Genomic DNA, 55,804 nt, shown 5'->3' on the forward strand with positions numbered 1-55,804 from the left:
GCAGGGCAAAGCTGGGCATCGTCATGCCGGGCTCGTCCCGGCATCCACTGCGGTACTTGATCATTGGCCGAAGAGTGTGTGGTAAGGTGGACGCAGGAACAAGCCCGGCATGACGGATGAGCATGGCCCGCTTTTCCGCACCCGCTTGTTATCCCGGACTTGATCCGGGATCCCGCTTGTTCTTCACAACTTGAATATTGGTTTCCGGACCAAGCTCAACGTCGATGTAACGGCACCCAAATCACGCCGCGCGAAACGCCAGCGACAGCCCATTCATGCAATAGCGCTTCCCGGTCGGCTTCGGGCCATCGTCAAACACATGCCCGAGATGCCCGCCGCAACGCCGGCAACGCACCTCGGTCCGTGCGATCCCCAGTGTCGTATCGGTCCGCGTCGCGACGGCATTGCCGAGCGGCGCCCAGAAGCTCGGCCAGCCCGTGCCGCTTTCGAACTTGGTTCTCGACGAGAACAGCGGAAGCGCGCAGCCCGCGCACATGAACACGCCGCTGCGCTTCTCCTTGTTGAGCGGGCTGGTGTAGGGCCGCTCGGTATTCTCCTGCCGCAGCACCGCATACGCCGCCGGGGACAGTTTCGCGCGCCACTGCGCATCGGTCAGTTGATACGCGAAGCGCTTGCTCGCGGCATCGGCGGGCGAGGCACCGCACGCGGACAGCGCAACGGTGATCGCCCCTGCACCGAAGCCGAGGAGCGTGGCGCGACGATCGAACAGATTGGTCATAGCCCGAATATAGGGTGCCTCGCGTCGGAGCAAAGTCACCAAAACACACTGCGACTCGCCGGCACTGCGCGCGCGTGATACGTCGAGCATCATGCTCGACACCGCATCGCCCCGCACAATGGTCGCCACCATGGCCACTGACGCGCGCCACGCCGCCGCCTGGCTCGCGCAAACCCCGACCGAGCACCGCCGCGCCGCACTGCGCGAAGCCGCCAGCGCGATCCGCGCCGCCGTCGATACGATCCTCGCGGCCAACGCGGCCGATATGGCGAAGGCCGAAGCGAACGGCCTTTCTCCTGCGATGCTCGATCGCCTTCGCCTAGACGCTGGCCGCGTCGCCGCGATGGCGGACGGCGTCGCAATCGTCGCGACGCTCGCCGATCCGGTCGGCGAGGTGATCGACACCGCGACTCGCCCCAACGGCCTTGTCCTGTCGCGCGTACGCGTGCCGATCGGGGTGATCGGCATCATCTATGAGAGTCGCCCCAACGTCACCGCCGATGCAGCAGCTCTCTGCGTCATGTCGGGCAACGCCGTGATCCTGCGCGGTGGCTCAGAAGCCGTCGAAAGCAACGCCGCGATCCACCACGCCTTCTGCGCCGGCCTGGAAGCCGCCGGCGTCCCCGCCGCGGCGGTGCAGCGCATCGCCACAACCGATCGCGCCGCCGTCGGCGCGATGCTCGCCGCCGAAGGCGCGATCGACCTCATCATTCCGCGCGGCGGCAAGAGCCTCGTCGCGCGCGTCCAGGCCGAGGCGCGCGTGCCAGTCCTCGCGCATCTCGACGGCATCAATCATATCTTCGTCCACGCGTCTGCCGATCCGTCGATGGCCGAGGCGATCGTCGTTGACGCCAAGATGCGCCGCACAGGCGTGTGCGGCGCAATGGAAACGCTGCTGATTGACTCAAGCTATCCCGATCCCGCGCGGCTCATTGCAGCGCTAACCGCTGCCGGCTGCGAAGTCCGCGGCGACGATCGTGTCCGCGCCCTCGCAAGCGTCGGACCCGCCGCCGATGCCGACTGGGACACCGAATATCTCGAAGCGATCTGCGCCGTCGCCATCGTCGATGATCTCGACGCCGCGCTCGCGCACATCGCCCGCCACGGCTCGCGCCACACCGACGCGATCGTCACGACCGACGCGGGTGTCGCCGAACGCTTCCTCGCTGAAGTCGATTCGGCAATCGCCCTGTGGAACGCCTCCACGCAATTCGCCGACGGCAGCGAGTTCGGCCTCGGCGCCGAAATCGGCATCGCCACCGGCCGCCTCCACGCCCGCGGCCCGGTCGCGCTCGAGGGGCTCACGACCTACAAATGGATCGGTCGCGGCACTGGGCAGGTGAGGGGCTGACTAGCCGAGCGTTGCGTGAGCGCGGCCCGTCAGCGCCGCCAGTTCATCGAACAGCGCCTGATCGATCATCTTGAAGTTGAAGCAGGTCTTGCCCTGCCGCCGCTTCTCCAGCGCAGGCGAGATCCCCTCTGCCAGCTCAGGCGCGGTGTAGAGCGGCATCAGATGATAGGCGACGTAGCTCTTCTTCACCGTCACCGTGCCGAACCAACCCGGCTTGCCCGTCTTCGCGTCGATCGCGTTCGTGCGGACCACCAGATCGCCCGGCGCATCGCGCTCGATCATCTGATCGCCCGCCACCCCGAGCATGGTCTGTCGCAGCGTCGCAAACACCGCCTCGAAGTCGCTCATGATAGCCTCCCGCGGCGCAGTGAACGTCCGCCGTCCGCCGCCGTCAAGCGGTCACGCGCGGCCGCCCCCTGATCCACCGGAAGAATCGCGGCACAGGCCCGTTCCGCTCGATCCAGTCGCTGTATTCGCGATACGCCGGGTCCGCGCCCAGATGCCGCTCCTCGGTCCGCGCGCGCCAGTAATAGATCCCGCTCACCACCCCCAGGATCAGAGTCGCGCGCGCAGCATCCACCATTGATCCGGTCGACAGCAGCGGGATCGTTGAGATCCACCAGAACAGGTTTTTCGTCAGATACGCTGGGTGCCGCGACCAAGCATAGGGCCCGTGCGTCATGATCCCGCGATGCGTCAGGTTCGAAAAGCGGATGCCGAACGCCATCGTCGCCCAGGCATAGATGCCGGTCAGCACCACTAGCACCGCGCCCACGATCGCAAGCGCCACCGGATGCCCCTGCAGCCAGTACGTCCATTCCGCCGTGCCCGGGTGGTAGTCCAGCGGCCCGCCCGCATCCATCAGCAGGAACGGCGGATAACACATCAGTGCCGCCATCCACCCCGCCGCATAGGGGTTGGCGGTGCGGATATGCGCGTCGAGCGGTCGCATCGTCAGCATATAGCCGACCGTCGCGAACGCCACGTCGATCACGAACATGAACGTGATCAGCCACTGCGCCAGCCGCACCGGATCGGCGAAGATGCCGAACGTTGGTGTGCGTACGAACTCAGCAAAGCCCGGCGGCACGATCGCCAGCATGAAGGCGAGAAAGAACGCCTTCACCCCCCACGACCGCAGATGGTTGTAGATCGCTTCGGGCGCCGCCGTCCCGGTATGCGTCAGCCACGCGCCGAGCGCCCACGTCCCGTCGCGCGGCTCTACCAGCCGCCGGTCGAGCCAGATCACATAGGGCACCGATGCGATGAACAGCCACGGCGCCGCTACCCCGAAGCACCACATCGCGAAGGAGAAGTTCCCCTCCCAGTAAAACCGCCCGGTGGCATAGATCAGCGCGATCCCAGCCCATGTCGCCCAAAGCCCGACGAGCTTCACCAAACTCACGTCGATCGTCTCGCGCCACGGCGCCACGTTGGTCCACTCGATCCCGGTCGAGACGCGGCGATGCACCTTGTCGACCAGCAGCGACCACAACACCATCGGCACGCCGCACGCCACCAGGTTCATCAGCGCCGCATACGGCCCGTCCATGCCATAAGCGCGCGCCACTGCGATCCACCCGATCAGCCCGGCGAGCCCCGCCAGCCCGACGCCATGCGACACAGCCGATGCCGGTCGCGGATCGGCACGGCTGGCGGCGGCGAGCGTAACGTCGTGATACATCGCCGCGGCCGATAGCACCGAACTGGTAAGCATCGCGTAAAGGAACCGCTCGCCGCCCGCGCTCGCCGCGGCTACATCCACCGCCATGTACCAGTTCGACATCGCCGCCCCCACCGCGGACTCCGACAAGGCCGAGCTCTACCGCGAGATCATCATCGCGCTCGACGCGCTGACCGCCGGCGAGCCCGACCCGATCGCCAACATGGCCAATGCCGCCGCCTTGCTATGGCAATATCTGCCCGATCTGAACTGGGCCGGCTTCTACCGCCTGGTCGATGGCGAGCTGGTGCTCGGACCGTTCCAGGGCAAGCCGGCCTGCATCCGCATCGCGCTCGGCAGCGGCGTGTGCGGCGCCGCCGCTGCGACCCGCGCGACGCAGCTGGTGCCCGACGTCCACGCCTTTCCCGGCCACATCGCCTGCGACGTCGCCAGCGCCTCCGAACTGGTCGTGCCGATCGTCGCCGACGACCGCGTGATCGCCGTCCTCGATCTCGACAGCCCCAGCACCGCCCGCTTCGACGCCGCCGACGCCGCCGGCTGCGAAGCCATCGCCGCGCTGTTGGCGCCGCGTATCGCGTGACCGATTGGGGCCCACCTCCGCCTCGTCCCGCCCCATTCCGGGACAGCCCCGGAGCTGGCGACTCCCCCAAGCCAATGGTAAGCAACCCGTTAAGACGGCGGGCGTTGCGCGCCATGGTGTGTGATCGGGGAGACGAAACGATGCGAACCCTATTGGCGGCGACAGCGATGCTGTCGATGGCGGCAGCGACCGCGGCGCAGGCGGGCGACCGCGTGGTCGTGCGCGGTGGCAATGCAGGCGGCTGGAGCCGGCCGAGCACGCCGGGCGGCTGGAACCGCCCGAACCCGGTTCGACCCGGCGGCTGGAACCGCCCGACTCCCGGCCATCCTATGCCGAACCATCCGGTCACACTGCGTCCCGGCGGCTGGGGCAAGCCGACCGCGCCGCACGGCGGCAACTGGGGCAAGCCAGGCGGCTGGAACAACGGGGGGTATAACGGCGGCCATGTCGTCAACCGTCCACGCTGGGGCGGGCATATTCAGGGTCGCTGGTGGGGCGGTTCGCGCGCGCCGGGCGGTTGGGGCGCTTATCAGCGGCCGGTGCGCGGCTGGGTGCTGCCAAGCTACTGGGTCACGCCGAACTGGTACATCAACGACTGGGCGGGCTACGGCCTGCCGCAGCCGACCGCGGGTTATAACTGGACGCGGTATTACGACGATGCCGTGCTGATTGACGGTCGCGGCTCGGTCTACGATACGATCGGCGGCGTCGATTGGGATCAGTACGATGCCGACGGCGTGGATTACATTTATTACGACCAGGGCTACGGCCAGGCGCAGGGATACGGCCAGCAGAGCCAGGCCTATAACCAAGGCTACGACGGCTACGCTTATCAGGGCCAAGGGCAGGGCTATGGCGCGCCCGGTGCCCCGTATGGCTATCCACGACAGGACAGTGGCCTCGGCGGTGCAGCTGTCGGCGCAGTCGTCGGCGGGGTCGCGGGTGCGGCGATCGCGGGGCGCGGCAACCGCCTCGGCGGCGCGCTGATCGGCGGCGGTGTCGGTGCCATCACCGGCTATACGATCGACAAGGCCGAGGATCGCGGCCGCCGCGTTCCGCCGCCACCGGGCTATGGCGCCGGCTATGCGCCCCCACTAGCGCACGGCTACCCGCCCGCGATCGGCACTCGCGCCGTCGCGCCGCCTCCCATGGTCCACCACAATGGTGGTCAGGTCGTCACTGGCGGCACCACCGTCGTCACCAGCGGCGGCGGTTATGGCGCGGGCGGCTATTACGCCAACGGCTATTATTATCCCGGCGCTAGCGTCACCACTGTCACCGTCCAGAGCCAGCCCGTGGTGACCACCACAACGACCGAGATCTGGGAAGACAGCGTCACCTATTCGCGCCCCGCCGCGAAGAAGGTGTGGAAGAAGAAGACATGGCGCCCCGCACCCAAGTGCGTCTGCCGCTGAGACAGCTTACCGGGGGGTAAGCGAGCGCCGCTCCGCCATCACAGGCGGGGCGGCGCTTTTTTGTGCTGCTCCCCGGCGAAGGCCGGGGCCCAGTTGCGGTCCGCTCGAAACTGGACCCCGGTCGTCGCCGGGGAACAGCTCACGTAACCCGAGTCCAAGTCTCACCGCCGCGCAGCCCGCCCCGCAAAGCTTACGATGCTCTCGGCCCCGTCGGCCCCGTCGGCCCCAACCGCCGCCACCCCGAAATAATGATCGTCGACCGACACTTCCTTCAGCATCGCCTCGGTCGCCCCCGTTACCACGCGTTCGTCGCTCCAGTCGGCCTTGTCGTTGCGCCGCCAGCGGATCTTGTACCGTGCCGCGCCCGGCACCGCCTGCCACGAAACAGTCGTATCGCGGGAAAGCTCGCCGGAAACCGTCACGCCCGCGGGCGCACTCGGTGCGGTGGCCAACCGGGCGATTGCCGCCACGTTGATCGCCGTCACCTTCGCCAGATAGGTAAAGTCCATCCCCTCGATCGTGTCGCCATACACACGCCCGTTCTCGGTGCGCAGGTTCTGGTGTTGGCGATCCCAATTCTCCGCGCCCACGGTGAAGCGCACCGCTGGATAGCCCTCGCGCAGGAACGGCTCGTGATCGCCGCCGCGGCCGAAGCGATCCGGGCGCCGATCGACGAACACGTCGAAGCGGCCGGGCAGGGTGTCCGCCACGCCGTCGATCGCCTTGGCCAGCGCGCGGCTCGGCCCGTCGTCCTCGCCGCCGATCGCGCGCCGTTCGGTCGCCTCCGCCAGGCTCTCGCTTACGCGGATGCCCTCGGAGAACAACCGCACGCGATCCGCCACGCGCAGCCCGTTCTGCCCGACCGAATTACCGACGATATCGTTGTTCAACATCGCATCGATCTGCCACCCGCGCGCCTTCGCGGTCTGCGCCAGCAGCGTCGCGCCAAGCAGTCCCTGCTCCTCGCCCGAGAAGGCAACATAGACGATCGTCGCGACGAACTTTTCCTTCGACAGGATCCGCGCCGCTTCCAGCACCAGCGCAACGCCGCTCGCATCGTCGTTCGCTCCCGGCGCGTCGGATGTCGTGTCCATCACGTCGCTCACCCGGCTGTCGATATGCGCGCCGACGATGATGTAGCGGTTGGGATCGGTTCCGCGCTGCATCCCGAGCACATCCTCGATCACCACGCCGCCCGGCGCGCGCGCATTGACGAAGCGGCGCGACAGCCGCTCCACCGTTATACACCCGCCACAGCCTTGCCCGATCGTGGCGAACTCACGCGCCACCCAGTCGCGCGCCGCGCCGATCCCGCGCACCGGATCGGTCGCCGATGACGCCGAATGGCGCGTGCCGTATGAAACGAGCTTCTCCACCGACCCGCGTAGCCGCTCAGTGGACGGGACTTCGCGTGCTGCGACAGGGGTGGTGGTAAGGAGGGCGGCGAGGGAGAGAATGTGGCGCATTTCGCGCTGTTGCGGCGAAATGGCGCGGCGAGCAAGCGGGCTTTGACCGATGCGTTGCGGGACGATAGACCTTTTGCACAATACCATAAGGTCGCGAGTCTGTTCTCTCACTCCTGAAACAGGATCGCTCGTTCAATGACCAAGATTTACGCCGCGCTGCTTGGCAGCGCCATAATGTTCGCCACTCCGGCAGTCGCGCAAAGCGTGTTCAACGGCACGTGGAAAGGCGATCCGAAGTCGGGCGTGCTCGAGGCGAAGCCCGACAAATACGTGTTGAAGGGCAATACCTACTCCTGCGAGACTTGTATTCCCGCCTATTCGACGATCGCGGACGGCGCATTCCATGCCGTCGCCGATCGCCCTTATTGGGACGAGATCGCGATCAAGACCGTCGATCCCCGCACGGTGACCTTCCAGTTCCGCAAGGACGGCAAGATCATCGGCGAGAACAAGCGCGTCGTTTCCGCCGACGGTAAATCCACCACCGTGTCGGCGAGCAACACGAACAACGCCGCCGGCACGAAGGTCGAACAAAGTACCGTGCAACGCCGCGTCGGCGCGCCGGTCGCCGGTGCGCATCTGATCTCGGGCGAGTGGCGGACGGACGAGAAGACGACGAATGTCACCGACAACGCGTTGCTCCTAACGCTGAAGGTGGAGGGCGATACCTTACGCCTGACGTCGCCGATGGGCGAAACGCTGGATGCTACGTTCGGTGGCGATTATGCGCCCAACGTCGGCGATCCCGGCAAGACGATGACCAAAGCGGCGCTGCTCGCCGCCAACAAGCTCGAGCTGACCGACATGCGTGACGGCAAGGTCGTCCAGGTGACTACCTACACCGTGTCGCCGGATGGTCGCACGCTCGACGCCAGCTGGAGCGATCCGCGCGACGGCTCGAAGGGTACGTACAAGGCAACTAAGCAGTAAATGGCGCCGCCCGTCGTTCCGGAAAACGGGGCGACGGGCGTTCAACTCAGCCGGTCGATCGCCTCGTGATCCAGGCTGCCCGGAATGATCATCAGCGGCACCGGCAGCGCGCCCACTTCGCCCGCGAAATGCGCCACCAGCGCGCCGGGCGGGCCGTCGGCCGCTGCGCCCAGCACCAGCGCGGCGATCTGCGGATTGGCGGCGATCAGCTCGCGAATGATCTTCGGCCCATCGCCCTGCCGTACCGTGATCGAGGGCCGCAGTCCCGCCTCGGTCATCAGCGTGCCCGCCGCCTGCGCCACCAGCCCCTCGGCATGGCGCTGCGCTTCATCCTCGATCGTCGCTTGCACGCCGCCGAACGCGATGAACTCCTGCGGCTCGATCAGCGCCAGGATTTCCACTCCGCCGCCGGTCTTCACCGCGCGCCGCGCAGCAAAGCGCAGCGCGATCTCGGCCTCGGGCGTATCGTCGATTACGGTCAGATAGATGCGCATGGTGCCGCCCTGTTGGGAGCCTGCGTTATCCGCCTGCGGGGTTGACCGCGCAAGGGCTCGGCGCGAGAGACGTGGCGCCTTCCCCGGGAACCGTTCGAGAAACCATCATGCCGATCGAGATCAAGATGCCCGCGCTCTCCCCGACGATGGAGGAGGGCACGCTGGCGAAGTGGCTGGTCAAGGAAGGGGACACCGTCAAATCCGGTGACCTGATGGCCGAAATCGAGACCGACAAGGCGACGATGGAATTCGAGGCGGTCGACGAGGGCGTTGTGTCGAAGCTCGTCGTTGCCGAAGGCACCGATGGCGTGAAGGTCGGCGCGGTCATCCTGCTGCTCGACGCCGAGGGCGAGGCACCGGCGGCGCCCGAGAAGTCGGCGCTGCCTGAGAAGGCTTCGCCCATTCAGGAAGCGCCGAAGCAGCCTGCCGCCGAAATCGTCAACGACACGGTCGATCGCGAAACCGGCGAACCGGTGAGCGCCGAGCTGACCGAAGCCAAGGCGCCCGCCGCCGAAGCCCCTGCGAAGGCGCCGGCGGACGGCACGCGCCGCGCCGCCAGCCCGCTCGCGCGCCGGATCGCCGCCGACAAGGGCATCGATCTCGCGACGATCACTGGCTCCGGACCCAATGGCCGCATCGTCAAGGCCGATCTGGAAGGCGAACAAGCGGCGGCACCAGCAGATGTTGCGCCTGCCCCCGCCAGCGAAGCATCCGCCCCCGCCGCACCGGCTTTTGCGGTGTCGCTTGTGCCCGAAATCCCCCACGAAGCCACCAAACTTAGCAACATGCGCAAGACGATTGCGCGCCGCCTGACCGAGTCGAAGCAGCAAGTCCCGCACATCTATCTCACCGTCGATGTGCGCCTCGACAAGTTGTTGAAGCTACGTACCGAGCTCAACGAAAGTCTCGCCAAGCGAGATGTGAAGCTTTCGGTCAACGATCTGATGATCAAGGCGCTTGCCGTTGCCTTGATGCAAGTGCCCAAGTGCAACGTGATGTTCACGCCGAACGAGCTGATCAGCTTCAAGCGCGCCGACATCTCCGTCGCCGTGTCGACGCCAGAAGGCTTGATTACACCAGTGATCACCGAAGCCGATGCCGCATCGCTATCATCTATCTCCACCCGCATGAAAGACCTCGCCGCCCGCGCTCGCGATCGCAAGCTGAAACCCGAGGAATTTCAAGGCGGCACCGCATCGCTCAGCAACATGGGTATGTACGGGATCAAGCAGTTCGATGCAGTGATCAACCCGCCGCAGGGCATGATCCTCGCAGTCGGCGCCGGCGAAAAGCGGCCGTATGTCATTGATGATGCACTAGAAATCGCAACGGTGATGAGCGCCACCGGCAGCTTCGATCACCGCGCGATCGATGGCTCCGATGGCGCTGAATTGATGCAGGCTTTCAAGACATTGTGTGAAAGTCCGTTGGGTATGCTCGCCTGACATGAACCGCGCAGTTGTGATCGAGCTGCTGCATCTCGCCGCCGGCCTGATGCTGACGCTGGCGATCTTTCGCGCCGCCGTCTGGGCCTATCCGCAAGGCGCAGAATCGCTCAACCCGGTAGGTTGGGCGACGATGCTGGCGGTGCTGGCAATGAGCGTACCCGAAGTGATGAAGGCCGCGCGCGAACCGAGGAATTGAATAGTGTCAGACACTTATGATCTCGTCGTCCTCGGCTCCGGGCCGGGTGGCTATGTCGCCGCAATCCGCGCGGCGCAGCTCGGGCTGAAAACTGCGATCGTCGAGCGCGAGTTGCTCGGTGGCATCTGCCTCAACTGGGGCTGCATCCCGACCAAGGCGTTGCTGCGCTCGGCGGAGATCTTCCACTACATGAGCCACGCCAAGGATTATGGGCTCAGGGCCGAAGGAATAGCCGCCGACCTTCAAGCCGTCGTGAAGCGTTCGCGCGGCGTCGCCAAGCAACTCAATCAGGGCGTCGGCCACCTGATGAAGAAGCACAAGATCACGGTGTGCATGGGCGACGGGAAGTTGTCCGGTGCAGGAAAACTCACCGTCTCCGATAAGAATGGCAAGCCGATCGAGCTTCAATACAAGAACGTCATCGTCGCCACCGGAGCCCGCGCCCGCGACCTCCCGTTCGCCAAGGCGGATGGCAAGCGCGTCTGGACCTACCGCCACGCCATGACGCCCACCGAGCTGCCGAGCCGGCTGCTGGTGATCGGCTCCGGTGCCATCGGCATCGAATTCGCAAGTTTCTACAACGACATGGGATCCGAGGTTACGGTGATCGAGATGCTCGATAGGCTTGTCCCGGTCGAGGACGCCGACGTCTCCACGCATCTCGAAAAAGCGCTGAAGAAGCAGGGCATGACGATCATGACGTCGGCGGGCGTCGCCGCGCTTGAAGTCAGCGACAGCGGCGTCACAGCAAAGCTCAAGGACAAGGCCGGTAAAGAAACTACCGCCGAGTTCAGCCACGTCATCGTCGCGGTTGGCATCGTGCCCAACACCGAGAACATCGGGCTCAAGGAACTCGGCATCGCGACCGACGAGCGTGGCTTCGTCATTACCGACACTGCGTGCCGCACCAACGTCGCAGGCGTCTGGGCGATCGGTGACATCACCGCGCCGCCGTGGCTCGCACACAAGGCGATGCATGAAGGCGTCATCGCTGCGGAAGCAATCGCCGGCGGTCACCCGCATGCGATGGATCCACGTAACATTCCCGGCTGCACCTATTGCCGCCCGCAGATCGCCAGCGTCGGCCTTACCGAGGCGAAAGCCAAGGAAGCCGGCCACGAGGTGAAGGTCGGCACCTTCCCCTTTATCGGTAACGGCAAGGCAATCGCACTCGGCGAATCCGACGGTTTCGTGAAGACGGTGTTCGATGCCAAGACCGGCGAATTGCTCGGCGCCCATATGATCGGAGCTGAGGTAACCGAGCTGATCCAGGGGTATACGATCGGCAAGACGCTCGAGACGACAGAGGCTGAACTGATGGGCACCGTCTTCCCGCATCCGACGATCAGCGAAACGATGCACGAGGCAGTCCTCGCCGCCTATGGGCGGCCGTTGCATATCTAGTGTTTGTCCGTCTCCCGTCGGTAGAGGGAAGGGGCCCGCCCGGCTGAGCCGGGTGAGGTCAGGAACTAGGAACCGCACATGACCGATCACGCAACCGGCACGCACGTCTTCACCCCCGACCCTCGCAACGACAGCGTTCTCATCGACGTCAACGGTGAGCTTTTTCCCCGCGCGGAGGCGAAGGTGTCGGTGTTCGACTCTGGCTTCATGCTCGGTGACGGCGTGTGGGAAGGCTTACGCGTCTACGACGGCCGCATCGCCTTCCTCGATCGCCACCTTGATCGCCTCTGGCAGGGCGCGAAGGCGATCATGCTCGATATCGGCATCACGCGCGATGCCCTGATCGCGCGCCTGCGCCGCGTGCTTGAAGCCAATGACATGGCCGGTGACGGCGTCCACATCAGGCTGATGGTCACCCGCGGGATCCGCTCGACGCCGTACCAGGATCCGCGCGTCGTCATCTCGCCCGCAACCATCGTGCTGATCCCCGAATGGAAATCACCCGCGCCCGGCACCGCGACGCGGATGCTCGACCTGTTCACCGTCCACGTCCGCCGCGGCTATCCTGATGTGCAGGATCCCAAGCTCAACTCGCACTCGAAGCTCAACTGCATCACCGCCTGCATCCAGGCGGCGCAGGCGGGCGCAGACGAGGCGCTGATGCTCGACCCGCACGGGTTCGTCGCGACTTGCAACTCGACACACTTTTTCATCGTGCGCGGCGGTGAGGTCTGGACCTCGACCGGCGACTATTGCCTTGACGGCATCACGCGCCGGATCGTGGTCGAGAGCGCCCGCGCGGCCGGCATCCCGACCTTCGAGCGCAACTTCTCGCTGACTGACGTTTACGGCGCCGACGAAGCGTTCATCACGGGCACCTTCGCCGGCCTGGCGCCCGTCGGCCGGATCGACGGCCGCGTGATCGGTACGGAGCGCGGGCCGATGGTCGAGCGGTTGCAGGGCCTGTATCGCGCTGCCGTCGAGCGCGAATGGGCGTGACTCGCAGGTTCGCCCCGAGCGGCGAGCAGCCGCTGCGTATCGCGATGTGGTCAGGCCCACGCAACATCTCGACCGCGATGATGCGCAGCTTCTCGAGCCGCAGCGATTGCGCGGTCAGCGACGAGCCGTTCTACGGCTGTTTCTTGAACCACAGCCGTGCCGACCACCCGATGCGCGATGCAGTGGTCGCCAGCATGGACTGCGAATGGCGTTCGGTCGCGACGACGCTCGCCGGACCTGCGCCCGAAGGTAGAGCGGTCTGGTATCAGAAGCACATGCCGCATCACATGGTCGGCCCGGTCGCACCAGACGACCTCGTGGGTGTCACCCACGCTTTCCTGATCCGCGACCCGGCACGCATCGCCGCTTCCTACGCCGCAAAGCGCGAAACCGTGACCGCGCAGGATCTCGGCATCGCCAAACAACGCGCCTTCTTCGACCGTGAGGCCGAGCGGCTCGGCACCCCTCCGCCGGTGATCGACTCGGCGGACGTGCTGCGCGATCCCGCCGGAACGCTTGGCGCGCTCTGTGCCGCGCTTGGCATCGAATGGGATCCGGCAATGCTGTCATGGCCCGCCGGTCGCCATCCCGCCGACGGCATATGGGCTGCGCACTGGTACGGTCGCGTGGAGGCGTCGACCGGGTTCGCCGGCCCCGACGCACCAGCCGAGCCGCTGCCGCGGGCGCTCGCCGAGATCGCAGGAGCCCGCCGTTCCGATTACGAGGCGATGGCCGCCTACTGCCTGATCGGCACCTGCTAAGCCCGCAGCGGTACGGCGCTCACCGTCGCCTCCTCGCGCGGCCAAGCGACCGTCAGCACGATCAACGCGACCAGCACGAAAATCCCGGCCAAGCTCGCATTCAGTCCCTCGTCGCCGCCCGACCAGCGCAGCGCGCCGGACAGATCGAGATCGATCAGCGCACCATAGCTGCCGATCCCCGGGTTCGGTGCAGCGCCGAACAGCATCTCTTCCGCCCAGTTCCAGCCGAAATGCGCGCCGATCGGCAGCGCGAGACCGCCCGACCGCTCCGCGAGCAGCCCGAACCATAACCCCGCCAATGTTATCGATACCAGGCTCACATTCGTCGTGGCACCCCCGACGAGGTGAAGCACCGCGAAAGCCGCAGCGCTTGCCGCCAAACCCGGCCAGCGGCCCCAACCACGCTGCAATGCGGGTTGAAGCCACCCGCGGAAATAATATTCCTCGACCCCGGTTTGGAACAGCGTCAGCAACGTACCGAGTGGCAAGAGCAACCCGATCGCGGAGCCGGTCACCCCTGCGTGGATTACGCCGGCAATTGTCGCCAGCGATAACGCGATCGCGACACCGCTTACCCCCAGCCCGATCCCAAGCGCCACGCCACTACCTGCGCGATCTCCGACTACCGGCCTCTCTCGCGCGATCTGCAGCCCGACTGTTGCTACAAGCGCAAGCATCCCGAAGAGGATCAGCGTGACCGCGCTTTCCGCGAGCGCGGGATAATCGCCGATCGGCAGCGCCTCCGCTGCCCGCTCGAACCCAAAGCGTACTGCAAAGACGATCACCGTCGCCATGATGACTGCGATGGTAAGGCGGATGAGCGCTGCAGCCCAAGCGGGTATTGCCACTTCGGTGTTCACCAGATCATGATCCTCCACTCCGACATCCTCGGGTCAAAGCAGCGTGCCAGCGCAGGATTATGATCCATGATAAGTATCCCGGACGTGTATCGCAGATACCGCGAATACTTTCCTTTTATAGGCGTGCGCGACAATTGAAACTTGTTTGAAGGGTTGCACTGGAATATGGGGACTTCATTAAAGATTATCGGCACTGGGGATTGTCATGAGGCGGGTACTGTCTGCGACCGCGGCTATCGGCGCACTATTTGTGGTTTCTTCTCCTGCACTTGCGCAGGATGCGGTGTCGGAAGAGGAGGCGCGTTGCTTCGTTTCCGGTGTCTGTAAGATCGGCGCCGAGAAGAAGTTCAGCCTCGCCAACATCTCGACCGAGTCGTCTGCTCGACCGGCCCCTGCCAAGAGCGTCGCAGCGATTGCTGCGCCGGTGAAGCGTTCCGGTCAGTCGTACGTGCGTCGCGCGCCGCGTGAGGCAGCTCCCGCCGCGGTCGGTGCCGCACGCCCAAGCACGCTCGACATGCGCCTCGCGTTCGAACTCGGCTCGGCCGAGCTAACCCCGGGTGCCCGCCAGCAGGCGGATATCTTCGCCAAGGTGCTTCGCGAGAACCCCGGCGCGGCAAGCTTCGCGATCGAGGGCCACACCGACACGGTCGGCACGCCGCAGCAAAACCAGGAACTCTCGCGCCGCCGCGCCGAGAGTGTGGTGACCTATCTCGTCAACCAGGGTGTGCCTGCGGCGCGGCTCCAAGCCTCAGGCTATGGCTTCGATCGCCCGCGGCCAGGTTTGCGCGCTTCCGATCCACGCAACCGCCGCGTCGAGATCGTCCGCAAGTAAATAGCATCGGCCGCCGCGCACACACGCGGCGGCCATTAAGTTGCCGTCGGTCGACTAACCGCATGGGCTGCCGCTACTGCTGCGATCAGTAGGACCGCGGCATTGACTTGATGCGCGACCGCTGTTGCGATCTGGACGCCGGTCAGCAGCGTCGCGATACCCAGCACGATCTGCAATCCAACCAGCAGGATCACGGCGCCCCATAGATTGGCTGCTCCACGCCGGCGCGCCGCGAAGGCTAGCCACACAAGCCCCGCCGCTGCAGCAAACGCAAACCAGCGATGGATGAACTGCACGACCAGTGGGTTATCAACTGTGTTGCGCCAAGCTGGATCAAGCATCGGTGCCCCGGCCGGGAAGAGCGCATCGCCCATCAGAGGCCAACTGCTGAACGCATAACCCGCATCAAGTCCGGCAGTGAACGCTCCAACCACGATCTGCAGCGCGAGCAAGGCCAGCGCGGCCGCTGCGAACAGCTTCAACCGCGCTGGCCTAGCAATCGGGCTATGCGCGAGGTCATCAAGGTCAAGCGCAGTCCAAACGACACCTGCAAGGATCAACAACGCCGTCGAAAGATGGACCGCAAGCCGCACGTGGCTCACGTCGGTACGCACCGACAGCCCCGACGCGACCATCCACCAGCCGATTGCGCCCTGCAGTCCGCCAAGTGCAAGCAGCGCGACGAGCCGCACGCCATAGCCGCGCGGGATTTGGCGTCGCACCGCAAACCACAGGAGCGGCAGCGCGAACGCCAGCCCAATCACACGGCCAAGCAAGCGATGCACATATTCCCAGAAGAAGATCGCCTTGAACCCAGCCAGTGTCATGCCCTGATTGATCTGCTGATATTCGGGGATGCGCTGGTAATTGAGGAACTCCGCCTGCCACTGCGCGGCGTTAAGCGGAGGCAGGATGCCGCTGATCGGTTTCCACTGGGTGATCGACAGGCCGGATTCGGTCAGGCGAGTGATGCCGCCAACGGCCACCATCAAAACGATGAGAGCGGCCACCATATACAACCAGCGCGCAATCGCGCGGGGGCGGGCGGAGACGCGAAAGCCGGGGCTGGGCTGGAGCATACATGTATGTATGCCTGCGCCCGGCCAGCGGCAATGACGATCGGTCGATTAAGGTTGATGTGATATTGTAACCCTGCCGCCGCCGCGCTACATCGGCGCAAGATGACGACGATGACACGCCTCGAAAGCCCGCTTCGGTTTGATCGCCTCGCGATGATGCTGTCTGGGCTGTGCGTCGTTCACTGTATTGCCAGCGCAGTATTCTTTGCGATGCTTTCCGCCGTCGGCGGCTTGCTGGTTGATCCCATCTTCCACGAGATTGGCCTGACGATCGCGATCGCGCTTGGTGTTATTGGCCTTGGTCGCGGTGCGATGCAGCATGGTTACCTCTGGCCGCTGGCCGTCGGTTCGCTTGGTCTCGGGATGATGGCCGGCGCCATGACCTTGCCGCACGACACTGGGTTGATGGAGGGTGGTGAGGCATTCTGGACCATCGTTGGCGTTGGCGTGCTTGCCTTCGGCCACGATCTCAACCGTCGCGCCGACGCTTAGTCTTCGGCGAGACTAGCCGCTCTTCAACGCAGCCGTCAGTGACGCCGTTGCGCTCCCACGTCGCGCGGGTTGCGGCTGATCAGGGGAAGGGGCCCAGCCCGTCAGGAAGATAATCTCGAACCGTTCGGTCGTGCGTCCATCCGCGTCTGCCGCAGTACCGAACTCAGTCGCTGCACGCGCCAGCGCCTCGCGCGGTAACGGCGCTCGCTCGACCAGCAAATTCGTCGCCGCCATCCCCCGCAAATCCGCCAGCAGCCGCCCGAGCCCGCCATACCGCACCCGCAGCGTCTCGACATCCGCCACTGGCAGCGCAAAGCCGGCGCGCATCAGTAGGTCGCCCGCGGATCGCACATCGATCTGCGGATGCAGCCGTGCCACTGGCCGCTCGCGCTCCGCCTCACGCAGCGCGCCGCGCAGTGCGACCAGCGAGCCCGCCCCCAGCAGCGCCCCAAGGAGCAATCCATCGGACCGCAACACACGCCGCGCGAGCGCCAGCGCCCCCGGTACATCGTTCACCTGGTCAAGCACGCCAGCCGAAACGACGAGATCAAATGATCCATCGGCAAATGGTAGCCGATCCTCGTCGCCCTGCACGCCGCCAGCGGCCCGCGCAAAGCCGAACCCCGCATCCACCCGCGCCACGCGTGCGCCCGGCGGCGGCACAAAGTCGCCCCCGAAGCACCCGAGATCGAGCACGTCGACGAAGTCGCGACGTATGGTGCTGAGCCGCTCGGCAATCCCGTCGAGCATCGCCGCGCGCACGAAATCATGCGCGGCATAGTCTGGCGCGGCTCGGTCGCGCCGGCGACGTCGTAAGCTGCGGTCGAAAATCTCGGGCGCGGTCATCGCCGCAGCTTGTGCGCGCACGTGGTCGGGGCGACAAGCGCGTTTGATGCGCTTGTTCTCGATCGAGCCGGTCATCTCGTTCGCCTTGCCGCCGCGCTGCCCCGGCTGCGGGATGGTGACGATCGCGGATCACCGTTTCTGCCCGGCATGCTGGGCGTCGCTGCATTTCCTAGGCCCGCCGTGGTGTGCTGCTTGCCACATGCCGTTCGCCTATGATCGAGGGGAGGATACACGGTGCGGTGATTGCCTCGCCGATCCGCCGCGCCATGCTGGCGTGGACGCGGCTGTTGCCTATGGCCCGGTTGCCCGCACTGTCGCGCTACGGCTCAAATACGGCGGTCGAGCGGCGTTTGCATCGACTGCCGCGCGACTGATGGCGCGGCATCTGCCCGCAGATGCCGATCTGATCGTACCGGTGCCGCTACATCGCTGGCGATTGTGGTCGCGCGGGTTCAATCAGGCGGGTCTGATCGCTGGCTCCTTGAGCCGGATGAGCGGCATCGTCAGCGATCCGTCGGCATTGGTTAGACGTCGCGCCACCCCAGTGCTCCGCGGGCTCGGCGCAGCAGGCCGGCGCAAGGCGGTGCGCGGGGCGTTCGTTGTTACCGATCGCGCACGGATCGTCGGCAAGCGGATCGTGCTGATTGACGATGTCCATACCAGCGGCGCCACGGCGGATGCCTGCACCGCCGCGATGCTAAGGGCGGGCGCCGCTCGCGTGTCGATCCTATGCTGGGCGCGCGTGTTGGACGGGCCGCACCCGGATTGACAATCGCTGCGAGCACCTACACCTCGGGGGAATGGCGCAGGTAGAAATTTATACCAAGGCGTGGTGCCCTTATTGCACCCGCGCGATGCAACTTCTGTCGAGCAAGGGCATCACTCCGACCGAGCACGACATCACGCTTGGTGGCGCCAAGCGTGCCGAAATGCTGGACCGCGCCAACGGCAGAACCACGGTGCCGCAAGTCTTTATCGACGGTCGTCACATCGGCGGATCCGACGATCTCGCCACATTGGACCGAGCAGGCAAGCTCGACGCGTTGCTCGCGCCGTGAAGGCCGCGATCCTGCAGATGACCAGCGGGATCGATCCGCAGGCAAATGCAGCAACGATCACCGATGCGGTCCGAGCAGCAGCAGACTCCGGCGCCGCCATGTTGTTCACGCCCGAAATGTCCGGTCTGCTCGACCGCGATCGCACGCGTGCGGCCGGATCGATCGTGGCAGAGGATGACGACCGCGTTCTGGCAGCCGTTCGTGACGCAGCCGCGAATGCAGGAATCTGGGTCCATCTCGGTAGCCTTGCGGTACGGCGCGACGACGGCCGCTATGCCAATCGCGGCTTCGTGATCGATGCCAGCGGTGCCGTCCGCGCAAGGTACGACAAGATTCATTTGTTCGATGTCGATCTGCCAACCGGAGAGAGCTGGCGGGAGTCCGGCGCTTATGCCGCGGGGTCTGCCTCAGTCGTGCTCGATACGCCGCTTGGCCGGCTCGGCCTCACGATCTGTTATGATCTGCGGTTCCCGGACCTGTTTCGCGTGCTGAGTGATGCCGGCGCTACGATCCTGTCAGTCCCTGCGGCGTTCACCCGGCCCACCGGCTCGGCGCATTGGCACGTTCTGTTGCGTGCACGAGCGATCGAGTCGGCCGCCTTCGTGATCGCCGCGGCGCAGACCGGCGAGCACGCGGATGGCCGCGCGACATATGGCCATTCGCTCGCGATCGATCCTTGGGGCGAGGTGGTGTGCGACATGGCCGCGGCACCCGGGCTAAGCGTCGTCGAGATCGACAGCACCCGTGTGGCGGAAGTGCGCGCGCGCATTCCGGTGATCCAGCATCGCCGCGCCATTCCGGCCGTATCGATCGCGCCGTGATCGTTTTCGATCTCAGATGCGGCTGCGGTCACGTGTTCGAGGCATGGTTCGCCTCGTCAGGCGCTTATGAGGAACAGCGCGGTCGGTCGCTGGTGTCTTGTCCGATGTGCAGCGATACGGCGGTAGAGAAGGCTGTCATGTCGCCTAATATCGGGACCAAGGGAAATTCCCGCACACTTGGGCCGCCAGCCGAAGTGAAGGCGGCGTTAAACGCCATCGCAGCCGCGCAGCGCAAGGTGCTGGAAGGCTCACGTTGGGTCGGCGGGAGTTTTGCGGAGCATGCGCGCGCAATGCACGTCGGCGATAAAACGCATGAGACGATCCATGGCCAAGCTACGGTAGCCGAAGCCAAGGCGCTCGTGGACGAGGGGGTTGCCATCATACCGCTGCCGTTACCGGTGGTGCCGCCCGAACAAGCTAACTAGTCGGACCCGAAAACGGCGGACGCGCAAGCTGGTGCCCCCGGCGCGATTCGAACGCACGACCTGCGGTTTAGGAAACCGTCGCTCTATCCTGCTGAGCTACGGGGGCACATGCGACTGGCTAAAGCGCGCAAGCAGCGTGGTCAATCGCCACGGTGTCGTCGGCGCAAGCAGGGCGGGCGCCGCTAGATCGCGGCGCCCGGCGGCCTTTATGCCTTCACGTGTGCCGAGATGTACTTGTTCATCTCGAACATTGTGACCTTATCCTTGCCGAACACCTTCTTCAGGTTATCGTCTGCCAGGATCTCGCGCTTGTTCTCCGGATTCTGCAGATCCTTCGACTTGATATATGCCCACACCTTGCTGATCACCTCGCTGCGCGGCAGCCGGTCGTTGCCGACGACGGCGCCCAGCTCGGGCGAAGGCTGAACCGGGGCGTGGATGCCGCCGGTCTTCGGCTTGGTCGCGTCCCCAGTTGTCGCGGTCTTCGCCTTGGCGGCACCGGCGGTCTTGGTTTTGGTCGCTTCGCCGGTCTTGGTCTTGGTAGCCATTGCATTCCTTCCTGTTGCGCCGGTCATTCGGCATCTCGCGGAATCACGCCTTGCGGAAGCGCGATCGTTGTTGTGCGCTGCCTCGCGTCGCTTGTCACGCTTTTGCAGCACATTGGCAGGGTTCGCCGCCTCGCCAACGCACGACGAACGCTTTAGATCTCACCAGCCGGCCGGGCGACAGGCACAATGGCGACCATAAGGAGCGACGATGGACACGGTCAGCGAGAGCAAGGCGTTCGGCGGCGTGCAGGGGGTTTACCGGCACGAGGCATCGACGATTGGAACCGACATGACCTTTTCGGTCTACGTCCCGCCGCATGACAAAGGCGCCCGGTTGCCGGTGTTGTGGTATCTCTCGGGTCTCACCTGCACCCATGCCAACGTGACCGATAAGGGCGAGTATCGTCGGGCGTGTGCCGATCACGGCATCATCTTCGTCGCGCCCGATACTAGCCCGCGCGGGGAGGGTGTGCCCGATGACGACGCCTGGGACTTCGGCCAAGGCGCGGGCTTCTACGTCGATGCGACAGAAGAGCCCTGGTCGACGAACTTCCGCATGCGCAGCTACATCGAAGACGAGCTGCCCGCGCTGATCGCGACGGAGTTTCCAGTTGCGGACCTGACGCGCCAGTCGATTACCGGTCATTCGATGGGCGGGCACGGCGCCTTGACGATCGCGCTGCGTAATCCCAGCCGGTTTTGCAGCGTGTCCGCGTTCGCGCCGATCGTGTCTCCACTGGACTGTCCTTGGGGCGAGAAGGCGCTGGGCGGATATCTCGGCGCGGATCGCGCGACGTGGCGGACATATGACGCCTGCGCGCTGATCGACGATGGCGCGCGCGTCGCCGACATCCTCGTCGATCAGGGCGGTGCGGACTCTTTCCTGGCCGATCAGCTCAAGCCCGAGTTGCTGCAGGCGGCATGCGCGAACGCCGGAATCGATCTCACCCTGCGGATCCAGCCGGGCTACGATCATAGCTATCATTTCATCTCCACCTTCATGCGCGACCACGTCGCGTGGGCGGCAGAGCGGCTGAAGTAGCGAAGTTCGGGCACCAAAAAAGGGCGGCTCCGTTTCCGGAACCGCCCCATGAGTTACCCGGTTGACTCCACCCTGCCGTTACAGGGCGGAGCCGCATCATCAGAATTTGAACCCGGCCGCGATGCCATAGCGGCGCGGTTCAAGCGTGAAGATGTTGGTGAACAGACCCGACGACTGATCGGTCAGGTACAGACCGGTCGTTGCGCTGTTGTCGAAGATGTTCTGCACGAACCCGCGAACGAACCAGCGCTGGTCCATCCCGTTCAGCTGGACCTGTGCGTTGGCCTGCTCATAACCCTCGATGCGGTTGATACGGCCGTTGAAGATGTTGCCGAAGCTCTCTCCGGTATAGGTGAGATCAAAGCGCGGTACGAAGCTCATGCCGTTAGCAAACTCGAACGTCTTCTGAACGCCGGCCGAGAACTTGAACACGGGTGCCTGGGGCAGAGAATTGCCCTTTATGCTTACGCCCACACCTTCGCTGACGCTGACCGTCGAGCCAGCCGGGAGCAAGCCGCGGACCTGCGGATTGGCAGTCTGCGCGGTGAGCACGTCGCACAGGCTGAACGCCCCGGTCGCCGCGCCTAGATTGGCGTCGGACGGAAACGCTTGCGGTCCGCGCAAACCAAGCCCGGTATTGACGATTGTCACGAACGTCTGCGCCACGGCGGCGGTGTTCGCGCGAACCACACAGTTGAACGCTGCCTGAAGATCCTTGATGATGACGGTGTTGGGATCACCCCCAGAGACATCCCGCTGGTTGATGAACGGATCTTCGGTTGTGACCTTTGTTTTGAGGTAGCTCGCGCCGATGTTGATTGCCCAATCGCGATCCGGACGAATAATAGACTCTGCCTCAACGCCGTAGATGTCCGCATCAATGTTGTCGTTGATCGACGAGCGCGCAACAATTCGGCTCAGCTGCAAGCCCTTGTACTTATAGTAAAATCCGGTGAGGTTAAGTGTAAACTTACCATTATCGAAAGTGTTCTTCGAACCAATTTCAAAAGCGTTGATGATTTCCGGAACGAAAGCATCCGGGATCGTTAAGTTTGGCACCTGCACCGGTGGGTTGAACCCGCCCGACTTATAGCCTCGCGAATACGACGCGTAGAGCAGATTGTCGTCGGTGATCTTGAAATTGACCACCGCGCGACCGGTAAACTCATCAAAGGTCTGCTGTCGGACCGCATACTCCTGAACGCCTGCCGTAACCGGGTCGGCATCGTAAAGCGCTGCGCGCGGAGCATCGAAGGCGCTACCGGTCTGCGTGTAAGGCACGCCGAAGCTCGCCAGGGTTGACCGCGAACGAGCATATTTGTTGTCGTTGTTGTACCGCAGGCCGAGCGTAAGGTTCAGTCGATCGTTGAAGTCGAAATAGGCTTCGCCGAAGATGCCGTAGGATTTCAGCCGAAAGAGATCGGTGTTGCTGCGGAAATACGGCGTAGCGGAAAATTCAGGTGCTCGCCCACCACCCAGCGCTCCGACGGTGCCAAGAACACCCGTTACATAGTCGATGGCGAACGCGTTGACGTAATAATCGCCGTTCCTGACCCGTCCATCGACATAGATGCCACCGAGCAGGAAGTTGAACATCCCGTCGAAGTCCGTTGAGATGATGCCTTCCACCGACCAATCCTTGGTCTGTTGGAACGAGCGATCGAACGCACCTGGCACCGCGCTGCAGCGGCTGAACCCACCGAACGACCCCAGGCCGGACGGCTCGGGGAGCGAGGTGCACAGATCGCCGGCAGGACCATTCGGAATGATCGCTGCCGCGATAGGCTGGAAATACGACGCCGGGATGCCGGGAACCGCGCCGCCGGCGATGGCTGCCAGTGTATTGAGCGTCGGCTGGATCAGTGAGCGATTGGAAACCCCAAGGTTATAGTCCTGCGACGAATCGACTGACGTCTCGTGGTACAGACCAGTCAGCTGCGCTTTGACCGGTCCGAAATTATGCTCGATCCGGCCTTGGATCGTCAGTTCGTCCGTCTTGTACGTCGGAGTGAATGCGGTGAACACTTCACGGGGATCTTCGAGAACCGGATTACCGGTATAGCCGTCCGGCCCGTAAATGCTGCCGAGACCCAGGGTTTGTCCGAGCGCCGGGCCGAACGCGATCGAAAGGAACTCACGACTACCAAGCGTACCCGTGAAGGTCGAGTTGGTGTTCGTCCGCCCGGCGTCGCGCCGGTTATTCAGGCATCCAAGCACGCCGGTCGGATCGGTCTGGCAAAGCTGCTTCTGGATGCGAAGCCGATCGTCGTCTTCCTTGAAGTACGACCCCATCACATCGATCGTCGTATCGACCGATGGCTCCCAGCGGATCGAGCCGCGAACCGAATACATGTCGCGACCGTCGATCTGTGTGTTGTCGTACAGATTCTTGGTGTAGCCGTCGCGGTTGAGGTAAAACCCAGCCACGCGGACGGCGAGCGTTTCGCCGATCGGCAGGTTGATCATGCCCTTTGCGCGGACCGAATCGTAATTGCCGTATTCGACCTCGCCTGAAGCAGCGAACTTGTCGGTGCGCGGCTTGGCAGTCAGGAAGTTGACCACGCCCGACGTCGCGCTGCGGCCGAACAGCGTGCCCTGCGGGCCGCGGAGCACCTCGACACGCTCGAGATCGAAATACTCGGTCTCGAAGATGCGCGTGGCGAGCAGAGGCGAGCCGTTGATGTGGATCGCGGTTGCCTGATCGCACGAGATGCCGACGCACAGATCGCCGATGCCGCGGATCGTGAAGCTCGATCCGGTGAAATTGCCCTTCGAGAAGGTCACGTTCGGCAGCGTCAGCTGCAGGTCCGACGCATTGTCGATCTGCTGTGCTTCGAGCGCTGCGGCCGAGAATGCGCTCACCGCGATCGGCACTTCCTGAAGCGTCTGCGATTGGCGCTGCGCAGTCACGACGATGTCGGTGTTGAAGCCGCTATCCGGAGAATTCGTTGTTCCGGTATTCTGTGCCTCGGGCGCCGCCTGGGCCAGAGCACTGGCTGGAAACGCTGCGATCAACGCCATCGCGGTCGCGGCAAACAAGTCTATCTTGCGCATCGGCATCCTCCCCTGGATCCGCGCCGGTTTGGTTCCGGTCTGCGGTCGTTCAATGGTGCGGTATGGACCGTAGCGCGTGAAAATTTCAGCCGTCAATTGAATTTGCGCAATGATCGTGCGGGGTGCAGAAGGCATGTGTCCGAAATGAAACAGTAGCGGATATGAACCTATGTTTCGCTGCAGCGCGAGATTGCATTGCAGCGCAAAAGGATGCTGAACCAAATGAACGTTAGTCGATCGCCACAAGACGGCGATGTAATGGGGGAAGACGGCAAGCTCGTCGTTCCCGAGCATGTTGCAGATGCGATACGAACACTCATCCGCTGGGCAGGCGATGATCCGACGCGCGAGGGGCTGCTTGATACGCCGCGTCGCGTCGCGCGCGCATGGCGAGAATATTGCGCCGGCTACGGCGACGATCCCGCGCATCATCTGTCGCGAATCTTCGAGGAGGTCGGCGGTTATGACGAGATTGTGCTGCTGAAGGACATCCCGTTTCAGTCGCATTGCGAACACCACATGGCGCCGATCATTGGCCGTGCGCATATCGCCTATCTGCCGCGCAACCATGTCGTCGGCATCTCGAAGCTGGCTCGCGTGCTCCATGCCTATGCCAGGCGCCTGCAGGTTCAGGAACGGCTGACGGCAGAGGTTGCCGACTGCATCTGGAGCGGGCTCAAGCCGCACGGCGTCGCGGTCGTGATCGAGGCGAGCCATGCCTGCATGTCGGCGCGCGGCGTGCGCACGCCCGGCGTCGCGATGGTGACCAGCCGGATGATGGGCGTGTTCCGCGACGACGAGCGCAGCCGCAAGGAAGTGCTTGCGCTGATGGGCCTGAAAGGCAGGACGTGAATCGCACTGTCCTAGTGACCGGGGGAGCGAAGAGAATCGGCGCTGCGATTGTCCGCGCTTGCGCCTCTGCGGGTTGGCGCGTGGTAATTCACTACGGCTGTTCGCGCGACGAGGCTGAGGCGCTCGCCGCTGAGATCGGCGGCGTCACCATTTCAGGCGACCTAGCTGATGTCGCCGCAATCGACGCGCTCTTCGCCCGCGCGGTGGCTGCCGCCGGCGGCCCGATTGGTGCGCTCGTGAACAGCGCTTCACGTTTCGAAGAGGACCGTCCCGAGACGATCGACGCGGCATTGGCGGCGCAGCTATACGCCATCAACTGCACCGCCCCGGCGTTGCTCGGCGCTGCCCTCGCCTCACAGTCAGGGCTAAACCACGGCGCGATCGTCAACTTGCTCGACCAGAAGCTGCAGAATCCGAACCCCGACTTCTTCTCCTACAGCCTCACCAAATATGCCCTTGCAGGTGCCACCGAGATGATGGCGATGGCGTTCGCACCGCGCATCCGCGTGAACGCCGTTGCGCCCGGCCTGACCCTGCCGAGCGGCGACCAGAGCGCCGCCGAGTACGACCGCGTCGCGCGCGAGAACCTGCTGCGCCGTCCGGTCGGTGCCGATCAGGTGGCAGCAGCCGTCGTCTATCTGCTCGACGCCGCCAGCGTTACCGGGCAGACGATCCACGTCGATAGCGGCCAGCGCTTCTTAAAGCGCGACGGCGACGTGATGTTTGAAGGGCGCCGGCGTGGCTGAATATACCGTTATCCTCGATCGGCTCGAGCTACCGATGCGCCTCGGCATCTACCCGCACGAGGCCGAACCGCAACGGATCCGGATCAACGTCGAAATGCTGGTGTCCTACGCTTGTCCGCCGAGCGCCGACACGATCGAGGAAGTTCTTGATTACGATTTCGTCCGCGACGGCATCCATGCCTTGGCGCGTACACACGTGTTCGCGCTGCAGGAGACGCTGGTCGAGGCGATCGCGTCGCTATGCTTCGCCGATCACCGTGTGCGGCAAGTCCGGGTGCGCTCGATGAAGCTGGACGTCTACCCCGACGCTCGAGTCGGCTGCGAGATCGTAAGAACGCGGTAGCGACGTCAGTCGCGCACCGCAGCCGCCGAACCGGGCTTGGTGAGATCGGCGACCTCGTATCCACCGATCGCGACGCGCCGACGAATGAGGCTGCCGATCGGCGTGATATAATCCGAGCGGCGCGTGAAGCGTTCGACCTTGTACACCCCATCCTGCGGATCCTGTCCGACCGTTTGGTCGTTGGTCGCATAGCGCCGGCCGGCGATCTGCTCGACGACCGAGCCAGCCCATGGAACGTTGGGCGACCCGCGCAGTACCTCCACCTCCGCCGTCCGGCCGTCCGGCTTGATCCAGAAGCCAACGTCTGCCCACTGGATCGAATCAAAATCGGTGGAGCGCCGCGTTATCATCTCCTGCTCGCCGAAGCGGCGCGCGAGAGAATTCGCAGCCGTCACGCTCGCCGCTGCGTCCAGTTCATACGGCGGCGCCCAGATTAGCAGCGGATCCCCCTGCTGGCTCTGCGACACTGCGCCGACAAGCGCCGTCACCTCGTCCTCGTCAGCTGCCTTCGCCGAAATTCGTAGTCGCAACACACTCAGCGCGGTCCGGAACCCTGGTTCTTTGCCGAGCGGCCTCGCCTCCAGTTCATCGAGCTTGCGCAACGCGGCGGCTTTCCGATCCTGCGCCGACGCCAGCCAGACGCGCTTCATCCCGGCGAGCATAGCCGGCACCGCGCGCCCGTCGCGCAGTGCGTCGTTCTCGATCGAGCGATAGGTCGCCTCCGCCTGACGATAGTCACCCAACTTTAGCCACATGTCGCCGGTCGCCGTCGTCGCAACCATCACCGACCGATCGTCTGCAGGCAGATTGTCCCGAAGCGTCCGGACCTGCCGGGCGATCGCGCCGCTGTAGGCGCGTCGGTCGCCGTCATGCAGCGCGACGGTCGCATACGCCTCGTAAAGTGCGGCTACAGCTCGGGGCGCGGTCGCCGCACTATCCTTGTTGCGAGAGATTGCCGCTGCGAGAAGTCGCTTGGCATCAAGATAAGCCCCGTCGCGGAACTGCACTTCGGCCAGCGCGATGGTCGCCTGGGCGTCGCGCAACGGTGTGCAGCCGCCGGCGACACACGCCGCCTGTGCCTCGGTAAGGCGCTTGCCCGTGACGATAACGTCGCCGGTGGCGGCCTGTAGCATCAGCAACATCGTCAACATGGCTGCGACCTCCAGAGGGTACGCAATATGTGATCGACGCTGGCCGCCGCCGCAACCCCCGTGTCGCTAAGCGCGGTTCGCCGCGCTCAACACTGCCCGCACGCTCGCAGTCGCAATGTCAGTGTCGATCCCGACGCCCCACACCGTCCGCCCGTCGGCCGTCCGGCATTCGAGATACGCCGCCGCCTGCGCCCCGGCGCCATGCCCAATGGCATGTTCGGCATAATCGACGACGTCCAGGGTCGGTCCGGTCGAATCTGCCAGCGCGGCGATCACGCCCGAGATCAGGCCATTGCCGCGCCCGGACAGCGAGCGCTCCTCGCCATCGATCGCCACGCGGCCGACGAACAGCCGATCGCCGACGCTGCCGGTCTCGTCATAGTCACGCAGCACGAAGCGGTCGCTTGCCACAGGCAGATACGCCCGCTCGAAAGCGCCCCAAATGTCAGCTGCATTGAGCTCGCGGCTCGTCTCGTCCGCCAGCGCCTGGACGTGGCGGCTGAAGTCGGCCTGCAGTCGCTTGGGCAGCTTGAGTCCTTTGTCCTGTTCGATCACCCAAGCGACACCGCCCTTGCCCGACTGCGAGTTGACGCGAATCACCGCCTCGTAGCTGCGTCCGAGATCGGCCGGATCGATCGGCAGGTATGGAACCTCCCAAAGATCGTCGTTGCGTTCGGCCTGTGCGGTGAAGCCTTTCTTGATCGCGTCCTGATGGCTGCCCGAGAACGCCGTGAAGACGAGATCGCCTGCATAGGGCGTGCGCGGGTGGATCGGGATGTTGGTGGCATATTCCACCGTCTTCACAATGGCGTCGATGTCCGACAGGTCGAGCCGCGGATCTACGCCCTGCGTGTACATGTTCAGCGCGACGGTCACGAGATCGCAATTGCCGGTCCGCTCGCCATTGCCGAGCAGGCAGCCTTCGACGCGATCCGCTCCTGCCATCAGCCCGAGCTCCGCCGCAGCGACACCGGTCCCGCGGTCGTTGTGGGTGTGCAGGCTGATCACTACCGCTTCGCGGTTCGGGATGTTGCGCCCGAAATATTCGATCTGGTCCGCATAGACGTTCGGCGTCGCGCACTCGACCGTGGCGGGCAGGTTGAGGATGATCGGATCCGCGGGGGTCGGTCGCAGCACGTCCATCACCGCGGCGCACACCTCCAGGCTGAAATCTAATTCGGCCGTGGAGAAGGTCTCGGGGCTATACTCAAACTGCCAGCGCGTGCCGGGCCGCTTGGCGGCTTCGTCGCGCAGCACCTTGGCGCCGTCGATCGCGATCGCCTTCACCTCCTCGCGGCTCATCCCGAATACGATCCGCCGCCACGCCGGGCTGACGGCATTGTAGAGGTGGACGATCGCCGTGCGTGTCCCTTCTAGGGTGCGGAAACTCGTCTCGATCAAATCGCGACGCGACTGGGTGAGTACCTGAATCGAAACATCGTTCGGAATACGATCATCACGGATCAGACCGGAGATGAAGTCGAATTCCGTCGCGCCCGCGGCAGGAAAGCCGACCTCGATTTCCTTCAGGCCGATCCTGACGAGCAGGTCGAAGAAGCGGTTCTTCTTTTCGGCGTCCATTGGATCGATCAGCGCCTGATTGCCGTCACGCAGATCGGTTGAGAGCCAGCGCGGCGCGCGGGTGATCGTCTGGGATGGCCACGTTCGGTCGGGAATGGCGATGGTGGGAAAAGGGCGATATTTGGTCGATGGATCGCGCAGCATGGCTCGGCTCGCTTCACTTCGAGGAAGGAAATTTCGGAGGCTTGGCCCTTAGGCGGTGTCGCGCGCGGCCCGGCGGGCGCGCGTCGATGGTCGCGCCTAAGGGCGCGTAAGTCGAAGGAGGAAGCCCGGTACCAGGATCATCTGTCACCGTCGGTGAAGCAGTTTTACATCTTTGTCCAGAACCGGTGATATTTGACGCTTTTGTAAGGGGTTGGCGCCTAAGCCAGGGCATCATTTCTGGGTGACTACAAAGAGGGGGGCGCCGTGCGCCAGATTTTATACATCAGCACGGCATCGCCGGGTGCTGCGATCGACGTTGCTGGCATCCTCGCGGTGTCACAACGCAACAATCGCCGCGATGGGGTCACCGGTCTACTCTGGACCGATGGTCACCGTTTCTTGCAAGTATTGGAAGGCAACGACGCGGCCGTGCAGCGCGTGCTCGACCGCCTCCTCTCCGATCCGAGACACCGCGGGATAGCGGTACTTCACGATCGCACCGTTGCTGAACGTGAGTTCGGCGCGTGGGAGATGGCACGGCGCAGCGCGAGCGACTCGGCGGACGCGTTCGATGTGAAGATGGACGGCTTTCTCGCCACCGCCTCGCCGACGGTCCGCGGCACGTTCGAGGGGCTGATCGCCGCTCGACGTGCCGCGTAACGCAGCCGCCAGTTACTTCTGGAACGCGACGGTGATCTTCAGCTTCACCTCGTCCGAGATCATCGGAATGCCATAGGCGATGTTAAACTCGCTGCGACGGATCGAGGTCGTCGCGGTGAAGCCGACATTCTCCTTGCCGCCCATCTGCGCTGGCATCTTGCCGGCGCCATAGAAGGCTGCATCAAGCGTCACTGGCTTGGTGACGCCGTTGAGCGTCAGGTTACCCTCGATCTTCGCACTCTGGCCGTTCGGCGCCACGCGCGTCGAAACGAAGCGGGCCGGAGCAGGAGCCGCGCCGAAGAAATCGGCGGATTTGCCGGCCTCGGCGGGCTTGAGCAGGTGCTTGGTCAGTCCGGCGCTGGCGGTGGTCACTTCGGCGACCGGAATGGTCACATCCACCTTTGCGGCAGTCGGGTTCTTCGGATCGAGCATCAGCGTGCCGGTGACGTTACCAAACAGCCCGAAATATGGTGTGAAGCCAAGGTGATCGACGGTCCACTCGACCAGCGTATGCCCGGCATCGACGGTGTAGCTGCCGCCGGTGATCGCCGCCGGGTTCTTTGATCCCGGCGCGCTCATCGGCGCCTGCTGCGCGACGACCGCGCCAGTGAGAAGGGCAGAAGCGAGGAAAGCTTGAGCAATGCGCATGTCGAAATCTCCCGGAACGATCGTTACGTGACGCCAACCACAACACACGAGTCGAGGAAAGCTCCGCCTGCGAAACGACCGGTTTTCGTTTAGCGCGAAACCCCCACCGTCAGATCAAATTTGATCCGCACCCACGCACCGATCATCGGCTTGCCATTCACCCGCGGCGGACGGACCAGGAACTGCCAAGACGCCTGCCGTAGACCGCGCGCGATACCCGAACCCGGGCTCTCCCCAATCTCACGGCAATCCTCGACGCGGTTACGCTCAATCGTACGACAGGCGACCATCCCCCAGCCGGATTCGCGTCTTGCGGGCAAATAGGTGACCAGTTCCGCGCGGGTCGGTTCGCGCACCCACTCGGCGTTGAACAGCCGCTCGCCGTTTGGCCCCCCGCCGCCACCGCCAGCCTCCCCGCCGCCAGCCTCACCGCCAGCAAGCTCGGTCGCGGCGCCCGGCTCAGCCGCCGCTTTGGGGAAGCGACCGATATTCGACGCCGCGAAATCCTCGCGCGACAGCTTCATCACGCCCGGCAACTCGATTGGCGGCGGGGGGAGGGGAGGCGGTGGCGGGGCGGCACGGGGCGGCTGCGGCCGACGTGCCACCTTGGTGCGTTCAATCCGCCGTTGCGCCGGCGCTGCCTTTGGGCCTGGCGGCGCTACGTCGAACGTGGATAGCGCGCGGCCGTCCCCCGGTAGTTCCAGCGAGATTCCACCCATCCGAATCAGCGCCAGAATAATCAGGGCGACGATCGTCAGCGCGACCACGGACGATACTATCCGGTCGCGCCACGATGGCCGCGCCTGATACGTCGCGTGGTTTGATAACGCCTGCCGCATCGCCGGCGCGCCTATCCGTTCACGGACGCGCCGACAATGGATGATCCGCCGAGGCTAAGCCGAAGCTACGGCCTCAGTTCTTGTCCTTGTCCACCAGCTTGTTGGCGCCGATCCACGGCATCATCGCGCGTAGGTTGGCGCCTACCTGCTCGATCGGATGCGCCGCGGCGGCCTTGCGCGCGGCCTTCAGTTCGGGCTGGCCCGCGCGGTTGTCGAGGACGAAGTTCTTGACGAAGCGGCCCGACTGGATGTCGGCGAGAACGCGCTTCATCTCCTTCTTCGTTTCGTCGGTGATGATCCGCGGGCCGGTGGTGATATCGCCATATTCGGCGGTGTTGCTGATCGAGTAGCGCATATTGGCGATGCCGCCCTCATACAGCAGATCGACGATCAGCTTAGTTTCGTGGAGGCACTCGAAATAGGCCATCTCCGGCGCGTAGCCGGCCTCGACCAGCGTCTCGAACCCGGCCTGGATCAAGTGCGTGATGCCGCCGCAGAGCACCGCCTGCTCGCCGAACAGATCGGTCTCGCACTCTTCCTTGAAGTTGGTCTCGATGATGCCGGAACGGCCACCGCCGACGCCCGACGCATAGGCAAGGCCGATGTCGTGAGCGTTGCCGCTGGTATCCTGATGGATCGCGATCAGGCAGGGGACGCCGCCGCCGCGGACATACTCGCTGCGCACGGTGTGGCCCGGTCCCTTGGGGGCGATCATGATCACGTCGAGATCGGCGCGCGGCTCGATCAGGCCGAAATGCACGTTGAGGCCGTGCGCGAAGGCGAGCGTCGCGCCCTGCTTCATGTGTTCGTGATAATCGGCGGCGTAGATCGCGGCTTGATGCTCGTCGGGGGCGAGGAACATCACGATATCGGCCCAGGCAGCGGCTTCGGCATTCGACTTCACCGCGAAACCGGCGTCGATCACCTTCTTGGAGGTGGCCGAGCCTTCCCGCAGCGCGATTGCGACATCCTTGACGCCGCTGTCGCGCAAGTTCTGGGCGTGCGCATGGCCTTGGCTGCCGTAGCCGACGATGGCGATCTTCTTGTCGGTGATGAGATTTAGATCGGCGTCGCGATCGTAATAGACACGCATTGGTAGGTGCTCCCTCTTGTTCTGCCGTCATGCTGAACTTGTTTCAGCATCCACCGTGCAACAGGCGACGATCTCGCTGGTGGAAAAGTGGACCCTGAAACAAGTTCAGGGTGACGGATGGTGGTGTTGTGTGGGTGGATGAAACCTCAGGCCGCGTTCTTGCCGCGGGCGATGGCGACGATGCCGGTGCGGGCGACCTCGATCAGGCCGACTTCGCCCATCAGCTCGACGAATTTGTCGATCTTCTCGATTCCGCCGGTGACTTCGAACACGAAGCTCGACGTGGTCGCGTCGACGACGCGCGCGCGATAGACGTCGGCGAGGCGCAGCGCTTCGATGCGATTGTCGCCAGTGCCCTGCACCTTCACGAGCGCCAGCTCACGCTCGACGTGCGCGCCCTCGGTGGTCAAGTCGCGCACCTTGTGGACGGGAACCAGGCGATCGAGCTGCGCGACGATCTGCTCTACCATCGGCGCACTCGCCGAGGTGACGATCGTGATGCGGCTGACCGACTTGTCGGCGGTGATCTCGCTGACCGTCAGGCTTTCGATATTGTAGCCGCGCGCGGTGAACAGGCCGGCGATCCGCGCGAGGATGCCGGGTTCGTTGTCGACGATGATGGCAAGCGTGTGCCGCTCGGCCTTTTCGGATTTGATGTGCATTTGTCCCTCCTCGGAACGGGGAGGGGGACCGCTCGTGAAGCGAGCGGTGGAGGGGCCCTCCACCAACGCTCCGTTCGCCGTACTCCCCCTCCACCATGCTCCGCATGGTCCCCCTCCCCGTGCCGGGGAGGAGCAAGATTGAGATTACACCAGCGCCTTGGCCTCGTCGTCCATCGTGCCGGAGACTTCGTTCGCTTGGAGGATCATGTCGGTATGCGCCGCGCCCGACGGGATCATCGGGAAGCAGTTGGCCAGCTTCGCGACCATGCAATCCACCATCACCGGTCCATCGTGCGCGAGCATGTCGGCGATGCCCTGTTCGAGCTGGTCAGGATGCTCGATGCGGATGCCCTTCCAGCCATAGGCCTCGGCGAGTTTGACGAAATCAGGCAGCGAATCCGAGTAGCTCTCCGAGTATCGGCTCTCATAAGTGAGCTCCTGCCACTGGCGGACCATGCCCATATATTCGTTGTTGAGGATGAACACTTTCACCGGCAGGCGATATTGCGTTGCCGTCGCCAGTTCCTGGATGTTCATCTGGATCGACGCCTCGCCGGCGATATCGATCACCAGCGCCTTGGGATTTCCGAGCTGCGCGCCGATCGCGGCGGGCAGCCCGTAACCCATCGTTCCGAGTCCGCCCGAGGTAAGCCACTTGTTGGGCTTCTCGAACCCGAAATGCTGCGCGGCCCACATCTGATGCTGGCCGACCTCGGTGGTGATGATCGGATCGCGCGCGTGGGTCGCCTCCCACAGCGCACGCACAGCGCGCTGTGGCATGATAACCTCGTCGTCCTTCGGGAAGGCAAGGCAATCGACCGCCTTCCAGCCATCGATCCGGCGCCACCATTCGGCGGTGTCCGGCTTGGGATGCTGGCGGCCCTTCCAGATGCGGACCATGTCTTCCATCGCATGGCCAGCGTCGGCGACGATGCCGAGATCGATCCGCACCGTCTTGTTGATGCTCGACCGGTCGATATCGATGTGCACCTTGCGGCTGTTCGGCGAGAAGGCATCGAGACGCCCCGTCACGCGATCGTCGAAGCGAACGCCGATCGCGACGATCAGGTCAGCCTGATTCATCGCCATATTCGCCTCATACGTCCCGTGCATGCCGAGCATGCCGAGGAACTGCGGCGAGGTGGCGGGGAAGCAGCCGAGCCCCATCAGGGTCGAGGTAACGGGTGCGCCGGTGATCCGCGCCAACTCGCGCAGCAGTTGCGACGCGCCGGGGCCGGAATTGATGATCCCGCCGCCAGTGTAAAAAATCGGCCGCTCGGCAGCGGCGAGCATATCGACGACCTGCTCGATCTCGCTGCGATTGGCCTTGAGCGCGGGACGGTACGTGCGATGCTGGATCGGACCGGGCTTCACGTAGCGCGCGGTGGCGACCTGCACATCCTTAGGGATGTCGACCACGACCGGACCGGGGCGCCCCGAGGTAGCGATATGGAACGCCTCGTGGATCACGGCGCCCAGCAGCGCGGGATCTTTCACGAGATAATTGTGCTTGGTGCAGTGGCGCGTGATGCCGACAGTATCGGCCTCCTGGAACGCGTCCGAGCCGATAAGCGTCGTCGGAACCTGACCGGTGATCACGACCATCGGAATGGAATCGAGCAAAGCGTCGGTGATCCCGGTGACGGCATTGGTCGCGCCGGGGCCCGAGGTGACGAGCACGACGCCAGGCTTGCCCGTCGAGCGGGCATAACCCTCCGCGGCGTGCGTCGCTGCCTGCTCATGTCGCACCAAAATGTGGTGGATGCGCTTCGAGCGAAAAAGCGCATCGTAAATTGGAAGGACGGCCCCGCCGGGATAGCCGAAGATGACGTCCACGCCGAGATCGCACAGCGCCTCGACCAGGATGTCTGCTCCGCTCTTCTCGCTCACGTTCATTCCCCTTGCATCTTGCGCGGTCCTGCTACCCGTTCGGGTCGCGGCGCGCTACGGCAATGAAAATTACGCGTCAAGGCCAAATATTGAAATAATATTCCAATCTGTCTAGTGGCAGGTCGCTGACGCGTGGCCAATTCTCCGGCGTCTGGTGGCGAAACCAGGTGTATTGCCGTTTGGCGTAGCGGCGCGTCGCGGCACATGCCTCTGCCAGTGCGGCATCGCGGTCGATCGTGCCGGCGAGCAGTGCCGTGATCTCGCGAACCCCGATCGCGCGGGTCACCGGCGCGGCTGGCGGAACATCGTCGCGCCCGATCAACGTGGCGACTTCCTCGATCGCTCCCGTGTCGAACATCGTCGCAAGTCGCGCGTCGATCCGCTCGCTCAGGCTCGCCCGGTCGGGCAGCAGAACGAGCGGCGCCAGTGCGACGTCGTTCGCGATGCCGCCGGCGCGAGCGGACTGCCATGCCGCCAGCGTCCGTCCCGTCGAACGTACCACCTCGAGTGCACGGGCAACGCGCGCGGTATCGGCGGGCGCCAAGCGTTGCGCGGCAGCCGGATCGGCGACGGCCAGCGCTGCATGGGACGACGCGACCGGCATCGCACGTATCGTTTCCCGGATTGCGGGATCGATCGCCGGGACGGGCGCGATCCCGTCGAGCAGGGTACGGATGTATAGCCCGCTCCCGCCGACGAGGATTGGCAGCCTGCCACGTTGCTGGATATTAGCGATCGCGTCGCGCGCCTGATCCGCCCAATGCGCGGCGGACCAGGCATCCGCTCCGTCGACAACGCCGTACAGCCGATGCTCCGCGCGTGCCTCATCTGCGGGGGTCGGGCGGGCGGTGATGATGCGCAAGTCGCGATAGACTTGGCTGGCATCGGCGTTGACGATGACGCCGCCAGTCCGTTCGGCCAAGGCGATCGCGAGCGACGACTTGCCGCTCGCGGTCGGCCCTGCAATGAGCGCCAGCTTCGGAAGGGGACTTCGTGTGTTCACCGCGACGCTGATAGCAGCCGGGCGTCTGTCGCCCCAGACCCTCTCGGACGCAAACGAGCGGCTGGCCGCTGCCGGCTGCGTCCCGACGACATCTGGCTGGATCGACGAGGGTGACGCCGCCGACATCGCCTTCGGCTTCGCGCCTGACGCTGCACGGCGCTCGTTGGAGAGCGCATTCACTGGCGTCGATGTAGTGGTTCAGCCACATGCGGGCCGCGCGAAGCATCTGCTGGTGGCGGACATGGATTCGACCATGATCACCGTCGAGTGCATCGACGAACTCGCCGATTATGCCGGCATCAAGCCACAGATCGCCGCCATCACCGAAGCCGCCATGCGCGGCGAACTCGACTTCGCTGCTGCGCTCGATGCGCGCGTGGCGCTGCTCGAGAATCTCGACGCCGACGCGATCGAGCAATGTCGCGCCGAACGTGTGCGGCTGATGCCGGGAGCGAAGACGCTGGTGCGCACGATGCGTGCGCACGGCGCAACCGCAATCCTCGTTTCGGGCGGGTTCACCGCGTTTGCCGATCCGGTCGGCGCAGAAATCGGGTTCGATCGGGTGATCGCGAATCGGCTCGACGTGGTCGACGGGCGGCTGGCGGGGACGGTGGGCAAGCCTATCGTCGATTCCGCCACCAAGGAACGCACGTTGCGCGCGGCGCGCACTGAGTTCGGGCTAGCGGACGACGCGACGATGGCGGTCGGCGATGGCGCCAACGACTTGGCGATGATCGGCGTGGCCGGGCTCGGCGTCGCCTTTCACGCAAAGCCGATCGTCGCGCAGGCTGCCGCTGCGCGGATCGACCATAATGACCTCACCGCTTTGCTCTGGGCACAAGGCATCCCCCGGCGGGAGTGGGTACAAAGCTGACGACGCGCTGAAATTCGCGCCCTTGTCGTAAGCGGTCCTGCATCCGATACCGACTCCGCGAGGGGCGGGGGCCAATGACGACGACCGAATTGTTTCTGGTGGCGATGCTGATCGTGTTCAGCGTGCCCTATCTGGTCTGGCGGCTCGCGCGGACGGATTACTGGTCGCCGCTCGTGGTGGTGCAGATCGTCGGCGGCGTGTTGCTTGGGCCGGGGGTGCTCGGGGCGGCACTGCCCGAGTTTCACCGCACCGTCTTCAATCCGCAAGTGATCGGTGCGCTCAACGGCATCGCGTGGTGGGCGGTGATGATCTTCGTGTTCGTGGCGGGGATCGAGCTCGACCTGAGCCAGGCATGGGCACGGCGGCGCGAGACGGGGATCACGGCCGCGTGCGCGCTGCTCGTACCGCTAGCGTCCGGGTGCCTCGCGGCGCTGCTCCTGCTGGGCTGGCGCGATGGATGGGCGGGGAGCGGCGGCGCACCGTGGCAGGTGGTTCTTGGCATCGGTATGGCCTGTGCAGTGACGGCGCTGCCGATCCTCGTGCTGTTCCTCGAAAAGCTCGACATCCTGCGGCAACCGCTCGGCCAACGCATCCTGCGGTATGCGAGTCTGGACGATATCGCGATTTGGGGCGTGCTGGCGCTGATCCTGCTCGACTGGGAGCGGGCAGGGCGGCAGTTGGGGTTCCTGCTGCTGTTCCCGGTCGCGGCGATGGCGATGCGCGCACTGATGCGCCGCTTGCCCGAGCGCGATCGCTGGTATGTTGGGCTGATCTGGCTCGCGGCCTCGGGGCTGGCGGGCGATTGGGCTGGGTTGCACTATATGGTCGGCGCGTTCCTCGCCGGCGCGGTGCTTGACGCACGCTGGTTCGATCAGGCCCGCATGGACCTGTTCCGCGATCACATCCTTCTCGCGGTGATGCCGGTATTCTTCCTGTCGACGGGGCTACGGACAAACTGGGCGATGGGAGGCAGCGCGGTGATCGGCGGGGCCGTGCTGCTGCTGGTCGCGTCAGTCGTCGGCAAACTTGCCGGATTGCACCTCGCGGGGCGGCTGCTGCACTGGGGCAAGGGTGAGGCGAGTCTGATCGGCTGGCTGCTGCAGACCAAAGCGCTGATCATGATCATCTTCGCCAACATCCTTCTCGACAAGGCGATCATCAGTGCCGAGACGTTCACCGCGCTACTGCTGATGGCGGTGATGAGCACGATGTTGACGATCCCGATCGTCACGCCGAAGCTACGTCGAATACGCGCCGTGCAAGCCGCGCCATAAACAGGAGAGCAAGCGATGCGCCCGATCCCCGAGGTAGTTGCGCGTCTCGACGGTGCCGGCGCGATCGTGACCGGCGCCGCGAGCGGCATGGGCCGTGCCACCGCGATCCTTCTCGCCCGCGCCGGTGCCAGCGTTGCGGTTACGGATGTGCGTCTTGCGGACGCCCAGGCGGTCGTGGATGAGATTGCGGCAGAGGGGCTCAGCGCACAGGGCTGGGCGCTCGACGTGGCGGATCACGACGTGATAACCCGCGTGACGGAAGAAGCGGCTGCGGCGTTTGGAGACGTGTCGATCATCGTCAACAACGCGGGCATCTCGGCCAGTTTGCCGATCGACGACGCAACGTACGATACGGAATGGGATCGGCACCTCGTAATCTTGCTGACCGCGCACCAGCGGCTGATCCGCGCCGCTCTGCCGCACCTGCGGCGCGCGGCGCATCCCCGCATCGTCAACATCGCCTCGACCGAAGGGCTCGGCGCCACTGCCGGCTTCAGCGCCTATTCCGCCGCCAAGGCCGGCGTGATCGGACTGACTCGCAGCCTGGCGGTCGAGCTCGGCAAGTCGGGCATCACGGTCAACTGTATCTGCCCCGGTCCGATCGACACCGGCATGACGCAGGCGATCCCCGACGAAGCGAAGCAGGTTTATGCCGCGCGCCGCACCGCGCTCCGCCGCTACGGTCTGCCCGAAGAAGTCGCTTTCATGACCGTAAGCCTGTGCGCACCCGCCGCAAGCTTCGTGACTGGCGCGATCATTCCAGTTGATGGCGGCCTGATCGCGCGAAACGCCTGACGCTGCCTAGCCCGCCGCCGCTTTCGACGCCTGCTCGACTCGCGCCTTCGCCGCCAGCATCAGCGTCGAGCTTGCCTTGGCCAGCACCTTGCCCGTCGTATCGAGCAACCGTCCCTCGAAGAAGCAGGTCGTCCGACCGCGCCGCTCGACCCACGCCTCTGCCACCACGATTCCCGGTCGCGCCGGCGCGAAGAAGCTGACCTTCAACTCCAGCGTCATTGGCGCGATGTCGGGCCCGCCCATCGCGATTGCGGCATGCGCCATTGCCGCGTCAATCCAGCCGGTCACGAACCCGCCTTGCACGACGCCGCCCGAATGGCACATGTGCTCGCCCGCGCGATACTCGAGCGTGGCGCGCCCGGCCGGATCGAGTTCGACCGTGCGGACGAGCCCAAGTGTCTGGCTCAGGGGGTGGAGCTCGGGATCGCTGTCGCTCATTCGCATCTCCTTTGCCGCGACAGTGTCGCGGGTCGCCGCCGGGGGCAAGCCTCCGATCAGGCAACAAGCGCGAGCTGGTCGCGGCCAGCGTGCTTCGCGCGGTAAAGCGCGACATCCGCCGCGCGCAGCACTTCGCCGACGACTTGTCCCTCGCGATAGCGCGCGATCCCGCCGCTCACCGTCACCGTAACCACGTCGCCCTCGATCCGCATTCTCGCGTCCGCGATCGCGCAGCGAAGTCGATCGCAGACGAGCCGCGCCTGCTCCAGCGTCGTCTCGGGCAACACGACGGCGAACTCCTCGCCGCCGAGCCGTGCGATCAGATCCTGTTCGCGCACGCTTGACCGTGCGAGCGTGGCGAAGCGCCGCAGTACTTCGTCGCCCGTGGCATGGCCGAACGTGTCGTTCACGCGCTTGAAGTAATCGAGATCGAACAGCGCGACACAGCCACCCGCACCTGAGGCCAGTCGTGTGGCGAGTTCCTCATCAAGCCCGCGTCGATTCATCAGCCCGGTCAGCGGATCGGTAAGCGCCGCGCGGGCGAGCCGCTCCTCATTGGCCTTGCGGTGGGTGATATCGCGAATGGCGCAAACGATGCCGGTTACGCTGCCCTCGTGATCGACCACAGTACGACTGTGCGTCTCAAACCAGCGCACTTCGCCGCCTCGAAGATAACTACGATACTCGCTGATCGTCACGCCTGTGGGATCCTCGATAGTCCGGCGTAGCGATGCCAGCGCGGCGCCGACATCATCGTGGTGGAGGAGCACGGTGAATGGCTTGCCGATCAGATCCTCCGGCTGTTGCCCACCGATTTGGCGGACCGACGCGGAGACGAAGCGCAGCCGCCCTCCGGTATCGACATTCACCACGATGTCGGTCGAATTTTCGGTAATGAGCCGATAGCGAGCCTCGCTCTCGCGAAGACGGCGGAACAATTCTGAGCGGCGCTCGAGTTCGGCATTCGCGGGCAGCACCGTCAGCATCGTGCAGGCGATGTAGAGCTGGAGAAACTGCATTCGCGCGCCCAGCGGCGCATCCATCAGCGCAATCGGCCCATGCCCCTGCGCCGTCAGGACGCCACCGATGATCGTGATCACCACAATCGACGCAGCGGTCGAAAGCGCGCCGCCGCGGAACGTTGCAAGTACGACTGGCAGCATGGGAAGGAACAGCAGCGGCAGCCGATCCTGCGCGAACGTAACGAGGCTTGCGACCGCTACAAGCGCCATCAGCATCGCAAACTCGACCAGCTTGGAGGGCCGCATGTGCTCCAGCAACCGCTTCGCATCGCCGCGCAGGATCAGCACGGCGATCGGCATGAAGGCGAGCGTGCCCAGCGCATGCCCGCTGTACCAATGCAGGGCGTTGGGCAGAAAGGGCTTCCCCAGCACCGTCGCGATCAGGCCAGCGCCCAGCGTCGCGCCGGCGAACGGTGCGACAATCCCGGTCGCAAGCACGAACACGACGAGCCATTGATGCGATTCGAGCACTGCGTTGCGCCCGACGAGGCGATGCAGCACCGCGGCCCCCAACGCGCTCTCGGCCATGTTCACCAGCGCCAGCGGGGCCGCTATCGCCGGCCCCAGCCCCCACAAAGCGGTCGTGGCGATGCTGGCGCACAGGCAGGCCGCGATCGGCGCCGGCCAGTTGCGGAAACGCAGCGTGGTCAGCCGCGCGGTGAGAATTGCGTTAGCGATCCATATGAAAGCTACGCCGCCGTCGAAGCGGGTGAAGGCGATCATGCCGGCCGATGCGACGAAATATGCGAGTCCTAGCGCGACGGCTGCGGCAGCCTCTCGTTCTCGTCGTTTCGCCATCTGAGGCAAATAGGCGACCGGGAGTAAACGCGCCGTTTCCGCGGCCACAAATAATCGTGAGTTACGGGCCGTTTGCCGCAAGTTCGGCTAGCCAGACGGCCGCCGTCCCGTCCGACGGCGCACGCCAGTCGCCACGCGGCGAAATCGCGCCGCCGGGGGAGACCTTTGGCGAGTTGGGCAATGCCGATCGCTTGAATTGGCTGGTCTGAAAAAAGCGGAAGAGGAATTTTTCCAGCCAGCCCTTGATCGTCTCGAGATCGTACGCCGTCCGGCCAGCCTCGGGATAGCCGAGCGGCCAGCGCCCCGCGTCCAGGTCATGCCACGCGTGCCACGCCAGAAAGGCGATCTTCGATGGCGCCAGGCCGTGGCGCAGCACGTAATGCGCGAAGAAGTCGTTCAGCGCGTATGGCCCGATCTTGCTCTCGGTGCTCTGGATCGCGCCGCTGGCGTCGGCCGGCACCAGTTCGGGCGAAATCTCGGTCGATAGAATTGCGTCGAGTACCGCGTCGGTCTCGCGATCATATTGCTCGGTCACGATGCACCAGCGGATTAGGAACTGGATCAGCGTCTTGGGAACACCCGCATTGACACCATAATGGCTCATGTGATCGCCGACGCCATACGTGCACCAGCCGAGCGCCAGCTCGCTGAGATCACCCGTGCCGACGACGATGCCCGCGCGCTGGTTGGCGAGACGGAACAGGTAATCGGTGCGCAACCCCGCCTGCACGTTCTCGAACGTCACGTCATAAACCGGCTCATCCTGCGCGAACGGATGGCCGAGGCCCTCCAGCATCATGCGCGCGGTCGGGCGGATATCGATTTCCTCGGCGGTGATGCCGAGCGCGCGCATCAGTTTCCAGGCATTGTCCTTCGTGCCATCGCTGGTGGCGAAGCCCGGCATGGTAACGCCAAGGATGTCGGTGCGTGGCCGACCCAGCCGGTCGAGCGCCTTTGCAGCGACGATCAGCGCGTGGGTCGAGTCGAGCCCGCCCGAAACGCCGATCACCAGCCGCTGAACCCCGGTCGAAACGAGCCGCTTCGACAGCCCCTCGACCTGGATGTTGAACGCTTCGTAGCAATCCTCGTCGAGCCGCGCGGGCGTATCCGGCACGAATGGAAAGCGCCGAATCGCTCGCTTGAGCCCCACGTCGGCGAAGTCCGGCAGATGATCGAACATGATGCGGCGGAAGCGGACTTCGGGATGCCCCGAGAACGATGCAGCGTCCCCGAACGTGCCGTTGCGCAGCCGCTCCTGCGTGAGCCGCTCGGCATCGACATCGGCGATCACCAGCTCGGGCTCAAGCGGGAAGCGGCTCGATTCGGCGATCAGCTCGCCAAGCTCGTGGATCGTGCCCTGGCCATCCCACGCGAGGTCGGTCGTGCTCTCGCCCGGCCCGGATGCGGAGTAGACATAGGCGCACACCGCGCGCGCCGATTGCGCCGCCGACAACATCATCCGCTCGTGCGACTTGCCGATCACCACGTTCGACGCCGACAGGTTGCAACACACCAGCGCGCCCGCGAGCGCACCCATCGTCGAGGGCGGGGTGGGCGACCAATAATCCTCGCAGATTTCGGCGTGGAAAACGAAATGCGGCAGGTCGGCAGCGGCGAAGATCAGGTCGGTACCGAACGGCACCGCTTCGCCGCCGATGTCGATCGTCAGCCCGGCTAGCCCCGCGCCGCTAGCGAACCAGCGCTTCTCGTAATATTCGCGGTAGTTGGGCAGGAACGTCTTCGGCACCACGCCCAGCACCCGCCCGCGCGCGATCGCCACTGCGCAATTGTAGAGCCGTCCGTTGCGCAGTAGGGCAGCGCCGACCATCAGCACCGGGCGCAACTCCGCGCTGGCTGCCGCGACCGCCGCCAATGCCGCCAGCGTCGCTTCCTGTTGTGCGGTCTGCAGGTGCAGATCGTCGATCGCGTAAGACGTGATGTTGAGTTCGGGAAACACCACGAGATCGACCGCTTCCGCATCCGCTCGTCGCGCAAGCGCGATCGTCGCTTCGGCATTGGCGACGGCATCGCCCACGCTCGCAATCGGCGTGGCGGCGGCGACGCGCAGCATGCGATGATGGTGGATCGATCGAAAACGGCTGTTCATCGCGTTCGCGTATCCTGCTTTGCGCCACCGTGCCACTGCTCGCCACCGCCATGTTGCAGTGCAGCTAGGCGAATCGTATGCGCCGGCCTACGAGCTTTGCGATAGTCAAGACCATTAGGGGATGAGCCAAGCATGACGCCTGCCGAAATGACCGCCAAGATCGCCGCCGGCGACGGGTTCATCGCCGCGCTCGACCAGTCGGGCGGCTCCACGCCGAAGGCGCTGAAGGGGTACGGCATCGAGGAAGGCGCCTGGTCCGGCGATGAGGAGATGTTCGACCTGATCCACGAGATGCGCGCGCGCATCATCACCTCGCCCGCCTTCAACGGTGACAAGGTGATCGGCGCAATCCTGTTCGAACGCACGATGGACGGTGAGGCGGGCGGCAAGCCCGTCCCACAGGCGCTGCACGACCGCGGCGTCGTGCCGTTCCTGAAGATCGACAAGGGCTTGGAGGACGAGGCGAACGGCGTCCAGCTAATGAAGCCGATGCCCGGCCTCGACGCGCTGCTCGATCGCGCAGCCAAGCTCGGCATCTTCGGCACTAAGGAACGGTCGGTGGTTAATCTCGCCAATCGCGAGGGGATCGCCGCGATCGTCGCGCAGCAGTTCGAGGTCGCGCAGCAGGTGCTGTCGTACGGCCTGATGCCGATCCTCGAGCCCGAAGTGAACATCAAGAGCGCCGAGCGCGCCGAGGCCGACGCCATCCTGCTCGATGAGCTGATGAAGGCGCTCGACGCGATGCCGGGCACCGACAAGGTGATGCTCAAGCTGTCCCTGCCGGCCGAGCCCGAGCTGTTCCTGCCGCTCGTCAACCATCCCCGCGTGTTGCGCGTCGTCGCGCTGTCGGGCGGGTTCGCGCGCGCCGAGGCTTGCGTCGAGCTGGCCAAGAACCACGGTATCATCGCGAGCTTCAGCCGCGCTTTGCTGTCAGACCTGCGCTACGGTATGACCGATGCCGAATTCGATGCGTCGCTGGGCGGCGCCATCGACGAAATTTGGGCGGCGTCCGCACGCAAGGACACCGTCGCCGCAGTCGCCTGAGATGGTAGAACGCAAGGCGCCGCAGGATGCAGCCTGGACGGCGGTCGACGACTATATCGTCGATCGCCTGATCCCCAACGACCCTGCGTTCGTCCGCGACGCCAATGCCGCTGCGGGGCTGCCCGACATTGACGTATCGCCGGCGCAGGGCAAGTTCCTGCACTTGCTCGCCCGTTCGGTCGGCGCGCGGCGCATACTCGAAATCGGCACGCTCGGCGGCTATTCCACCATCTGGTTCGCCCGTGCGGTCGGGGAGGGCGGCAGGGTCGTCTCGCTCGAGATCAATCCGCACCACGCGGCGGTGGCGGTCTCGAACCTGGCCGCTGCTGGGGTCGGCGACCAAGTTTCGGTGCTCGTCGGCCCCGCGGTGGAGACGCTCGCGCGGCTCGACGGCGTGTTCGACCTCGTCTTCATCGATGCCGACAAGCCCTCGAACGTCGCGTATCTGCACGAAGGGCTTCGCCTTTCGCGACCCGGCACGGTGATCGTCTGCGACAATGTCGTGCGTGAAGGCGACGTGCTCGACACCGCGAGTGACGATCCGCGAGTGATCGGCACACGCGCATTGTTCGAAGCCGTCGCCGCCGAACCGCGGCTGAGCGCCACCGCGGTGCAGACGGTCGGCACGAAGAAGTGGGACGGCTTCCTTATCGCGCTGGTCGACTGAGCCGGTTCAAGCGACGGTTGACCATCCCCCGCCCCCCGTGGCAGGGCAGCATCACGGCGCGCGGGTATAGTACAATGGTAGTACAGCAGCCTTCCAAGCTGAATACACGGGTTCGATTCCCGTTACCCGCTCCACCGCCGGCCGGTTACTCCTCCTCCGTCTGGCTCAGGCGACGCTCGAGCGCCCCGATCCGATCATTCATCGCAATGATCAGGTCGAGCAGCGCGGGAACGACCGTCGCTGGCGCGACGTAGGACGGATCAGGCGCCGGGCCGGCGCCCACCGGCCCCAGTATCAGGCCGAAATCCGCCGCCAACGCAGCATTCGTGATATCGAATGACGCCGCAAAGCGCGTCCACTCTTCCTCATGCGGCAGCGTCAATCCCGGGGTCACCTCGCGATAACGCTTCTGCTCCAGCCGGTTGTCCGAGAGCGCGCGCTGCAACCCGCCCGGTGCGGCTGGCGCATCGTGTTGCCCTTGGTAGAGCCGGAACAACGTCATCAGCGTGTTATCCGGTGTTTCATAATGCCGCGTCGTCCCGATCGTCGCTGCCATCGGCCCGAGCCGTGCGGTGGTCAGGAAGTCGCTCACTACGTCATCGACATGATCGTAGGAGCGCACGTGCAGCCGCTCCGCCCCAACCGCCGCGCGCCAGCCCTCGATGACGGCGCGATAATCCAGTCCGCGCGGAGCGGCATGCGGGATCCACTGGTCGAACGGCAGGATCGGCCCCGGCTCGGTTTTGTGCTTCACCCCCCATTGCAGATACGCTGAAACCAGCCACGTGGCTTGGTGGCGGAAGTAGATCACCACCTCGGTGTCGCAGATCGGCGCGAGCCGCGCGATGACTCGGCCAAGCAATTCGGCATGAATCGTGAGCGCGATCTGGCTCCAGACGAAAGTGCTTATCGCCAGCCGCGCGGCGATCTTCTCCGTCAGCAGGGCAACCAGCCGGTCCTCGATTCCGTCATCGTGCGCCAGCGCGTCGAGTAGCGCTTCCGCCGACCCGAAATCCTCCTCCGACGCCGCCCCTCGCTCGAAGAACATGCCAAGATAGAAGATGCCGCGCTCGCGCAATTCGCGCGCTTGCTCGCGGCAATATTTCTGGATCGCCGAAGAGCCTGACTTGCCCAGCCCGGCATGGATCACGAGCCGTTTGCGGGGCCCGGCATCGCTGTCAGTCATATGTTTTGCTCGTTCACCGGACCCTGCTCGCACGCCGCTACTGCAAGGGGAAGGCCATGCGTGCGAGAACAACCCACCCCAGGCGTCGAGAAAAGTTGCCGTATATTAACTGTGCCGCATCCGCTGGCCACCCGCGCTCGTACCTCCCGCCATTGTGGAGAGTGAACATTGACGGCTGCGTTTCCAGATAACCGGCTTGGAGCCTTTGCTGCGCTGAGTGATGATGAGCGCAATTTCATGCTGGACCTGATCGGTCCTGCAAGGACGATCCCGTCCGGCAGCATTATACAAGAACAGGGCCTCCCAGATCCCGGACTATTTGTGCTCCATAGCGGTTGGGCAGCAGGTACGATCGAGCTGATCAACGGCAGCAGCCAGATCGTGAAGATCCATTTGCCTGGCGATCTCATGGGCACGCCAAGCCTGCCGTACGAACGCGCGATGGAATCCTTCTTGGCGCTGACCACCGTCGAGGTAAGCGAGTTGTCGCTCACCGCGCTGGGCAAGCTGTTCGCGACGCACCCACGCGTCGGTGCCCTGCTGTTCGTTTCAGCACAGGAGGAGCAGGACTTTCTGATCGAGCGCCTCGCTTCGGTCGGCCGCACGGAGGCGCCGTCGCGAATGGCGGCACTACTGCTTCACCTGCAGTCGCGGTTGGCCGCGCAAGTCGGCATCAAGTCACGCCGCTTGGAGATCCCACTCAGTCAGCAGCAGCTCGGCGACGTGCTCGGCCTGAGTGAAATCCACGTCAACCGCGTGTTGCAGCAGATGGAGCGCGACGGCTTCATTCGCCGCGACAAGCGCCAGTTCGAGATCCTGCGCGCCGAGGCGCTGCGGTCGCTCGCCGGCATCCCGAACCGCAAGCTGCGCCGTGACCACGCCTGGCTGCCGTCGCCCAGAAGCGACGAAGCCGACGCCAGAGCGCGCACCGTGAGGATGAAGATCGTAAGGTGAGCCAAGCCGCTGCGCCTGAGCGTGTCTGGCGGCAGCGAGGTAATTGGTGGAAGGGACTGGAGGTGAGCCCACTCCCCCGCTCACGATGTAAACCGTTGATTGTACGAAGAGAGCTGAGGTCATGTGTACCACGGTTGGGTACCAAGTTTGTGTACCATTACGATAGCGAGTGGCCACTTACAGGGAAGTGGATTGCGCCGCTCCGAGATGAGGCTCCGGGGACCGTTGGGTGGAAATCGGTCCGACCGCTTTGGAGCGGTAGACCAGCGTAAGCGGCCCTTCGCTCATGCTCAGCTGATCGACAGCTACGCGCCCAATTGTCAGTCGTTCGGCGATCCGGTTACCAGTGCTTCAACCGGTCATTCATGAGACGGTTTTGAAGGCACTACGAAATGGCAAGTATCCGAATCATGCTCGCTGAGCGTTTCGGGGCGATCAACGCCGACAACATCAAGCGGGCGCCCGCGCTAATCGAAGGCGGGAAGGCGCGTAACATCGTTCTCGAGGGGGTCGCCTCCGAGTAGCTGGGGCCCGGCGCACGTTATCACTTTGCGGCGCCAGGACGGGCGGTCTCCGAACTAGATGTCGAACGGCAACTTGGCCAGCAGACCGTCGCGCTTGGCAACGTCCTTGATCGTTTTCCGGACCTGCGAGCGCCAGGCGTCGGGTATCATCTCAAGCTCCCTCTGCATCGAGGAGAGGGCAGCTGCACCGCCCTGCCGGCGGGCGATGTTGTGCAGTATCCGCTCCGCATCCCCGGTTCTTGCTGCCGCCAGGGCGATATCGCGAGCTCGCCATTGGGACGATAGGAAGGCTTCAGCGAGATCACCGCGCGCGATCTTGCAGCGGTCCCAGTCCAGGAAGATAAACACGAAGGCCAGGAAGTCGGGTATGCTGTCCTTCTGCAGCTCGCGATAGACGGACGGGAACGCGGCGGCGATGAGCGGAGACGCCGACACCCCGCGCTGTTGCATCAGAAAATGCAGTAAGGCGGCGCTCGCGCGAACGTAGCCTCGTTTGTTGACCATTTCGGAATCCCACAGGAGCCGGCCAGCAGCTTCCGCAGCATTGTAGGAAAGGTCGACGACATGGCGGGCCATGATCGTTTCGGCCAGAACTTCCGGATGGCGGAGAAAGCCCGCGCGCGTGACGGGCCCGCAGGAATCGAAGAGGGCGAGGTTGCGGCTGGCCAGCTCTGCCGGGATGTTCGACGCGAGACCCGTCCGCATGGTTCCGGCGGGGTCGAGGGCCGGCCCAGCGTGTCCGATCAGCGTCGCGAGGGTCTTATCCCGATCGGCTCCAATGTTTCTGCTGAGGGCCTTCTCAACGGCCATGGCCGCAAGGGCACTACTGCGCTTGGTTGGCAACGCGGAGAGAATTCGGACGACGAGGGGAACCGACACTTCCGCTTGAAGGGGAACGGTCTCGGCGATGCGCGCCAGAACCTCCGCTTCGGCCTTCGTAGATCCAAGAAGCGAGATGATCTGCGTGAGGACGTTAGGTTTAGCTACGATCGAGCGGAGCTGATCCTGAGATGCTGCGGCTAAGGTGTCGACCAAAAGCGCGGTGCGACGCGGATCGTCCTTGGGGAGCGACGCCAGGATCCAATCGACGTCAGCCGCAGTGGGATCGAGGAGCGCGCGGAGCATACGGTCCGTCGCGTTGCCCTGCTGGACGCCGGACGCGATATCCCGGACGTCCGTGACCGTGCCGCTGCGTCGCGCGGCCTCGACCAGGACGTCGTTGATGGCGGCGCGCTGCAGCCTGTTCGTTGCGGCCAGGCGACGCGCTTCAGCGACGACCACGTCGCCGGCCGCGTCCGCGATAAGCGCGCGCAGCAACACCGCATGTCTGTCTTCAACTAGATGTTGCTGAAACCGGCGAAAGGCCTCCGATCGTTGGGCAGGCGGCGCCGTTTCGATGCCGCTGGCGAGGGGGAGGTCGAGCCCGACATCTTCGCCGAGGGCGGTGGCGGTCAGGTCTTGCGCGGCCAGGACGACGCGAAGGACCTCCGCTGGCGGCAGTTGGGCAAGTGCCGCCGCGGTCGGATTGAAAGGTCTTGTCCGGGCGATCCCATTGGCGAGACCACCTATTAGGAAGTCGCCGCCCTTCTCATGCAGCAGCCCTGGAATGGCGGCGACCGCTTCCAGCGGTGAGCGCCCGGCAAGCTTGGCCGTTGTGGACCGGACGGAGCGCGCGAGGGAAAGCTGCCATCTCGTTTCCCCGAGTTTCCCAATAAGGACTTGGAGGAACCGCCACGCGTCCGCCGCCGGCATGTGCGACCCCGCGCTCTTCGCGGCGGCCGCCAACGTCGGAGTCAGCCTGTCGATCAGGGCGGAGCGCCTGGCCGGACGCGTGTTGGCAATGTCCAGCAGCCCGAGCGCCGCATGGGGCTCGGCCTCGATCTTGCCGGCCAGTTCCTCCCACAGCAGCGACAGGCGGAGCGCGTCGCGGCTACCGCGTTCGTCGACGACCATTTCGCCGAAGACGTCGAGCCCAAGCAGGGACGGATGGGGGGACTGGAATACCTCATTCGCGATCCGGTCGGACCAATGGTGCCTGGAGGGCGTGACCCGCTTTCCATCGACGCGGCGCCCCTTCCAATCCGTGAAGCGCGAACGCGCGCCGACCGGTGCGAAGACGAGGTCGAAACTTCGCTTCGCGATCGTCCGTGGGGAATTGCTGAAAGTCGAGACGGTGAACTGCCCCCGCATGGCCGGCCAGATCGCGGTGAGGATGCGGATTGCCAGCAGTTCGGGCGTGGCGGCTCCGAACACCGCGATCGGCACGCTGTCCTCCAGGAAGAGCGCCTCGACCAGTTCCACTCCGGGTCCCTGGGCCGGGGGGAGTGCCGTGGCTGCAGCCGCTGGCAACATCAGCTGACGGCCCGGATCAGTCGGCCCGGCGTCCGTCGCCGCACGCGCCATGGCCGCGGGATCGGCTAAACCGACCCAGTCGGACATGGCTATGATCAGCGAGCGTGTGCGGACGCACCCCGCTCGCGGCACGGCGGCGTCCAGCCAGGTGCGCGCGACTACGTAATGCGTGCCACTCGGAAGCGGGTAGCAGGTAAGATAGGGCGCGAATTTCTCGCCCGGACCGATTGGTCCTGCGATGTCGGAGAGACGATCGACCAAGTCCTGATCTCGGGCAGGCAGACGGATAGTCCCGGACAGGAGTTCGTGTCCGTGGCGATATCCGTGCAGTTGCTGGTCGACGATCATGCCTAGACCTCAGTCGCCTAGCGCCCAGGCAAGGGGGAGGGTGACATCGGGGTCCTCGGCCACGCCGCCATCCCGCATGACCGCCGTGTAGCCGAGATCGGAGAGGTTGCGCCTCTTGAGGCTCCGACGGAAGGCCGCGTTGCGCAAGTTGCCGCCGACTATCGACATGCCGAAAACGCCGAACTCGAGGCGGCCGGGCACCCGAAGGCGGCCGGCGAGCATCGGGAACTGATCCTGCAGATATTTCGCCGGGCCTGCCGCACGCGTGTCTGGATGGATTGTGTCCCACGCGGTCACGACGACCGCTACCCGCGGTTTAGAGCCGTCCGGACGCTCGCCAAGCGTCACGGTGAGATAGCGAACGAGTTCGCAGAAGCCAACTTGGGCCGGCAGGCCAACGTCCTGGGTTGAGGTCGCATGAACCTCGGCGTCTGCTAGGATCGGCTCCGTCGGTCCCTCTTCAGGGCTGACGGCGAGGGCTTTGACTTCGGTCGTGGCGGGTTGACCGGCCAGTGGTCTCACGACGGTCCGCGCTATCTGCTCCCCGTCCTCGTCCTCGTCTAGGCCGTAATCGGCGTCGTCCTCTTCCGTGTCGTCATCGTCGTCGTCCTCGTGGCCCTTTAGGACCTCTCGCGCCGTGACCCAGTCCATCGGTTGCCTGTTCAGTTTCGAGTTCGCGCGTATGAATATGATTGCCGACGAGCATCCCGCTAGCGCGTCGATCCACTCCTGGGGAAGTTCGTAAGTCTCGAGCGCGCGCTTCCAAAGCTCTCCCGTGATGTCGGGAACCGTGAGGTTCCTGGCGGGGCCGGCGCCTTCGTCGCCGCGCACGCTCAAGGTGAAATCGCGCCGGGCAGACTCCTCCATGTTACGCTCGGACCGCGGCGCGAACTTGCGCGAGAGCACATGCGAGACCGCCTCGTTCACGTATTCTACGTTCTCCGGCAGATGATCGGCCCTGAGCGTCCCTTTCTTCGCCTGAAACGCGAGCCAGAGGCGGGCGATGTAGTTCGTCTTTCCGGAGGCCGGCCCACCGACGAGGATGATCGATCCGTCAATCATGCCCGCCCCCTGAAAGCCTGCAGCCGCCTGTCGCCTTCTTCCGCCTCCGTGTCCGGCCAGAACTCGGCCGGCGGGGGAAGGGCACACAGCGATCGGTCGAACAGCTTCGCTACGCCGTGTCCCGGCTCCATGTCGTCGCTCCACGAGAAGGACGCGACCGGGGCTAGCTCCGTCTCGAAGCCAAAGGTGCCGGCGTATGCGGACAGGTCATCAGCTTCCCCTTGCGGGAAAAGCTGGCTGTCCTGCCACGTCGGTACCAGGAAGATTTTGGGGCGGCGATCTTCCAGGAGGTCAGCGAGGCGCTCGATCAGCACCTGAGCGTCAAAGCGCGCCCTCGGCACCTTGTGGTCGTTGGCGAACTGTCGTCCGTCCACCATCAGCCAGATCACACTCGCCGACCTGAGGAAGAGGAGCCGGTCCGCGTCATTCCGCCCGATCAAGGCCTGCGACCATTCTCCAGGCAGGTCTGGCAGCAGGACGTCTAGCAGGCGATCGTCCGCGTGGCGCCAAAGACGGAGGTGAAGGAACCCGGCTTCTCGGTCGTTCGACAGCGTCGTATGGCTGGTGATCTGTTCGGGCGGACTTCCCTTCTGCCACGTCCTACTCGCGCCCGTTATTTCCTCAAACGCGCGTAGCGTGTCGCTGTCGGCGTATGAGTAGCCATCGAATTGGTCCTTCGACAGCAGGAGGTAGGCGCTGACGAGCGCCGCGGTCTTCCCCGCACCGGCAAGCCCCACGATGCCGACCATGCACGTGGGGCGGCTTTCCATCATCGCGTTGGCCTGCTCGATGCCGAGTGTTCGGCTGGCGGGCAGGAAGGGCAGGTCGTCGTCCGGTGCGGTCAGGACGGCTCCTCCGACGGAAACCGGCGCCAAGGCGCGCGGTGTCGCTTCCTCTTCTACGCCGGCGTCCACGTCGCCTAATCCGTTGTCTTCTTCCAGCTCGTCGCCTTCGTCCGTCAGCTCAGGCCGATGGGGACAATTCTCCGGCGGATTTCCGACGACGCAGGATCGTGTGGCGTTGAACGTGCAGTTTGTGTTGGTGCAGGCGCCCCGCATCACTCTTCGCCGCCGAAACGGGCCTCCATCGCGATGATCGACGCCTCGAGCAGGGCTCGAGCACCCCAGCCGCGGGCGTCCAAAGCCGGTGTCGATCCGTCGACATCGCCGGTGGTAGCCAACGCCGCCAGAAGCGGGAAGACCGTTGGATGGTTTGATGGCAGCGACTGGTCCGGGCCGACGGCGAGGCGCGCGCGGTCCTCGCCCAAGGCAGTGACTAGGACTGGCAGCGGGATTGCCTCGGTCGGACCCACGAGGCGCAGGACCGCGTGCCGGAAGCCGTCGCCCGGCAGCCGACGGAGCATCCTCGCTCCTTCGAGGCCGGCGGCGATGGCACGCGTCGGCGGGTCCTTCGCCGCAAGCGGACAGTCGAGGACCGCGCTGTAGTCGGTGATCACCCACCAGAGGAAGTCGATCTCCTCGCGGTCCAGCTCCTGATTGTTCTTCAAGGCCGCGATGACGGGCGCCGTCGCCTTTCGGTAGGCGTTGTTCGCCCGCGTGCCGGCTGTATCGGCCTCGGGAATGGTCAGGGTGCCAACGTCCGGGACCTCATGGCGCGAACGGGAATCCCGGGCGACGGCGGCGACCCTGGCGCGGCATGCGGCGATCAGCTTTTGGCGGAGCTCTTCGACCTTGGCGTTGTCGATCTGGTCCTGAAAGGTGAGCGCGGACCACAGCGCGGCGGCCAAGGCGTCGACGCTGGACCAGGCAGATCGCCCGACAACTTGCTGCTCGACCAACGCGAGAGCCGCGACCGCCAGGCACACGGTCCCCTGCAGTTCGTTGCCCGTGAGGACGAAAGCCGGACTCTCGTTGCTGATCGCGGTCTGCACCTCGGCGGCCAGCGGTTCGGGAAGTGCCTTCTCCCTGAAGCTGTCGGCGATCGCGCCTGCGGCTTTGATCGCCCCGCGCGTGGATAGTTGGCATAGGAGCGTGCGTAACTTGGCGACCGCCTTGTTTCGTGCGGCGACATCGGCGTCGGTCGGCTGAGCCCAGATAATCTGGGAGTGCTTTGCCATTATGCTCATTTCGTGCCGTTGCCCTTTCCGCTCGTCCCGAGCATCCCCTCAATCTCGGCCACCTTCCCCAGTCGGATCGCCCGCCGGAACAGCCGTCGCTCCATCGCGTGGTCGATGCTGCCTGACAAATGCTTGACTAACCCGAAGGTTTTAAACGCTCCCAGCCGCTGACCCTCGGATAGGGTCTGGAAGAAGCGGAGCTGCAGGTCGCGCACGTCCTGCGTGGGTTCAGGCTCAGGGGCTACCTCTGTCTGGGGGGAGTCGGTCGCGTCAGTAAGGGGTGTGGCGGTGGTTTCGCCTGGACCCACCTGCGCCGTGAGATCGCGCGACACTGTCTGCGACGGCTCCTCGACCAGCTCTGTAACGGCTTGGCCATCTGAAGTGCCATCGGCGGGTATCGGTGTGCCGCGGAAGTTAGGCGAAGCCAGAACCTGTCTTTCACTGCGTCCATTCAGGAAGGCCTCGTCGCGCTCAAAGCGCGCCATGTCCGGGTTCCAAGTCCGTGGATCGATGGTCACGGCGAGGGCATCCTGCTCCTCGTCCCACTCGAACGTCAGGATGTTATACTTATAGGTGAACTTCTCGTCGATTTGGTCCGGGGCCGTCGCGCCCGCCGCCAGCATCATGAGCTGGCAGCCGTCTTCCACGTCCTCGACGTCGAGGTTCGGGAAGTGCTCGTGGCCAGAGATGAAGACTCGCGCTCGGCCGCGGAGATACCCTTGCGCCTTCTTCGAATCCTGGAACCAGTTGAGCGGATGATGCGAGAGGACAACGTTTTCGACACCCTCTTCGATCGGGATCTGCCGCTGCCGCTGCCCGAGAATCAGCTTTCCCTCTTCCGGATGACCGGAACAGATGAGCGCGGAATTGAGCCGGACAAATCGGATCGACCTTCCTGGGGCCAGCTCGAGCGTCGCGCTCTTGGACACGCCGCCGTTCAGGTCGAGCTCGCATCGGTAGTCGAGGGCGAAGCCCCTGTATGCGTCGAAGCGGCCGTAGAGCGCGGCGCAGTCATCGGGATTGTCGAGATGGCGGTCCAGCCAGCTGTCGCCGCCCTCGCGCACCGAGAACAGGACGCTGTCCATCGTGTTGTCGATCTTGGCTCGGTCCACGTCATGGTTGCCCGGGATCAGCTGGACGTCGGTTCGATCGCATCCGACGGCGTCGGTCAGGTCGGCGAGCCAGAGCGCAGCCATGACGTATTGGTGGGCCTGGCCAGAATACGCGATATCCCCGGTGACGATCACACCGTTAGCCGTGCAGCCCAACTTGGCTAGCTGAGCGCGCACGTCGTCGATCAGACGGGCCTTGGCATCCAAGTTCGCAGCATCCGTGCCGCCGTCCTTCTCTTGGCCGAAGTGGATGTCCGAAAGGTGCACGAAGACCGACTTCAAGAATTCCCCCCGGCTTCAGTGCCCCGAACTGCATCGTTCGGTGGAACATAAGGTGTCCTGAACCATCGCACCAGTGCCGGATTGTCTGTTGGATATACGCATCAGTTTTCTGGTTGCGCCCTACTTTTTGCTTCCGGCCAACCAGAAGCGGCCTGTCCGCAGCCGGCCCATTTTCGGCCGTAGCGTGCTTGCTGAACGATCGTCCGCTTCCGCTTCGCCGCCGAGCTGGCGTGAATGGCCGATTGTGGGCCGCAATGTCCACCTACGCGGGACGATCGGTATCCTCGCGGCACCAGCGATCAAACGTGCTGTAGCCGGGCAGGTGAGGATTTCGGCAGCCATTCACCAGAACCTCGCCACAAGCAATCCCGTGCAGGATTTCGTCTACCACGGCATGATTGCGCTTCGTAAGCTGTCCGACCCTGGCCCGCACGGCTTCCTTGATCTGCTGGCTGGCCCGCGGCGTCATCGTCGGCTGCTGAGCCGTGGCCGCAGCGAAAAGGATGGGAGAGGGTTGGGATTTTTCGTTTTGAGAGTCATGCCCCTATTTAAACGCAGCACTACCGGGGATGATTATGGCACTTGTCGGTACCAAGCGGCTGATCGACATGGGCATGGAGGCATCGCGAACCATGCCCGCGTTGGTCGTGGGCGGCGGGATGATCACCGACGCCAACCTCTGGATCGCGATGCAGGGTTTCACCGGTGCCTACTATGCCATCTGGGAGAGCCTCTTCGCGGGACAGGACGAT

56 protein-coding genes and 2 tRNA genes (1 of these 58 cut by a window edge) are annotated in these 55,804 nt (G+C 64.7%); 29 read left to right on the forward strand and 29 right to left on the reverse strand.

Annotation, left to right across the window (positions count from 1 at the left end; translation table 11 throughout):
• Positions 1–241: 241 nt before the first annotated feature.
• Complete coding sequence (gene msrB / locus LLW23_RS16860; RefSeq protein WP_228946656.1) at positions 242–739, reverse strand: peptide-methionine (R)-S-oxide reductase MsrB; 498 nt, start codon at positions 737–739, stop codon at positions 242–244.
• Between the two features lie 130 nt (positions 740–869).
• Here msrB and LLW23_RS16865 point away from each other — a divergent pair, with 130 nt between their 5' ends.
• Positions 870–2,090, forward strand: coding sequence for a glutamate-5-semialdehyde dehydrogenase (locus LLW23_RS16865; protein WP_228946657.1), 1,221 nt, complete (start codon positions 870–872; stop codon positions 2,088–2,090).
• Here LLW23_RS16865 and LLW23_RS16870 read toward each other — a convergent pair whose 3' ends face one another.
• A complete protein-coding gene (locus tag LLW23_RS16870) occupies positions 2,091–2,438 on the reverse strand; it encodes a hypothetical protein (protein ID WP_228946658.1) in 348 nt (115 codons plus the stop codon).
• Between the two features lie 43 nt (positions 2,439–2,481).
• Positions 2,482–3,774 (reverse strand): methyltransferase family protein, encoded by a 1,293-nt coding sequence (locus LLW23_RS16875; protein WP_228948622.1) that lies wholly within the window; start codon positions 3,772–3,774, stop codon positions 2,482–2,484.
• Positions 3,775–3,859: 85 nt separating this feature from the next.
• Between LLW23_RS16875 and LLW23_RS16880 the strand changes: the two genes are divergently transcribed.
• Both LLW23_RS16880 and LLW23_RS16885 read left to right on the forward strand, forming a co-directional pair.
• Complete coding sequence (locus LLW23_RS16880) at positions 3,860–4,354, forward strand: GAF domain-containing protein (protein ID WP_228946659.1); 495 nt, start codon at positions 3,860–3,862, stop codon at positions 4,352–4,354.
• 140 nt (positions 4,355–4,494) lie between these two features.
• Positions 4,495–5,769, forward strand: a complete 1,275-nt coding sequence (locus tag LLW23_RS16885) for an RcnB family protein (protein WP_228946660.1) — start codon at positions 4,495–4,497, stop codon at positions 5,767–5,769.
• Between the two features lie 161 nt (positions 5,770–5,930).
• Here LLW23_RS16885 and LLW23_RS16890 read toward each other — a convergent pair whose 3' ends face one another.
• Positions 5,931–7,235, reverse strand: a complete 1,305-nt coding sequence (locus LLW23_RS16890; RefSeq protein WP_228946661.1) for a M28 family metallopeptidase — start codon at positions 7,233–7,235, stop codon at positions 5,931–5,933.
• Between the two features lie 135 nt (positions 7,236–7,370).
• Here LLW23_RS16890 and LLW23_RS16895 point away from each other — a divergent pair, with 135 nt between their 5' ends.
• The gene (locus LLW23_RS16895; RefSeq protein ID WP_228946662.1) at positions 7,371–8,165 is read left to right on the forward strand and encodes a hypothetical protein; all 795 of its coding nucleotides are present in this window, start codon (positions 7,371–7,373) and stop codon (positions 8,163–8,165) included.
• Positions 8,166–8,206: 41 nt separating this feature from the next.
• Here the strand turns inward: LLW23_RS16895 and LLW23_RS16900 are convergent, their stop codons facing one another.
• Positions 8,207–8,659, reverse strand: a complete 453-nt coding sequence (locus LLW23_RS16900; protein ID WP_228946663.1) for a universal stress protein — start codon at positions 8,657–8,659, stop codon at positions 8,207–8,209.
• A gap of 107 nt (positions 8,660–8,766) precedes the next feature.
• On the opposite strand from LLW23_RS16900, the gene LLW23_RS16905 reads away from it, so the two are divergent.
• The 5 genes from LLW23_RS16905 (at position 8,767) to LLW23_RS16925 (ending at position 13,467) form a co-directional block, all read left to right on the forward strand.
• Positions 8,767–10,104 (forward strand): pyruvate dehydrogenase complex dihydrolipoamide acetyltransferase, encoded by a 1,338-nt coding sequence (locus LLW23_RS16905; protein WP_228946664.1) that lies wholly within the window; start codon positions 8,767–8,769, stop codon positions 10,102–10,104.
• Between the two features lies 1 nt (position 10,105).
• Positions 10,106–10,303 carry a hypothetical protein gene (locus LLW23_RS16910; RefSeq protein WP_228946665.1) on the forward strand — a complete coding sequence of 66 codons (198 nt, stop codon included), beginning with the start codon at positions 10,106–10,108 and terminating at the stop codon, positions 10,301–10,303.
• Between the two features lie 3 nt (positions 10,304–10,306).
• The gene (gene lpdA / locus LLW23_RS16915) at positions 10,307–11,707 is read left to right on the forward strand and encodes a dihydrolipoyl dehydrogenase (RefSeq protein WP_228946666.1); all 1,401 of its coding nucleotides are present in this window, start codon (positions 10,307–10,309) and stop codon (positions 11,705–11,707) included.
• Positions 11,708–11,785: 78 nt separating this feature from the next.
• The gene (locus LLW23_RS16920) at positions 11,786–12,706 is read left to right on the forward strand and encodes an aminotransferase class IV (protein WP_228946667.1); all 921 of its coding nucleotides are present in this window, start codon (positions 11,786–11,788) and stop codon (positions 12,704–12,706) included.
• Positions 12,703–13,467: a sulfotransferase gene (locus LLW23_RS16925; protein WP_228946668.1), complete on the forward strand. Its 765-nt coding sequence runs from the start codon at positions 12,703–12,705 to the stop codon at positions 13,465–13,467. The genes LLW23_RS16920 and LLW23_RS16925 overlap by 4 nt, the downstream gene beginning before the upstream one ends.
• Here the strand turns inward: LLW23_RS16925 and LLW23_RS16930 are convergent.
• Positions 13,464–14,345, reverse strand: a complete 882-nt coding sequence (locus tag LLW23_RS16930) for a CPBP family intramembrane glutamic endopeptidase (RefSeq protein WP_228946669.1) — start codon at positions 14,343–14,345, stop codon at positions 13,464–13,466. The two genes, LLW23_RS16925 and LLW23_RS16930, sit on opposite strands and share 4 nt — an antisense overlap.
• A 187-nt stretch (positions 14,346–14,532) precedes the next feature.
• Here LLW23_RS16930 and LLW23_RS16935 point away from each other — a divergent pair, with 187 nt between their 5' ends.
• Complete coding sequence (locus LLW23_RS16935; protein ID WP_228946670.1) at positions 14,533–15,159, forward strand: OmpA family protein; 627 nt, start codon at positions 14,533–14,535, stop codon at positions 15,157–15,159.
• A gap of 35 nt (positions 15,160–15,194) precedes the next feature.
• On the opposite strand, the gene LLW23_RS16940 is transcribed toward LLW23_RS16935, so the two are convergent.
• Positions 15,195–16,238 (reverse strand): COX15/CtaA family protein, encoded by a 1,044-nt coding sequence (locus LLW23_RS16940; RefSeq protein ID WP_228946671.1) that lies wholly within the window; start codon positions 16,236–16,238, stop codon positions 15,195–15,197.
• A gap of 102 nt (positions 16,239–16,340) precedes the next feature.
• Between LLW23_RS16940 and LLW23_RS16945 the strand changes: the two genes are divergently transcribed.
• A complete protein-coding gene (locus LLW23_RS16945) occupies positions 16,341–16,730 on the forward strand; it encodes a MerC domain-containing protein (RefSeq protein WP_228946672.1) in 390 nt (129 codons plus the stop codon).
• A 12-nt stretch (positions 16,731–16,742) separates the two neighbouring features.
• Here the strand turns inward: LLW23_RS16945 and LLW23_RS16950 are convergent, their stop codons facing one another.
• Entirely contained in the window at positions 16,743–17,576 is an 834-nt protein-coding gene (locus LLW23_RS16950; protein ID WP_228948623.1) for a class I SAM-dependent methyltransferase, read from the reverse strand.
• 46 nt (positions 17,577–17,622) lie between these two features.
• Here LLW23_RS16950 and LLW23_RS16955 point away from each other — a divergent pair, with 46 nt between their 5' ends.
• From LLW23_RS16955 to LLW23_RS16970, 4 genes are read left to right on the forward strand one after another with little or no spacing between them, the layout of a single operon-like run.
• Positions 17,623–18,345, forward strand: a complete 723-nt coding sequence (locus LLW23_RS16955; protein ID WP_228946673.1) for a ComF family protein — start codon at positions 17,623–17,625, stop codon at positions 18,343–18,345.
• A gap of 31 nt (positions 18,346–18,376) precedes the next feature.
• Positions 18,377–18,634, forward strand: coding sequence for a glutaredoxin 3 (gene grxC / locus LLW23_RS16960; protein ID WP_228946674.1), 258 nt, complete (start codon positions 18,377–18,379; stop codon positions 18,632–18,634).
• Positions 18,631–19,455 (forward strand): carbon-nitrogen hydrolase family protein, encoded by an 825-nt coding sequence (locus LLW23_RS16965; protein WP_228946675.1) that lies wholly within the window; start codon positions 18,631–18,633, stop codon positions 19,453–19,455. The genes grxC and LLW23_RS16965 overlap by 4 nt, the downstream gene beginning before the upstream one ends.
• Complete coding sequence (locus LLW23_RS16970) at positions 19,452–19,880, forward strand: DUF1178 family protein (protein WP_228946676.1); 429 nt, start codon at positions 19,452–19,454, stop codon at positions 19,878–19,880. Before LLW23_RS16965 ends, LLW23_RS16970 begins: the two co-directional genes overlap by 4 nt.
• Positions 19,881–19,909: 29 nt before the next feature.
• Here LLW23_RS16970 and LLW23_RS16975 read toward each other — a convergent pair.
• Both LLW23_RS16975 and LLW23_RS16980 read right to left on the reverse strand, forming a co-directional pair.
• A tRNA-Arg gene (locus tag LLW23_RS16975) sits at positions 19,910–19,986 on the reverse strand.
• 100 nt (positions 19,987–20,086) lie between these two features.
• Complete coding sequence (locus tag LLW23_RS16980) at positions 20,087–20,428, reverse strand: SWIB/MDM2 domain-containing protein (protein WP_245398139.1); 342 nt, start codon at positions 20,426–20,428, stop codon at positions 20,087–20,089.
• Positions 20,429–20,636: 208 nt separating this feature from the next.
• On the opposite strand from LLW23_RS16980, the gene fghA reads away from it, so the two are divergent.
• Complete coding sequence (gene fghA, locus LLW23_RS16985) at positions 20,637–21,470, forward strand: S-formylglutathione hydrolase (RefSeq protein ID WP_228946677.1); 834 nt, start codon at positions 20,637–20,639, stop codon at positions 21,468–21,470.
• 99 nt (positions 21,471–21,569) lie between these two features.
• On the opposite strand, the gene LLW23_RS16990 is transcribed toward fghA, so the two are convergent.
• Positions 21,570–24,491 (reverse strand): TonB-dependent receptor, encoded by a 2,922-nt coding sequence (locus LLW23_RS16990; RefSeq protein ID WP_408642052.1) that lies wholly within the window; start codon positions 24,489–24,491, stop codon positions 21,570–21,572.
• Positions 24,492–24,746: 255 nt separating this feature from the next.
• Here LLW23_RS16990 and folE point away from each other — a divergent pair, with 255 nt between their 5' ends.
• From folE to LLW23_RS17005, 3 genes are read left to right on the forward strand one after another with little or no spacing between them, the layout of a single operon-like run.
• Positions 24,747–25,376: a GTP cyclohydrolase I FolE gene (gene folE / locus LLW23_RS16995; RefSeq protein WP_228946679.1), complete on the forward strand. Its 630-nt coding sequence runs from the start codon at positions 24,747–24,749 to the stop codon at positions 25,374–25,376.
• Entirely contained in the window at positions 25,373–26,122 is a 750-nt protein-coding gene (locus LLW23_RS17000; RefSeq protein WP_228946680.1) for an SDR family oxidoreductase, read from the forward strand. The genes folE and LLW23_RS17000 overlap by 4 nt, the downstream gene beginning before the upstream one ends.
• On the forward strand, positions 26,115–26,465 hold the full coding sequence (locus LLW23_RS17005; protein ID WP_228946681.1) for a dihydroneopterin aldolase: 351 nt from the start codon (positions 26,115–26,117) through the stop codon (positions 26,463–26,465). The genes LLW23_RS17000 and LLW23_RS17005 overlap by 8 nt, the downstream gene beginning before the upstream one ends.
• 5 nt (positions 26,466–26,470) lie before the next feature.
• Here LLW23_RS17005 and LLW23_RS17010 read toward each other — a convergent pair whose 3' ends face one another.
• The gene (locus tag LLW23_RS17010; RefSeq protein ID WP_228946682.1) at positions 26,471–27,616 is read right to left on the reverse strand and encodes a tetratricopeptide repeat protein; all 1,146 of its coding nucleotides are present in this window, start codon (positions 27,614–27,616) and stop codon (positions 26,471–26,473) included.
• 66 nt (positions 27,617–27,682) lie between these two features.
• Positions 27,683–29,341, reverse strand: coding sequence for a 2-isopropylmalate synthase (gene leuA / locus LLW23_RS17015; protein ID WP_228946683.1), 1,659 nt, complete (start codon positions 29,339–29,341; stop codon positions 27,683–27,685).
• A gap of 264 nt (positions 29,342–29,605) precedes the next feature.
• On the opposite strand from leuA, the gene LLW23_RS17020 reads away from it, so the two are divergent.
• A complete protein-coding gene (locus LLW23_RS17020) occupies positions 29,606–30,001 on the forward strand; it encodes a BLUF domain-containing protein (protein WP_228946684.1) in 396 nt (131 codons plus the stop codon).
• A gap of 12 nt (positions 30,002–30,013) precedes the next feature.
• Here LLW23_RS17020 and LLW23_RS17025 read toward each other — a convergent pair whose 3' ends face one another.
• From LLW23_RS17025 to miaA, 6 genes are all read right to left on the reverse strand, one after another.
• Positions 30,014–30,649, reverse strand: coding sequence for a YceI family protein (locus LLW23_RS17025; protein WP_228946685.1), 636 nt, complete (start codon positions 30,647–30,649; stop codon positions 30,014–30,016).
• An 89-nt stretch (positions 30,650–30,738) separates the two neighbouring features.
• Positions 30,739–31,488, reverse strand: a complete 750-nt coding sequence (locus LLW23_RS17575; RefSeq protein WP_270049244.1) for a hypothetical protein — start codon at positions 31,486–31,488, stop codon at positions 30,739–30,741.
• 73 nt (positions 31,489–31,561) lie between these two features.
• Positions 31,562–32,581 carry a ketol-acid reductoisomerase gene (gene ilvC / locus LLW23_RS17035; RefSeq protein ID WP_228946686.1) on the reverse strand — a complete coding sequence of 340 codons (1,020 nt, stop codon included), beginning with the start codon at positions 32,579–32,581 and terminating at the stop codon, positions 31,562–31,564.
• A 146-nt stretch (positions 32,582–32,727) separates the two neighbouring features.
• Entirely contained in the window at positions 32,728–33,243 is a 516-nt protein-coding gene (ilvN, locus tag LLW23_RS17040; protein ID WP_228946687.1) for an acetolactate synthase small subunit, read from the reverse strand.
• A 144-nt stretch (positions 33,244–33,387) separates the two neighbouring features.
• Positions 33,388–35,139: an acetolactate synthase 3 large subunit gene (locus tag LLW23_RS17045; RefSeq protein ID WP_228946688.1), complete on the reverse strand. Its 1,752-nt coding sequence runs from the start codon at positions 35,137–35,139 to the stop codon at positions 33,388–33,390.
• A gap of 70 nt (positions 35,140–35,209) precedes the next feature.
• Positions 35,210–36,136, reverse strand: a complete 927-nt coding sequence (gene miaA / locus LLW23_RS17050; protein ID WP_228946689.1) for a tRNA (adenosine(37)-N6)-dimethylallyltransferase MiaA — start codon at positions 36,134–36,136, stop codon at positions 35,210–35,212.
• Here miaA and serB point away from each other — a divergent pair.
• The 3 genes from serB to LLW23_RS17065 all read left to right on the forward strand — a co-directional run bounded on the left by serB (position 36,129) and on the right by LLW23_RS17065 (position 39,079).
• Complete coding sequence (gene serB, locus LLW23_RS17055) at positions 36,129–37,010, forward strand: phosphoserine phosphatase SerB (RefSeq protein WP_228946690.1); 882 nt, start codon at positions 36,129–36,131, stop codon at positions 37,008–37,010. The two genes, miaA and serB, sit on opposite strands and share 8 nt — an antisense overlap.
• A 74-nt stretch (positions 37,011–37,084) precedes the next feature.
• Positions 37,085–38,284, forward strand: a complete 1,200-nt coding sequence (locus LLW23_RS17060) for a cation:proton antiporter (RefSeq protein WP_228946691.1) — start codon at positions 37,085–37,087, stop codon at positions 38,282–38,284.
• 15 nt (positions 38,285–38,299) lie between these two features.
• Positions 38,300–39,079, forward strand: coding sequence for an SDR family NAD(P)-dependent oxidoreductase (locus LLW23_RS17065; protein WP_228946692.1), 780 nt, complete (start codon positions 38,300–38,302; stop codon positions 39,077–39,079).
• A gap of 6 nt (positions 39,080–39,085) precedes the next feature.
• Here the strand turns inward: LLW23_RS17065 and LLW23_RS17070 are convergent, their stop codons facing one another.
• The 3 genes from LLW23_RS17070 to LLW23_RS17080 form a co-directional block, all read right to left on the reverse strand.
• Positions 39,086–39,517 carry a PaaI family thioesterase gene (locus tag LLW23_RS17070; RefSeq protein ID WP_228946693.1) on the reverse strand — a complete coding sequence of 144 codons (432 nt, stop codon included), beginning with the start codon at positions 39,515–39,517 and terminating at the stop codon, positions 39,086–39,088.
• A 56-nt stretch (positions 39,518–39,573) separates the two neighbouring features.
• A complete protein-coding gene (locus tag LLW23_RS17075; RefSeq protein ID WP_228946694.1) occupies positions 39,574–41,262 on the reverse strand; it encodes a sensor domain-containing diguanylate cyclase in 1,689 nt (562 codons plus the stop codon).
• 136 nt (positions 41,263–41,398) lie between these two features.
• Positions 41,399–43,444: an NAD(+) synthase gene (locus LLW23_RS17080; protein WP_228946695.1), complete on the reverse strand. Its 2,046-nt coding sequence runs from the start codon at positions 43,442–43,444 to the stop codon at positions 41,399–41,401.
• A gap of 132 nt (positions 43,445–43,576) precedes the next feature.
• On the opposite strand from LLW23_RS17080, the gene LLW23_RS17085 reads away from it, so the two are divergent.
• From LLW23_RS17085 to LLW23_RS17095, 3 genes are all read left to right on the forward strand, one after another.
• The gene (locus LLW23_RS17085) at positions 43,577–44,488 is read left to right on the forward strand and encodes a fructose bisphosphate aldolase (RefSeq protein WP_228946696.1); all 912 of its coding nucleotides are present in this window, start codon (positions 43,577–43,579) and stop codon (positions 44,486–44,488) included.
• Position 44,489: 1 nt separating this feature from the next.
• Positions 44,490–45,155 carry an O-methyltransferase gene (locus LLW23_RS17090; protein WP_228946697.1) on the forward strand — a complete coding sequence of 222 codons (666 nt, stop codon included), beginning with the start codon at positions 44,490–44,492 and terminating at the stop codon, positions 45,153–45,155.
• Positions 45,156–45,215: 60 nt separating this feature from the next.
• Positions 45,216–45,289: transfer RNA gene (locus LLW23_RS17095), tRNA-Gly, on the forward strand.
• Positions 45,290–45,300: 11 nt separating this feature from the next.
• Here LLW23_RS17095 and LLW23_RS17100 read toward each other — a convergent pair.
• Entirely contained in the window at positions 45,301–46,341 is a 1,041-nt protein-coding gene (locus LLW23_RS17100; protein ID WP_228946698.1) for a hypothetical protein, read from the reverse strand.
• Positions 46,342–46,509: 168 nt separating this feature from the next.
• On the opposite strand from LLW23_RS17100, the gene LLW23_RS17105 reads away from it, so the two are divergent.
• Together LLW23_RS17105 and LLW23_RS17580 are read left to right on the forward strand one after the other, a co-directional pair.
• Positions 46,510–47,295: a Crp/Fnr family transcriptional regulator gene (locus LLW23_RS17105; protein WP_228946699.1), complete on the forward strand. Its 786-nt coding sequence runs from the start codon at positions 46,510–46,512 to the stop codon at positions 47,293–47,295.
• A 392-nt stretch (positions 47,296–47,687) separates the two neighbouring features.
• Complete coding sequence (locus LLW23_RS17580; protein WP_270049245.1) at positions 47,688–47,819, forward strand: hypothetical protein; 132 nt, start codon at positions 47,688–47,690, stop codon at positions 47,817–47,819.
• 54 nt (positions 47,820–47,873) lie between these two features.
• Here the strand turns inward: LLW23_RS17580 and LLW23_RS17110 are convergent, their stop codons facing one another.
• From LLW23_RS17110 to LLW23_RS17135, 6 genes are all read right to left on the reverse strand, one after another.
• Positions 47,874–50,519 carry a GAP1-N1 domain-containing protein gene (locus LLW23_RS17110; RefSeq protein ID WP_228946700.1) on the reverse strand — a complete coding sequence of 882 codons (2,646 nt, stop codon included), beginning with the start codon at positions 50,517–50,519 and terminating at the stop codon, positions 47,874–47,876.
• Positions 50,520–50,528: 9 nt separating this feature from the next.
• Positions 50,529–51,581, reverse strand: a complete 1,053-nt coding sequence (locus LLW23_RS17115; RefSeq protein ID WP_228946701.1) for a TRAFAC clade GTPase domain-containing protein — start codon at positions 51,579–51,581, stop codon at positions 50,529–50,531.
• Positions 51,578–52,639 carry a TRAFAC clade GTPase domain-containing protein gene (locus tag LLW23_RS17120; RefSeq protein ID WP_228948625.1) on the reverse strand — a complete coding sequence of 354 codons (1,062 nt, stop codon included), beginning with the start codon at positions 52,637–52,639 and terminating at the stop codon, positions 51,578–51,580. Before LLW23_RS17120 ends, LLW23_RS17115 begins: the two co-directional genes overlap by 4 nt.
• Entirely contained in the window at positions 52,639–53,658 is a 1,020-nt protein-coding gene (locus LLW23_RS17125) for a GTPase-associated system all-helical protein GASH (protein WP_228946702.1), read from the reverse strand. The genes LLW23_RS17120 and LLW23_RS17125 overlap by 1 nt, the downstream gene beginning before the upstream one ends.
• 5 nt (positions 53,659–53,663) lie before the next feature.
• Positions 53,664–55,052, reverse strand: a complete 1,389-nt coding sequence (locus tag LLW23_RS17130; RefSeq protein ID WP_228946703.1) for a metallophosphoesterase — start codon at positions 55,050–55,052, stop codon at positions 53,664–53,666.
• A gap of 262 nt (positions 55,053–55,314) precedes the next feature.
• On the reverse strand, positions 55,315–55,521 hold the full coding sequence (locus LLW23_RS17135; RefSeq protein WP_228946704.1) for a hypothetical protein: 207 nt from the start codon (positions 55,519–55,521) through the stop codon (positions 55,315–55,317).
• Between the two features lie 106 nt (positions 55,522–55,627).
• Here LLW23_RS17135 and LLW23_RS17140 point away from each other — a divergent pair, with 106 nt between their 5' ends.
• Positions 55,628–55,804, forward strand: the beginning of a protein-coding gene (locus LLW23_RS17140) for a hypothetical protein (protein ID WP_228946705.1). 402 nt of this gene lie beyond the right edge of the window; 177 of the gene's 579 nt are visible here — the first part of the coding sequence; its start codon is at positions 55,628–55,630; the stop codon falls past the right edge of the window.

It is taken from the genome of Sphingomonas radiodurans, assembly GCF_020866845.1.
Lineage (GTDB): Bacteria > Pseudomonadota > Alphaproteobacteria > Sphingomonadales > Sphingomonadaceae > Sphingomonas > Sphingomonas radiodurans.

Excerpts from the sequence above, each read along its gene's own strand:
- LLW23_RS17085 (WP_228946696.1), top strand. The coding sequence starts at position 43,577 with ATGACGCCTGCCGAAATGACCGCCAAGATCGCCGCCGGCGACGGGTTC.
- LLW23_RS17025 (WP_228946685.1), bottom strand. The coding sequence starts at position 30,649 with ATGCGCATTGCTCAAGCTTTCCTCGCTTCTGCCCTTCTCACTGGCGCG.
- LLW23_RS17120 (WP_228948625.1), bottom strand. The coding sequence starts at position 52,639 with ATGCGGGGCGCCTGCACCAACACAAACTGCACGTTCAACGCCACACGA.
- LLW23_RS16920 (WP_228946667.1), top strand. The coding sequence starts at position 11,786 with ATGACCGATCACGCAACCGGCACGCACGTCTTCACCCCCGACCCTCGC.
- LLW23_RS17060 (WP_228946691.1), top strand. The coding sequence starts at position 37,085 with ATGACGACGACCGAATTGTTTCTGGTGGCGATGCTGATCGTGTTCAGC.
- LLW23_RS16905 (WP_228946664.1), top strand. The coding sequence starts at position 8,767 with ATGCCGATCGAGATCAAGATGCCCGCGCTCTCCCCGACGATGGAGGAG.
- LLW23_RS17010 (WP_228946682.1), bottom strand. The coding sequence starts at position 27,616 with ATGTTGACGATGTTGCTGATGCTACAGGCCGCCACCGGCGACGTTATC.
- LLW23_RS16980 (WP_245398139.1), bottom strand. The coding sequence starts at position 20,428 with ATGGCTACCAAGACCAAGACCGGCGAAGCGACCAAAACCAAGACCGCC.
- LLW23_RS17080 (WP_228946695.1), bottom strand. The coding sequence starts at position 43,444 with ATGAACAGCCGTTTTCGATCGATCCACCATCATCGCATGCTGCGCGTC.
- leuA (WP_228946683.1), bottom strand. The coding sequence starts at position 29,341 with ATGCTGCGCGATCCATCGACCAAATATCGCCCTTTTCCCACCATCGCC.
- folE (WP_228946679.1), top strand. The coding sequence starts at position 24,747 with ATGAACGTTAGTCGATCGCCACAAGACGGCGATGTAATGGGGGAAGAC.
- LLW23_RS16895 (WP_228946662.1), top strand. The coding sequence starts at position 7,371 with ATGACCAAGATTTACGCCGCGCTGCTTGGCAGCGCCATAATGTTCGCC.
- LLW23_RS17110 (WP_228946700.1), bottom strand. The coding sequence starts at position 50,519 with ATGATCGTCGACCAGCAACTGCACGGATATCGCCACGGACACGAACTC.
- LLW23_RS16870 (WP_228946658.1), bottom strand. The coding sequence starts at position 2,438 with ATGAGCGACTTCGAGGCGGTGTTTGCGACGCTGCGACAGACCATGCTC.
- grxC (WP_228946674.1), top strand. The coding sequence starts at position 18,377 with ATGGCGCAGGTAGAAATTTATACCAAGGCGTGGTGCCCTTATTGCACC.
- LLW23_RS16900 (WP_228946663.1), bottom strand. The coding sequence starts at position 8,659 with ATGCGCATCTATCTGACCGTAATCGACGATACGCCCGAGGCCGAGATC.
- LLW23_RS16910 (WP_228946665.1), top strand. The coding sequence starts at position 10,106 with ATGAACCGCGCAGTTGTGATCGAGCTGCTGCATCTCGCCGCCGGCCTG.
- LLW23_RS16950 (WP_228948623.1), bottom strand. The coding sequence starts at position 17,576 with ATGACCGCGCCCGAGATTTTCGACCGCAGCTTACGACGTCGCCGGCGC.
- LLW23_RS16890 (WP_228946661.1), bottom strand. The coding sequence starts at position 7,235 with ATGCGCCACATTCTCTCCCTCGCCGCCCTCCTTACCACCACCCCTGTC.
- LLW23_RS16940 (WP_228946671.1), bottom strand. The coding sequence starts at position 16,238 with ATGCTCCAGCCCAGCCCCGGCTTTCGCGTCTCCGCCCGCCCCCGCGCG.
- LLW23_RS17580 (WP_270049245.1), top strand. The coding sequence starts at position 47,688 with ATGGCAAGTATCCGAATCATGCTCGCTGAGCGTTTCGGGGCGATCAAC.
- LLW23_RS17045 (WP_228946688.1), bottom strand. The coding sequence starts at position 35,139 with ATGAACGTGAGCGAGAAGAGCGGAGCAGACATCCTGGTCGAGGCGCTG.
- LLW23_RS17575 (WP_270049244.1), bottom strand. The coding sequence starts at position 31,488 with ATGCGGCAGGCGTTATCAAACCACGCGACGTATCAGGCGCGGCCATCG.
- ilvN (WP_228946687.1), bottom strand. The coding sequence starts at position 33,243 with ATGCACATCAAATCCGAAAAGGCCGAGCGGCACACGCTTGCCATCATC.
- LLW23_RS17075 (WP_228946694.1), bottom strand. The coding sequence starts at position 41,262 with ATGATCGCCTTCACCCGCTTCGACGGCGGCGTAGCTTTCATATGGATC.
- LLW23_RS16990 (WP_408642052.1), bottom strand. The coding sequence starts at position 24,491 with ATGGCGTTGATCGCAGCGTTTCCAGCCAGTGCTCTGGCCCAGGCGGCG.
- LLW23_RS16865 (WP_228946657.1), top strand. The coding sequence starts at position 870 with ATGGCCACTGACGCGCGCCACGCCGCCGCCTGGCTCGCGCAAACCCCG.
- LLW23_RS16875 (WP_228948622.1), bottom strand. The coding sequence starts at position 3,774 with ATGTATCACGACGTTACGCTCGCCGCCGCCAGCCGTGCCGATCCGCGA.
- LLW23_RS16885 (WP_228946660.1), top strand. The coding sequence starts at position 4,495 with ATGCGAACCCTATTGGCGGCGACAGCGATGCTGTCGATGGCGGCAGCG.
- LLW23_RS16945 (WP_228946672.1), top strand. The coding sequence starts at position 16,341 with ATGACGACGATGACACGCCTCGAAAGCCCGCTTCGGTTTGATCGCCTC.
- fghA (WP_228946677.1), top strand. The coding sequence starts at position 20,637 with ATGGACACGGTCAGCGAGAGCAAGGCGTTCGGCGGCGTGCAGGGGGTT.
- LLW23_RS17100 (WP_228946698.1), bottom strand. The coding sequence starts at position 46,341 with ATGACTGACAGCGATGCCGGGCCCCGCAAACGGCTCGTGATCCATGCC.
- LLW23_RS17090 (WP_228946697.1), top strand. The coding sequence starts at position 44,490 with ATGGTAGAACGCAAGGCGCCGCAGGATGCAGCCTGGACGGCGGTCGAC.
- LLW23_RS16935 (WP_228946670.1), top strand. The coding sequence starts at position 14,533 with ATGAGGCGGGTACTGTCTGCGACCGCGGCTATCGGCGCACTATTTGTG.
- LLW23_RS16880 (WP_228946659.1), top strand. The coding sequence starts at position 3,860 with ATGTACCAGTTCGACATCGCCGCCCCCACCGCGGACTCCGACAAGGCC.
- msrB (WP_228946656.1), bottom strand. The coding sequence starts at position 739 with ATGACCAATCTGTTCGATCGTCGCGCCACGCTCCTCGGCTTCGGTGCA.
- LLW23_RS16955 (WP_228946673.1), top strand. The coding sequence starts at position 17,623 with ATGCGCTTGTTCTCGATCGAGCCGGTCATCTCGTTCGCCTTGCCGCCG.
- ilvC (WP_228946686.1), bottom strand. The coding sequence starts at position 32,581 with ATGCGTGTCTATTACGATCGCGACGCCGATCTAAATCTCATCACCGAC.
- LLW23_RS17070 (WP_228946693.1), bottom strand. The coding sequence starts at position 39,517 with ATGAGCGACAGCGATCCCGAGCTCCACCCCCTGAGCCAGACACTTGGG.
- LLW23_RS17065 (WP_228946692.1), top strand. The coding sequence starts at position 38,300 with ATGCGCCCGATCCCCGAGGTAGTTGCGCGTCTCGACGGTGCCGGCGCG.
- LLW23_RS17125 (WP_228946702.1), bottom strand. The coding sequence starts at position 53,658 with ATGGCAAAGCACTCCCAGATTATCTGGGCTCAGCCGACCGACGCCGAT.
- LLW23_RS17115 (WP_228946701.1), bottom strand. The coding sequence starts at position 51,581 with ATGATTGACGGATCGATCATCCTCGTCGGTGGGCCGGCCTCCGGAAAG.
- LLW23_RS17135 (WP_228946704.1), bottom strand. The coding sequence starts at position 55,521 with ATGACGCCGCGGGCCAGCCAGCAGATCAAGGAAGCCGTGCGGGCCAGG.